This window comes from Longimicrobiales bacterium (assembly GCA_035764935.1).
In the GTDB taxonomy this organism is placed as follows: Bacteria; Gemmatimonadota; Gemmatimonadetes; order Longimicrobiales; family RSA9; genus DASTYK01.
The window spans coordinates 1-57,329 of record DASTYK010000106.1; the positions used below are offsets into that span (position 1 = coordinate 1).

Below are 57,329 nucleotides of genomic sequence, written 5' to 3' on the forward strand. Positions count from 1 at the left end.
GGGAACGTCGCATGCACCCCGTGCATCGACATCCGGTTCCATCCGTGTCACGCCGCCCTGCTGACTCACTGCGCCTCCATGGCTGCGCGCGAGCGCGCTGCTGCTACGCCTCCTCGGGGAAATTCTCGAGCAGGTCCTTCAGGCGCGAGAGGAAGCGCGCGGCATCCGCACCGTCCACGATGCGGTGATCGTAGCCGAGCGAGAAGAACGAGCGCTTGCGGATCGCGATCGTGTCCATGCCGTCTGCGGTGACGACGACGGCGCGCTTCTCGATCGCGCCCGTGCCGAGGATCGCTGCCGTTCCTTCAGGGATCACGGGCATGCCGACGATGGTGCCGAGCACACCGGGGTTGGTGATCGAGAACGTCGCGCCCTGCACCTCATCGGGCTTGAGCTTGCGGTCGCGTGCACGGCCGGCGAGGTCGTTGATGCGGCGCGCAATGCCCATGAGGTTGAGCTCGTCCGCGTTCTTCACGACCGGCACGATCAGGCCGGGGTTCAGGTCGACCGCCATGCCGATGTTGACGTCACCACGGTACAGCAGGTTGTCGCCGCTCACGGTGGCGTTGACCATCGGGTACTCGGGCAGCACCTGCGCGACGGCCCAGGCGACGAAGGCGGTGTAGCTGACCTTCACGCCCTGCTGCTCCCAGCGTGCCGCATTCGCCTTGCGCACGCGATCGATCTGCGTGAAATCGATCTCGATGAACGAGTGCACGTGGGGCGCGATGCGCTTGGCGCGCACCATGTGATCGGCGGTGAGGCGACGGATGCGGTCCATCGGCTCGACGCGGTCACCCTCGCGGGCCGGGAACTCCGGGTGGCGCACCTGGCCGTAGAACGTTTCCCAGAACTGGTCCGCACCGACGACCGGACCGCCGGCCTGCTTCGGCGCCGCGGGCCGCGCAGGTGCTGCGGGCGCCGACGCGGCCTTCTGGCCGGCATTGCCCGCGGGTGCAGCGGTGCGCTGTTCGAGGAACGCCATGATGTCGTTCCTGGTCACGCGTCCGCCCGTGCCGGTGCCCTCCACCTGTGCGATGTCGACGCCGTGCTCCTCGGCGATCTTGCGCACCAGCGGAGTCGACTTGCGACGCAGTCGATCCTCGGCAGTCTCGTCCCGGCCGTTCGCCGGCGCGGCGGCGGCCGGTGCGGGTGCCGATGCAGCCTGGGCGGGCCTGGCATCGGCGGCCTTCGCCACCTGCGTCTTCTCCTCCGGCGGCGGCTCGCTCGGTGCACTGGCGCCCGCCGCAGCCTTGTCGGTCTCGATCATGGCGATCGGTGTGCCGACCTCGACGGTCGCGCCCTCCTCGACCAGGATCTCGACGAGGGTACCCGCGTTCGGCGAGGGGATCTCGGCGTCCACCTTGTCGGTCGAGATCTCGAGCAGCGCCTCATCGCGCTGCACCTCGTCGCCGACCTGCTTCAGCCACTTCGAGACCGTGCCCTCGGCGATGCTTTCGCCCATCTGGGGCATCGGGACTTCAATACGTGCCATTGGATTGCGCTCCGACGGTTTGGAACGAGCCGCTCAGTAGTTCGCAAGATAGCGGCAGGCGGCGACGATGTCGCTGACCTGCGGCAGGAAATAGTCCTCCAGCGGAGGAGAGTACGGCACCGGTGAATCGAGCGACGTGACGCGCAGGATCGGCGCGTCGAGCCACTCGAAGGCCTTCTCGTTGATGCGCATCGAGATCTCACCGGCAATGCCGCCGGTGCGCGTGTCCTCGTGCACCACGAGCACGCGATTCGTCTTCTTCACGGACTCGATGATCGCCGCTTCGTCCAGCGGCAGCAGCGTGCGCAGATCGAGGATCTCGACGTTGATGCCGTCCTCGTTCTCGAGCTGCTCGGCTGCCTTGCGGCTCTCGTGCACCATCATGCCGTACGTCACGATGGTGATGTCACTGCCCTCACGGTCGAGCCGCGCCTTGCCGAGCGGCACGACGAAGTCGTCCGCCGGCAGCGTCTCACGGAGGAAGGGCGCGCGATACAGCTTCTTGTGCTCGAAGAAGAGGACGGGGTCGTCGTCGCGGATCGCCGCCTTGAGCAGCCCCTTCGCGTCGGCAGCCGTCGACGGATAGACGATCTTGAGACCGGGCGTATGGAAGAACGCCATCTCCGGGTTCTGCGAGTGGAACGGCCCACCCCGCACACCGCCGCCCACCGGTCCGCGAATTACGATCGGGAGCGGGCCACTGCCGCGCCAGCGTGACGTCGCGATGTAGTTCGTCAGCGGCTCGTACGCGCACGAGACGAAGTCCATGAACTGCATCTCGACCACGGGGCGCATCCCCATGTGCGCCGCACCGGCGGCCGCACCCGTGAAGCCCGCCTCACTGATGGGTGTATCGACGATCCGCTTCGGGCCGAAGTGATCGAGGAACCCGTCCGTCATCTTGAACGCGCCGCCGTACACGCCGATGTCTTCGCCGATCACGAAGACGCTGTCGTCGCGCTCCATCTCCTCCCAGAGCGCCTCGCGGATCGCCTCCAGCATCGTGACCGGGCGACCCTCCTCCGTGTTGCGCACGTGCTCCGGCTTCTCGCGCACCTTCATGCTCTGCTCTATCGTCGCCATGCTCACGCTCTGCGGGGATCGGGTGCACCACCACGCGTCCACGGCTGCGGCACGAACGTGCCGCCCGTGACTTCTGCCAGCGCGGTCTCGGGCTCGGGCATCGGTGAAGCCTCCGCCTCCTCGCGCGCCGTCTCGATCTCGGTCGCCACGCGCGCCGCGATCGCGTCCAGCTCCTCCTGCGTCGCGTGACCCTGCTCGAGCAGCGTGCGCTCGTAGCGCACCACCGGATCCTTCGCCTCCCACGCCTCGATCTCGCCTGCGGGCACGTACGCCTGCGCGTCATGCTCCGCGTGTCCCTTGCGCCGGTACGTGATCACTTCCAGCAGCGATGCGCCCTCGCCGTTGCGCGCCCGGGCTGCGGCGCGCGAGACCATGTCATGGACCGCGAAGACGTCATTGCCGTCGCACTGCTCACCGAAGGCGCCGTAACCGGCCGCGCGCTCGACGAACGAGCCCGCCGCGGTCTGGCGACTGACCGGCGTCGAATACGCATAGCCGTTGTTTTCGACGATGACGATCAGCGGCGCACGCTGCACGGCGGCCAGGTTGAAGCCCTCGTGGAACGCCCCGGTCGACGTCATGCCGTCACCGCTCCAGGCAAGTGCGACGCGCGGCTCACCCCGCAGCTTGAACGTCAGTGCGACGCCCGCCATCACCTCGATCATCACGCCGAGATGCGAGATCAGGCCGATGAAGCCGCGATCGTAGTCCGTGAAGTGCACGTTCTGCTCGCGCCCCCACGTGGGTGAATCGCCCTTGGCCATGTACTGACGCAGGAAGTCGACGGGGCGGGCACCCATGACGAGCAGCCCGCCCATGTCCCGGATCGCCGGCGCAACCACGTCACCTGTGGCATCGGTGCGTCGCTGCAGCGCGTATGCGCTCGCCACAGCCGTCGCCTCCTGCCCCAGCGAGCGGTACAGCCCGCCGATCACCTTGTTCTGCCGGTACAGCGTGGTCAGCAGATTTTCGAGCTGACGCGTAAGCTGAAGGTAGTAATAGATCTCGTGAAGCTGATCCCGCGTGAGGCTGGTCTGCGACGCAGCGTCGGCGGTATCCGTCGTGGCGGCCATTCTCATCCTGCGCAGAGTACCCGGGAGCGGGCGGTCCGCTCTCGAAGCGGGCATAATGCGCGGGCCCCGAAGTTGCGTCAAGGAAGGACGTTGCGACGCGCTGCTCTTCCCGCGCATGCCCGTCGCAGCACACGCCGGATGTCGCCCCGTACTCCGGCGCGAATCGAATGCAGGAGACCGCATGCCGAACGACGACCGTCCCGCATGGAACCGCCGCCGGCCAGTCCGGCAGCGCAAGCCGCGCAACGCTGCGGCTCGCCCCTGGTATGCCGATCGTCTCGAGAATCGTCGTGAGACGAGCGACTCGACGCCGCTCGGCCCGTACGAAACGACATACGAGGTCTCGCACGGCTATTCCTGGGAACGCGTGCGAGACGGCGCCTGACGCAGCGCGCGTCGCCTGCAGGAGGAAATGAATGGGGCCCGATCACATGCGGTGATCGGGCCCCATTCGTATCGCGCTGCCGCCGTCTACTGCCCTTCGGGCGGGCTCTGCGGCTCGCCAGCCGGTGCCGTGCCCGGGACCGGCGCGGGCTGCTCACCGGCCCCCTCCTGCGGGGTCGTACCCGGGACCACCGGCTGCAGCGGCTGGACCGGCGCCTGCTGGAACTCCTGGCGCAGGATCGAGTCCGCGGTGGTCGCGCGCGAAGACAGGATCGACAGGATCAGCGCGAGCGCCAGGAAGGCGGCGCCGCCGATCCAGCTGGCCTTGGTCAGCAGCGTTGCGGCCTGCCGGCCGCCGATCACGGAATCCGTGGACGTGCCTGCACCACCCATGGCGGCGAGGCCTCCACCCTTCCCCGACTGCAGCAGCACCACGACCGTGAGCAGCAGGCCATCGAGGATCAGCAGAATCAGCAGGAACGTATACACGCGCGAGCTCCGGAAAACATTCAGTCCCAGCCTTTCAGTTTCGCGGCCGGCCGCGGCCGGCGCAAGGGCTAGCCGGCGTGGACGATCCGGCTGAAGCCCTCGGGGTCGAGGCTTGCCCCTCCGACCAGGAGGCCGTCGACGTCCTCGGCCGCAAGCAGGCCTGCGGCATTTTCCGGCTTGACCGAACCGCCGTAGAGAATCGGCACGCGGGTGGCGGCCTCGCCGACCGTGTCACGGAGCCGGGCCCGCAGGACGGCATGGGCGGAGGCAGCGTCCGAGGGCGTGGCGTTGCGGCCGGTTCCGATGGCCCAGACCGGCTCGTAGGCTATGACGGCCCGTGCCACGTCGTCCGGGTCGAGGTGAGCAAGCGCGGCGTCGAGCTGACGCAGGACGACCTCCTCGAGCCTGCCCGCCTCGCGCTCATCCAGCTTCTCTCCCACGCAGATCATCGGCACCAGGCCGGCCGCGAACGCTGCAGCGGCCTTGCGACCGACCTCCTCGTCGGTTTCGCCGAACACGTGACGCCGCTCCGAGTGGCCGCACAGCACCAGCCGTGCACCGGCCTCGGCGGCCATGGGCGCGCTGATCTCGCCGGTGAAGGCGCCGTGCGTTTCCCAGTGGATGTTCTGCACGCCGAGCAGGATGTCGCTGCGATCGCCCAGTGCGGCGCGGGCCGCGGGAACGGAGACCGCAGGGGGAAAGAACGCGACGGTCCGGTCGTGCGGCACCTGCCCCGAGGCAAGGAAGGATCGGAAGAACGCGGCGGTCTCCGCCGGCCCCTTGTGCATCTTCCAGTTGCCGGCGATCACCGGCTTCGCGAGCGGGCTCATGAGTCCTTCTCGTCGAGCACGGCGACACCGGGGAGGGTGCGCCCCTCGAGGAACTCGAGTGAGGCGCCGCCGCCCGTGGACACGTGCGTGATCCGATCCGCGACGCCCGTCTCCTCAACAGCCGCCGCCGTGTCGCCGCCGCCCACGATCGTGGTCGCGCCGCGGTCCGTGGCGTCCGCCACCGCGCGTGCGACGCCGCGCGTACCTTCCGCGAACGGCTCGACTTCGAACAGCCCCATGGGACCGTTCCACACGATCGTGCGCGCCCGCTCGATGAAGTCACGGAAGGTCGCGACGCTCTTCGGCCCGATGTCGTAGATGGCGCACTCCGGCGGCACCTCTGTGCGCTCCATCAGGAACGTGCGCGCATTCTCCTTTGCCTCACCGGCGACCACGCAGTCGACCGGGAGGACCAGCTTGCTGCCTGCGCGCTCCAGCAGCTCCCCGGCCATCTCCACCCGGTCCTGCTCGACGAGGGACTTGCCGGTCTCCAGGCCGAGGGCGCGGAAGAACGTGTTGGCCATCGCACCGCCGATCACGAGGTGGTCGACCCGCGGCAGCAGGTTCTCGATAACGTCCAGCTTTCCCGAGATCTTGGCGCCGCCCAGGATCGCGACAAAAGGACGCTCCGGTCGTGCCAGCGTGTCGCCGAGGAAGCGAAGCTCCTTTTCCATCAGCATGCCGGCCACTGCGGGACGGCCCTCTTCCTTCATCACCTCGGCGACGCCGCACGTGGATGCATGCGCGCGGTGCGCAGCGCCGAACGCGTCATTGACGTACACGTCCGCCTCTGCCGCGAGCGCCTCGCTCAGCTTCCGGTCGTTGGTCTCCTCACCGGCCAGGAAGCGCGTGTTCTCGAGCAGCAGCACCGAGCCCGGCTGCAGTGCGTCGATCGCATGCCGCGCGTCAGCACCTACGACGTCGCTCACGAAGCTCACGTTGCGTCCCGGCAGGTGGTCGCGCAGGCGCCCGGCCACCGGCGCAAGTGAGTACTCGTCGTTCCACGTGCCCTTCGGCCGGCCGAGGTGAGAGGCGAGCACCACGCGCGCGCCATGCTCCAGCAGGTACTCGATCGTGGGGATCGTCGCGCGGATACGCGTGTCATCGCCGACCGCACCGTTCTCGAGCGGCACGTTGTAATCGACGCGCACGAGCACACGCCGGCCGCGCAACTCGTCCACTCCCAGGTCATGAATCGTTCGCTTCGCCATCCTCAACTCCCGTGGTCCCTGAGCGGGCGGCAACATACCCGGGGCCACGCCGGGCAATCAAGCAGAGCGCCCGGACGCCTGGGCGTCGAAGAACCGCTGCAGCTCGGACAGGAGCGACTCCGGACGCTCCCAGTTGGGTGAGTGACCCGACCCGCGAATCAACGCCAGCCACGCATCGGGGAGCAGCTGGACTGCACGGCGTGCGTGGGCAGGTGGAAGAAAGCGGTCGCGCTCACCCCAGGCGATCAGCACAGGGATCTGCAGCGCGCGCAGCTCCGCGTCCGCCAGCACCTCCGCCTGCCCTCGCAATCCGCAGAAGAGGCGGAGCGCCCGCGGAAACTCCCGCGCTCCTTCCATGACAGACGAGGCGTGCAGGTACTCGACGAGGGCGGCCTCGTGCTCGCGCGGCAGTCGCGCCGACGTCATGAGCAGCCGCAACTGTGCCCGAACGCCTGCGCGCGTCGAGCGGCGCAGCAGGAGCGCACCGCCCGGCCGCGTTCCCGCAACGCGAACCGGCCACGGCAGCCGGTGACCCAGTCCCACCGTATCGATCAGCGCGATGCGACCGACGGGCACCGGCTGCTCCTGCGCGAGCCGGAACGCGACGAGCCCGCCAAACGACGTCGCCGCGATGTCGCAGCCATCCGGCGCCACGGTCCGCAGCCAGGCGCCCAGCCGGTCCGCCACAGCGCAACCGAGCGGGACGCGCAGCTCCATCGGATCGGAAAACGCGAAACCCGGCAGGTCGGGCGCGAGCACGCGGCGTTTCGCCGCCAGAGGACGCAGCAGCCGGTACCAGTTCGCGCCGCCTCCACCTGCACCGTGCAGCAGCACGAGCGGTCTGCCGCGCCCCAGCTCCAGGTGATGCATGGAGCCGCCGCCAACCGGCAGCACACGCGACTCGGCTGCCGCCTCGCCAAGCGCCAGCAACCGCGCCTGCGCCGCCTTCAGTCGATCATGGGAGGTATCAATAAGAGAGCGGCCACGGCATCTTTCGACACCGTGGCCGCTGCGCCCCTCAAGGGTCGCAGGGATGTCCATCTCACTCACCCGCGGGTTGGTTCCTCAGCCACCTGGACTGAAAACCGCACCGAATCAGGACCTCGCGCTGTTACCTCGAGAGGGGTTTCGCAGTAACTGCAGGTGACTACACGAACCGGGTTGCCCACGTCGAGCTCGGCGACATCCCGATGGCCGCACACGGGACACCGATACGTCCCCGAGAGCAGCTCACTGTGAGTGGCCATCATCGCTCCTCCAGCGCGTCCGTAACGTCCCGGCCTGCCTGCGCCAGATACATGCCACGTCAGGCAGAAACGGAGGCTCGACAGCCGCCGCAATGGCTCGCGGTCACCCTCTCAGCCCCATGGTAACACCCCCTCCTGCCTGCGTCAACGGCGGCAGTTGTCCACATGCGAAAGTGGTCGAACTGCCGCCGCTAACTGTATGTCGGACGCTGACTTGTGCGTTTTGTCAGCGAACTCCCGCGACATACGTCGCCAGGTCGACACAGCGGGACGAGTAGCCCCACTCGTTGTCGTACCAGGCCACCACTTTGACGAGCCGATCGCCGATCACCGCGGTGCACGCAAGGTCGACGATCGAGCTGTTCGGGTTGCCGATGTAATCGACGCTGACGAGCTCTTCGTCGCTCACCGCGAGCACACCCTTCAGTGCGCCGTTGGCCGCTTCGCGGAACGCGTCGTTGATCTGCTCGACGGTGACATCGCGCTCGACCTGTGCAACGAGATCGACGATGGAAACGTCGGGCGTCGGCACGCGCATGGAGATGCCGTCGATCTTCCCCTTCAGCTCGGGGATGACGAGCGACGTCGCCTTGGCTGCGCCGGTCGTCGTGGGGATGATCGACATCGCGGCGGCGCGGGCGCGACGGATGTCCTTGTGCGGCAGGTCGAGGATGCTCTGATCGTTCGTGTAGGAGTGCACGGTGGTCATGAAGCCGCGCTCGAAGCCGAAGCTGTCGCTGATGACCTTGACGACGGGCACCAGGCAGTTGGTGGTGCAGCTCGCGTTGCTGATGACCTGGTGCGAGGCGTCGTCGTACTTCTCGTGGTTGACGCCCATCACGATGGTGATGTCCTCGTTCTTGCCGGGCGCCGTGATGATGACCTTGCGAGCGCCGGCAGCGAGGTGCTTGGCTGCGTCCTCCCTCCTGGTGAAGCGGCCGGTCGACTCGAAGACGATGTCGACGCCGAGGTCCTTCCACGGCAGGCTGGCCGGATCCTTCTCCTCGAAGACGCGGATCTCGTCGCCGTCCACCTTGATCCCGGTGCCGGTGGCCTCCACCGAGCCGGGATAGATGCCGTGCACCGAGTCGTACTTGAGCAGGTGCGCGAGCGTGGCGTTGTCGGTGAGGTCGTTGACGGCGATGAAGTCGATGGGGGCGCCTGTCTTCTTGGCGGAGCGGAGGATGTTGCGTCCGATGCGTCCGAAACCGTTGATCGCGACCTTGATCCGGTCGTTCGTGGCCATGATTCGAACTCTCTATGTTCCTGTGAGTCGGCGCGCATCGAGGGCGCGCGCGAATGTGACGGCGGTGACACAGCGTGCGCCCGCCGCGATGAGCGTAACGGCACATTCGGCGATGGTTGCGCCGGTGGTGAGCACGTCGTCGACGAGGATGACGTGCGCATCGTGCAGCAGCGCCCCGGCACCGGGCCGCACGCGAAACGCGCCGGCCACGTTAGCCGCGCGTGCAGCGGGCTGCAAGTGCGTCTGCGTGTCGATGGCGCGCCCTCGCTCGAGCAGCATTTCCGTTCTTCGCCCTGTCAGCCGTGCGTACGCTTCGGCGATGCAGGCGGCCTGGTTGTAGCCGCGTGTGCGCAGTCGCTCTGCCGTGGTCGGCACCGGGATGCAGACGCGGGCCTCCTCGTCGGCGTCGCGGGGCAGCACGATGGGTGCCATGCACTCACCCATGGGCAGCGCGAGGGCGCGCCAGCCGCGGTACTTGAGCTGATGCACGATGGTGTCTGCGGGTGGCGCGAGCAGCACGGCGGAGCGCGCCGCGCGGATGGCGACGGGCCAGGCGACGCATTCCAGGCATTGCGAGGTTCCCTGTCGACCCGTTCGCAGCAGGGGCGCACCGCAGCGCTCACAGTGCGGCCAGGGCAGGCGGCGCAGCCGGCTGCGGCAGAGTCGGCAGACGAGGCGCGCATCGTCGCCGGCGCGGATCGGCTCGCTGCAGGCGAGGCAGGCGGGCGGGAGCAGTACATCGAGAAGCGCGCGCAGCATGCCGGCAGCCTGCTGCTGACCCCGGGGCGATGCGATAGCAGCTCGGGGCGCGACCGTCAGGCAGCGACCAGCACCGTTCGACCGCCCTGCCCCTGGTCCGGCCGCATGTTCGGCGCCCGGCTTGGTTCAGTCGTAGTCCGCGCCAGCTGCAGCACGTCCGACCGGATCCGCGCCACCCGCATCCAGCGCCGCGCGCATGACTTCGAGCGGCGCGTCGCGTCCCGTCCAGCAGCGGTATGCGGCGGCGCCCTGTGCCAGCAGCATGACCGTGCCATCCATGGCGGGGACACCGGCCTGTCGCGCAGCGCGGACGAGCGGCGTTTCGTCGGGCTGGTAGACCAGGTCGAGCACGGCCCCGAAATGGGGCAGCATGTTCTCGCGCATGGGAAGCCGATCGTGGGGACGGAGGCCGAGCGTGGTCGCGTTGACCAGGAGGTCGGCGGAGCCGATCTGGTGTGCGACGCGCAGTCGGGCGGTGCCCAGGCCGTGAACGAGCTGGGCCGCTCGATGAGGTGTCCGGTTCAGCACGTCGACACGCGCGGCGCCCGCCTCGATGAGTGCCCAGGCCGCTGCGCGCGCGGCGCCGCCGGCGCCCAGCAGCAGGACGCGAATCCCTGCAGCACTTCCGATCAGCGCGGACGTTGCGACGTGAACGCCCTCGACGTCCGTGTTGTCCCCGTAAACGAGGCCATCACGCGCCCAGAAGGTGTTGCACGCGCCAGTGCGCACCACCGCCTCGCTGGGCCGGTCGATGGCGGTACGGGCACGCGCCTTGTGAGGCACGGTGATGTTGCCGCCCCCTCCTGTATGCGCAATCGTACGGACCAGCGTCGGAACGTCGGCTTCCGTGCAGCGGAGTGCGACATACACGGCGTCGATCCCCTGCTCCGCAAACGCGGCGTTCACCATGTCCGGGGAGCGCGAATGCGAGACGGGATCTCCGAGCAGCGCGTAGACGCGCGTCGCCGCGCCAATTGTGCGGTTCATGGCGCGAGGATCAGCTCGAGTCGCTCCAGTGCGCGGCCGACGAGGCGCTCGATCTGTGCGAAGGTGCGGCGGTAGGGCTCGATCGTGCCGCCGAACGGGTCTTCGATCGCGCCGGGATCGCCGCCGGCGAACTCGGTGAGCAGCGTCGTCCGGTTCTCGGCATCCGGGTCCAGCTCACGCACCGCGTCCAGGTGCGACGAGCTCATCACCAGGATGAGATCCGCCCAGCGGATCAGCTCCGCGGTAAGCGGCTGCGAGCGGTGTCCTTCGAGATCGATGCCGTGCTCCGCACACACGGCGATTGCATGCTCGGACGCCGGAGCATCCCATCCGGCGGCAACTCCCGCTGAATCGACACGCACGTGCGTCCAGCCGCGCTTCGCGAGGGCCGCGCGCGCGATCGCTTCCGCCATCGGCGACCGACAGGTGTTGCCGGTGCAGACAAAAAGCAGGTTGTACGTGGTGCCCGTGCTCGGTTCCTCAGCCCTCATCGACCTCTCCGATCGCAGTGCGCAGCGCAGTCACCGACACTGCGCCCTCGCGTACCACCCGCGGCGGCACGCGTGACACATCGACTACTGTGGAAGACGGCGTGGGCGGCAGCGCGCCGCCGTCCAGGATCAGGACGTCCGTGCCATCGAGGCGTTCGACTGCACGCACCGCGCCCCCGGCGTCGAGGGCGGCCTCCTGACCCGGCGCATTCGCCGAGGTGGAGGTGATCGGCTCGCGGAACGCCTGCAGCACGCGCCGGATACCCGGGTGTGACGTCGCACGGATCGCAACGGTGCCGTCAACGCTGCGGACCTCCGGCGGAAACGCACCGGCCTCGGTCCGGAGAGCGAGTGTGAGCGGACCCGGCCAGAATGCTTCGGCGAGGCGCAGCGCCGCGGGTGTCCAGGCGAGGCCCGGTGCGTCTTCCGGCCGCGCGACGAGCAGCAAAAACGGCTTTGCCTCGTCCCGTCGTTTGAGTGCCCGCAGTTGTGCCAGCGCCTCCGGCCGAAGCGCGCATCCGAAGCCGTACACTGTCTCCGTCGGATAGGCCACTACCCCGCCCGCGCGCAAATGGTCGAGCACACGGGGGAGTGCTCGCTCCACGTCCTCCTCGCTGCGAAATGGAAGGGTGTCCATGCGACGGGCGGGCTGCAAGGGGCCGGCCCTCACGCTCGCCGTGCGAGCAGGACTTCGGCCAGCACGAGATCGGTCGGCGTCGTGACCTTCAGGTTCTCGACGTCCCCCTCGATCACCTCGACGCGCACACCGCAGCGAGCGACGAGCGCCGCATCGTCGGTAGCGGCCACGCCCTCGGCGGCCGCGCGCGCGTATGCTTCCACGAGCACCGCACGCGGAAAGGCCTGCGGCGTCTGGGCCGCGCGCAGCGTGTCCCGCTCCGGTGTCGCGACAATGGCGCCCGTGGAATCCACCTGCTGAATGGTGTCCGCTGGCCGTACGGCGGCGATGACGCTGCGACCCGCCGCGGCCGCCAGGATCGCCCGCTCGATGACCGCCCCACGCACCAGCGGACGCGCCGCGTCGTGCACGAGTACGACGTCGATCGACGCATCCGTGGCGGCCAGCGCGTTGCGCACGGAATCGCCGCGCTCGGCACCGCCCGCGACCACCCGGATGCGCGGGTCGAGCTCCGTCAGCCACAGGGGCGGACTGGCCGCGGTTTCCGACGGCAGAGCGACGATCACCTGGACGATCTCGGGGAACGGGAGAAACGGGCGCAGCGTGTGGCGGAGCAACGGCTCACCGGCAAGCTCCAGCATCGGCTTGCGTGCCCCGCCCATGCGGCGGCCCGCGCCGGCAGCGGGTACCAGGACGGCGGCCCGGGTCACGACAGAACACGGTCGAGCACCGCCGCGACGTCGCGCACACCGACCGCCTCGATGCCGTTCGCGCGCGCCCTGGCCGCTCGCTCCGGCAGGAACGCGCGCCTGAAGCCCATGCGCGCCGCCTCCGCGAGCCGCCGCTCCAGCTGACTCACCGCGCGCAGCTCCCCTGACAGTCCGACCTCGCCGATGAACACGGCATCGTCCGGCAGTGCGCGGTCCGCAACACTCGACGCGAGCGCGGCGATCACCGCCAGGTCCGACGCCGTCTCCGCGATGCGCACACCGCCTACGACGTTCACGAAAACGTCGAGCTGACCGAAGGGCAGGCCCGCGCGCTTCTCGAGCACGGCGAGGAGGAGCGCGAGACGCTGACGATCCACGCCCGTCGACACGCGTTGCGGCGCGCCGTAGCTCGCTCTGGTGCACAGCCCCTGGATCTCTACGAGCAGCGGCCGCGTACCCTCCAGCGTAGCCGCGACCGCGGTGCCACTCGCGTGCTGCGAGCGCTCCCCCAGGAACAGGGCGGACGGGTTCTCGACCGGCAGGAGCCCCTGCGCGCCCATGCGGAACACACCGATCTCGTCGACACTGCCGAAGCGGTTCTTGGTCGCGCGCAACACGCGATGATCGAGGCTGCCCGTCCCCTCGAAGTACAGCACCGTGTCGACGATGTGCTCGAGCGTCTTCGGGCCCGCCACGGTGCCGCCCTTGGTGACGTGCCCCACGAGGAACACCGCGGCGCCGCTCTCCTTTGCAAACCGCTGCAGCCGCGCGGCGCACTCGCGGACCTGGCCCACGTTGCCGGGAGTGCCCTCGATGTCCTCGGTGTAGACCGTCTGGATCGAGTCGATGAAGAGAACCGCGGGCGCGTGCTCCGCAGCACGCTCGAGGATGGATTCGAGGCGAGTCTCCGCGAGGAACAGGACGTCGCCTGCGTTCTCGCTCAGACGCTCGGAGCGCAGGCGTGTCTGCGCCGCGGACTCCTCGCCCGAAACATAGAGCGCGGAGTGACCCGCTCCCTGCAGGCGCGCGGCGACCTGCAGCAGCAGCGTGCTCTTGCCGATGCCCGGCTCACCACCGACGAGCACGAGAGAGCCTGGAACCGTACCGCCGCCCAGCACGAAATCGAACTCGGCAATCCCGGACGGCCAGCGCGCAGCATCCGAGGTCTCGACGTCGGCCAGGCGAACCGCGCTCGCATTGCGGATGGCCTGCAGCGGTGTCGCGCCCGCACGCGCGCTGCGCCGCTTCTCCGGAGCAGGCTCCTCGGCCAGCGTGTTCCACGCGTTGCACGCGGGACACTGCCCCTGCCAGCGCGGCGTCTCGTTGCCGCACTCGGTGCAGAAGAAGAGCGTGCGCAGCTTCGCCATGGGCGGCTACGCAGCCTCGGGCCGCTCGGTGAACGACTCGAAGCGCGTGCACTCCTTGCGGAAGAACAGGTCGACGGTGCCGGTCGGCCCGTTTCGCTGCTTGGAGATGATCAGCTCCGCCTTGCCGACCACGCCTTTCTCCTGCGCCTCGAGCTGCGCCAGGTAGTACTCGGGACGGTACAGGAACATCACCAGGTCCGCGTCCTGCTCGATCGATCCCGACTCGCGCAGGTCGGAGAGCTGCGGCCGGTGGTCGGAGCGCTGCTCGGGCGCACGTGAGAGCTGCGACAGCGCGATGATGGGAACGTGCAGCTCCTTGGCGAGCGCCTTGAGACCACGGCTGATCGCGCTGACTTCCTGCTGGCGGTTCTCCTGCTGCTGGCCGCCCGCCTGCATCAGCTGGATGTAGTCGATGATGATCAGGCCGAGCTCCGGCTGATCGGCCTTGAGGCGACGCGCCTTGGCCCGCATCTCCAGCACGCTGATGCCGCCGGAGTCGTCGATCCAGATCGGCGCGGTGTTCAGGTGGCCGGCAGCCTGGGCAAGGCGCACATAGTCGTCGTCGGAAAGGCGGCCGCGCAGCAGGCGACCGAGGTCGACGAGCGCTTCACTGCACAGCATGCGCTGCACCAGCTGCTCCTTCGACATCTCCAGCGAGAAGACGGCGACCGGCTTCTGCTGCGTGATCGCGGCGTGCAGCCCCACGTTCATGCAGAACGCGGTCTTGCCCATGGAGGGTCGTGCGGCGACGATGACCAGGTCGCCGTTCTGGAGACCGCCGGTCATGGAGTCGAGATCCGTGAACCCGGTGCCGACACCGGTGATGCCGCCCTTGGCCGCCTGGAGCTGCTCGATCTTCTCGAACGTCGGATAGAGGATCTTCTTGATCCAGACGAAGCCCTCGCGCTCATGCGACTGCGCGACCTGGAAGATGCGCTGCTCGGCGACATCGAGCACTTCCTCCACACTGCGCTCGCCCGGCTCGTAGGAGTCGCGGATGATCGTGCTGCTCGCCTCGATCAGACGGCGCAGCAGTGCACGCTCCCGGACGATCTTCGCGTGATACTCGATGTTCGCGGCCGTCGGCACCGCGTCCATCAGCTCCGCGATGTACTCGAGCCCGCCGATCGACTCCAGCTCCTCGGTCTTCTGCAGCTCCTCGCGCAGCGTCACCGGATCGACGACACCGCCCTTCTGGAACAGGCGGGCCATCGCGCGGAAGATGCGACGGTTCGCCTCGCGGTAGAACATGGTGTCGTCGACGAACTCGATCGCCTTCGCCACCGCATTCGCGTCGATCAGCATGCCGCCCAGCACCGAGATCTCCGCCTCGGGCGCATAGGGCGCCTGCCTGTCCGGCGGGATCAGCGACACGACGTCGCGCTCGCGATCCCTCTTGTACGTCGCCGTACCGAACTCAGGCCTGCTCATCGTGAACCTTCCGCAGCAACTGGAAGTCCTGCCACGCGGTGCGCATCATCTCCGGGCTGCGCAGCAGGTACGCCGGATGATACGTCGCGATCAGGGGCGTGCCATTGAAATCGTGAATTCGACCTCGCAGGCGCCCCACACTCTCCTCGCTCGCGCACAACGTCTGCGCCGCAAACTTGCCGACCGCGATCAGCACCCTGGGCCCGATCGCTTCGATCTGTGCCCGCAGCCACGCGGACGTGCACGCATCGACTTCGTCCGGCAGCGGATTGCGATTGTTCGGCGGCCGGCACTTCAGCACGTTGCAGATGTAGACCCGCTCACGCGGGTAGCCCGCGCTCAGCAGCAGCAGGTCGAGCAGCTTCCCCGCCCTGCCGACGAACGGCAGTCCGCGCAGGTCCTCCTCCTGCCCCGGCGCTTCGCCGACCACCACCACTTCCGCGTCCGCCGCGCCATCACCGAACACAACGTTGGTACGACCCTCCGACAGCCGGCAGCGCGTGCACTGCTGCGCACTCGTCTCGAGCACCCGCAGCGCACTGCCCACCCCCGGCGCCGATGGCACGTCGACTGCCTCCGGCGCGCGCGCCGCGGGCCGTGCTGCGGGCGCTGCCGTGTCCGCGAACATCGCCGTCAGTGCCGCGCGTGCCTGCTCCCTCGTCGTGAGCCCCGCCTGCGTCTGCGCGTGCGCTTCGACCGCCGTCTCGCGCGCAACGGCGCCGGTGCGCACGGACGGACCATACGTCACCGGTTCGGGAGACGCGCTCGCACCGCCCTGCGCAGCAGCCACCACCAGTCGCCGCGCCTCACGTGCTGTCAGTGAATCGAGGAACAGGTCGGCGCCACCCAGCTCACCGACCTGTGCAAGGTAACGCGCAAGCAGCGCCGGATCGATGCTCATCTGCCGCGCCCCATGAGCTCCGCGACGCGATCCAGGATCGTTTCCGCCACTTCCGCCTTGGACTGCAGCGGCAGCGCCTCCTCGCGCTCGCTGGTGATCAGCGTGACACGGTTCGTTTCGGTCTCGAACCCCGCCCCCTCCTCGCCGGCCGGGTTCAGCACGATCAGGTCCAGTCCCTTGCGCTCGAGCTTGCCGCGCGCGTTCGCCACGCCGTCGCTGCTCTCCAGCGCAAAGCCCACAGCGACAAGGTGCGACGGCCGCGCATCGCGCGTCGACCGCAGCACGTCCGGCGCACCCTCCAGGGCGATGGCGTCGGGCGCCTGCTCCTTCTTGAGCTTGCCCGCGTGCGGCGCCGCCGGCCGGAAGTCCGCGATCGCAGCCGCCATCACGAGCGCATCCGCGTCAGGAAGCGCCGCGCGTACCGCCTGCTCCATCTCGGCGGCAGTCTCGGCGCGAACGACCTTCGCGCCCACGGGCGGATCAAGCTCGGTCGGGCCGGTGATCAGCGTCACCCGTGCACCGCGCCGCCAGGCGGCGGCCGCGATCGCGTACCCCATGCGTCCGGAGGAACGGTTCGTCAGCACGCGAACCGCGTCGACAGGCTCGCGCGTGGGGCCCGCGCTGACCACGATGTGCTTCCCGTGGAGCGGGCCGGCCGGCGAGAGCGCCCGGCCGACGTGCTCGAGGATCACGGCCGGCTCGACCATCCGGCCGGGGCCACTCCCCTCGTCCCAGGCCAGTGGGCCGACCGCCGGACCGACCAGCGTGTAGCCGAGCTCCTCCAGATGCGCCGCGTTCGCCTGCGTCTGCGGGTGCGCCCACATGCGATCGTTCATTGCGGGGCACACCAGCACGGGCGCGCGCGTCGCGAGCAGCACCGCCGTGATGAGGTCATCGGCGCGGCCGTGCGCGGCCCGTGCGATGAAGTCCGCGGTTGCGGGCGCAATGCAGACCACGTCCGCAGCGCGCGCGAGGCGGATGTGGTCGAGCGCGTGTCCCTCGGCAACGAGGCTGGAGAGGACGGGCCGGCCGGTCAGCCCCTCGAAGGAGAGCGGTCCGACAAAGGCCTTTGCGGAGTGCGTCAGAACGACATCGACCTCGGCGCCCAGCTGCGCCAGGTCACGCGCGAGCTGGATGGACTTGTAGGCCGCGATGCCGCCGGTGACGCCGAGGAGGACGCGGCGACCGGACCACGGTCGCCGCGGTGCCAGGGACGCGCCGGGGCGCGCGGACCGAGCCGGCGCACCCGAGCCGTCCATGATCAGGCGCTCTTCCGACGGCGCTTGACCAGGGTGAACTCGACGTTGCCCGAAACGAAGGCCTCGAGTGCCTGCGTCGTGAGCTTCTTCTGCGGGCGATCGCCGGGCACGGCTTCCTTGGGCAGGGCGTTGAGCTCGCGTCCGTAGCGGGCGGCGACCAGCACGCCGAGGTACTTGCTGGCGCGCTCTTCACCGGCCTTGATGGCGAGCTCGTCGGGTGTGAAAACTCTCATGATCCCCCTCGTGCAATGAATGCGCTGACCTCGTCAGCGAGGCGCGCCATTTCTTCCCGCACCTTGTCGCGCGAACCGTTCGCGCGGTGTCGTTCGGCCGTGAGGATTGCCTCGAGCACGCCCAGCGTGTCCTCGAAGCGATCGTTCACGACAACGTAATCGAACTCCTCCGCCGACTGCAGCTCGCCGAGTGCGGTGCGCAGTCGTGCGGCGCGTTCGTCGTCGGACTCGCTCGCGCGTCCGGTGAGCCGCCGGAGCAGCTCGGTGCCGGAGGGCGGCAGAATGAAGACGAGCACGGCACCCGGCACCTTGTCACGCACCTGCCGTGCGCCCTGCACGTCGATGTCGAGCATCACGGTGCGCCCCTGCGCCAGCGCGTCGCGGACGCTGCTGACGGGGGTGCCGTACCGTCTGCCGTGGACCCAGGCCCACTCGAGCAGCTCCCCGCGCTGCTCCATCGCCTCGAACTCGGCGTCGTCGACGAAATGATAATCGACGCCGTCGCGCTCGTACTCGCGCGGAGGTCGCGTCGTGGCGGACACGGAAAAGACGATTTCCTCGTGGCGTTCCACGAGCGCGCGCGCCAGCGACGTCTTCCCCGCGCCACTCGGAGCGGCGAGCACGAACGGGAGAGCGTGCGTCCAGCCCTTCACTCGACGTTCTCGACCTGCTCGCGCAGCCGCTCGATCTCGTCCTTGATGGCGATCACGCGGTGCTCGATCGCCGCGTCGTTCGCCTTGGCACCGATCGTGTTCGCCTCGCGGTGCATCTCCTGGATCAGGAAGCTGAGGCGCTTGCCGACCGGTTCGGAGGCGTCTGCTGCGACGGTCTCGCGGAACAGCTCGATGTGCGAGCGCAGTCGGACCAGCTCCTCACTGATGTCCCACCGCTCGGCGATGAGGGCGATCTCGCGCGCGATCCGGTCCTCGTCGAGCTGCTGTCCGTCCAGCAGCTCCGCCACGACGCGGCGCATGCGATCCCGTTCGGCGAGGAGCCTGGCGGGCGCGGCCTCCTCGATGCCGCGCATGGCGGCCTCGACGCCGACGAGCCGTTCCTCGAGATCCGTGGCGAGACGGTAGCCCTCGTCCTCACGCATGCGGACCGTCGCATCGGCGGCCGCTTCCGTCACCTGCCGGATGTCATCCGGATCGAGCTCGACCTGCTCGCTATCGTCCTCGAGCACGACCAGGTCGCCGAAGCGGGAGAGCAGTCGTACGTCGATCTCGCCACTCAGGCCGAGCTCGGCCTGGAGCATCCGCAGCGCCTGGAGGTACTGGCGTGCGCGCTCCAGGTCGACCTGCACGGTCGTGCCGGCGGGCAGGCCGTTCTGCTCGATGCGCAGGGAGAAGTTGACGTGGCCGCGCGACAGCCGGGAGCGCAGCCACTCCTTGACCTGCGCTTCGTAGCGTTCGATCGGCTTCGCCAGCCGCAGGTTGGCGCTGAAGAACCGATGATTGACGGTACGCACCTCGGCCCGCAGCCGGCCGGCGGCAGTGTCGCGTTCGGCCTCACCGAACCCCGTCATGCTGCGGATCATCGCCCCTCCATCGAGCCCGCAAAGGTACGCGAAGGCGGGCCGAAGTTCAACGGAGCCCCTGCGGCGCTCAGTTCAGGAAGGACCATTTCACTCCGTAGACGATGCGGGGCCCGCTGACGACCCGCCCGGGGGCATCGGCAAACGCGTGACCGCTCATGTCCTCGTAGCGGAGGAAGGCCTGAACGGAGACGATGCGGATGACGAGCCAGCCGTCGAACAGGGTGCTGCCCGGTGCAACCGCGAGGTCGGGCAGGTCAGGGCTCGCGGTGATCGGCAAAAAGAACCCGTCCCGGTCGCGCGCCTGGACGCGGGCGAGGATCTCGAGGTTGCCGGACTCGAGGGGGACCCAGTGCGCCTGGAGCGCGGCGCGCCAGCTCTGTGACGGGGTGTAGATGCTCGTGTCCCAGTCGAACCAGCTGGTGAGGCCGCCGTCCACCGACACGATGTCGCGGAAGAGCGGCAGGCGCCCGTACAGCTCCCACCCCTTGAGGTGGCCGCCGGCCAGTGGAGTCGCGGCCGAATCGAACGGCAGCCCGAAGCCGAAGAGCGAATCGCGCTCGACGTCGAGGTACGCGGCGCCGACGTCGATGCCGCGCCAGCGAAGCGAGCCGCCGGCGCGCAGCTGCGTGTGCTCGCTCTGGAGGATGTAGCGGTCGAGGTCCTCCCATGCCGGCGCGCCGGTGGAGCCGCCGCTGTACTGAGCGAACAGCGAAAGCGGCCGGACAGGCGTCAGCACACCCTGGAGCTGATAGCTGGTTGCGACGTCGTCGTCGCGCCACCGGCTGTGCTGCACCTCGCCGCCGAAGCCGAGCACGGGGTGGAGCTGGAGCCAGGAGCGTGCATCGAGCTGAGCGACCGGCAGCCGTCGCTCGTTGTTGAAGCGGAAGCCGGCCTGCAGCCGCAGCGGTCCGCGCATGATCGAGCCGCGGGTGCCAGCCTGCACGACGTCGCGCTCGATGTCCGGGGCGTCGTCAACAGCGGCGGTGAAGCTGGCGCGCGAGTGCCCGCCATACGCTTCCAGAGCGATGCCGTCGGCAGGCGCCCAGCGGGTGCGCAGGATGAGATCGCGGCGATCCAGCTCCGTCGGCCACGGAGAGGAGCCGCCCCGCTCGAACGACTGCTGACGCACCTCGAGCTGGGCACCGGCGCGCTCGCCGGTAACGCCCCACTTCACCCAGCCGGTGAACAGGTCCCCCGGCTCCTGCGCATTGATGCCCTCCGTCTCGAAGCGCTCGACGCCGGCGCCGAAGGGGCCGAACATGAACTTCGGTGCGAGGAAGACGCCGCGGAACACATTCACGCCGATCGGCTCACCGATGCCGGCCTCGATGCGGGTATACGCCTCGCCGCTGAATGGCTCGACGGTTCGCAGCACGATCCGCACACCCGCGCCACGCCGCTCGATGCGCACCGCCTCAAGTGTGCCCAGCTCGATGTGCGAGAGGTCGAACGTGGGGTCGTCGAGGGGCCAGAGCGTATAACCGTCCAGCTCGACCTCGAGGCCGCCTGCGGACGCGCCCCAGGCACTCGCGGCCTCCGGGTGCATGTACAGCCCCGTTCGCAGCGGCACGATGCCGGGAATGCGATCGAGCAGGTCGGTCACACTGAGAAAGGGCTCACGGATGAGCGCTTCCCGGTCCCATTCCCAGACGCCGGTCGCAAAGCCCGCGGGAATCACAGGCGGCATCACCGGCAGCGGAGGCGGCGGCTCCGGCGGCAGCGTGTCCTGTGCGGTCGTGTCCTGCTGCTGCCTTCCGGGCAGCGAGTCCGGCGCCTGCCGCAGCGTGTCGGCCGGGGCGCGCAGCGTATCGGCAGGAGTGCGGGCCGTGTCCGGCACCTGCGCCGCGACGCTTGCGGGAACCAGTGCACAGAGTGCAAACAGCAACGGCGCAAGAGAACGTCCCGGCGAGCGCCGGGACGTAAGAGCTGCGCGGCCCGCCGCTGACGCTGGCGAGGGAGACGCGTCGTCTGTGGCGCCTCCGGGCAGTTGCTGCATCAAGTCGCCGGCTGCGCGCGTCACGCTTCGGCGCGTGCGCGCACCCACTCGATGAACAGGCGTGTCGGCCAGCCTGTGGCGCCCTTGCGCAGGTACGGCACGGGCTCGTCGCGGTAGGCGGTGCCGGCGATGTCCATGTGTGCCCACGGCACGTGGTCCTCGACGAACTCCTTCAGGAACCAGCCCGCGGTGATGCTGCCCGCCGGGCGTCCGCCGGTGTTCTTGATGTCCGCGATCTGGCTGTCGATCTGCTCACGGTAGACGTCCCAGAGCGGGAGCTTCCAGCAGCGTTCCCCGACGCGCAGACCGACGGCGGTCAGCTCGTTGAGCAGGTGACCGTCGTTTCCCATCAACCCGATGCCGTGATGGCCGAGCGCGATCACGATCGCGCCGGTGAGTGTGGCAGCATCGACGATTGCGGCGGGCTCATAGCGGCGCGCCCAGGACAGCGCATCGGCGAGCACGAGCCGTCCTTCCGCATCCGTGTTGATCACCTCGATCGTCTTGCCGAGGTGACTGCCGATCACGTCGCCCGGCTTGACGGCAGTACCGGACGGCATGTTCTCGGCGGAGGCGACGATGCCGACGACGTCGATCTCGAGCTCCAGCTCCGCAATCCCCCGCATGGCGGCGATCACGGCAGCAGCGCCGGACATGTCGTACTTCATGTCCTCCATGCTCTGCGGCGGCTTGAGCGAGATGCCACCCGTGTCGAAGCTGATCCCCTTGCCAACGAGGACGAGCGGGCGCGCCCCCTTCGGCCCCTTGCGGTGCTCCATGACGATGAGGCGCGGCTCCTGCGCACTGCCCTGCCCGACGGCGAGGAGCGCGTGCATGCCCTCCTTCTCGAGGGCCTTCCTGTCGAGCACGGTGACCTGCAGCCCCACGTCGCGGCCGATCTGCTGCGCGCGCTCCCCGAGGTAGGTCGGCGTGACGACATTGCCGGGCCGCGTCTGCAGCTCGCGGGCGAGGTTCTCGGCGCGAGCGGTGATCCCGCCGTCACGGCAGGCACGCTCGAAGTCGCGCGCCTCGCGCTCCTCGTGTGCGAGCAGGGTGATCGATGACAGTTCGCCGCGGGGCTCGTCCTCGGCCGGCTGCGACTTCATCTCGCGGAAGTTCCAGCTCGCGAGCACGGCGGCCTGCACGGCTGCGAGGCCGGCGAAATAATCGCCCATCCCTTCGGACAGGTGGTGCACGTGGCCGACGGACAGCGCGATGTCCGTGATGTTCAGCTTTTCCGCCTGGCGCACCGCCACGCCGACGGCGCGTCGCAGCCGTTCGGCGGTATGCTCCTCCCGCTTGCCCACTCCAACCAGCAGCACGCGCTCGACACCGGGCGTACCCGACGGCGGATAGAGCAGCAGCGTGTCCTCCTTGCGGCCCGTGAAGTCGCCGCTCTGCAGGACACGCGAGATCGCCCCGTCGTACAGCTGGTCGACCTTGGCAACAAAGCCGACGGGCGACCTGTCACGCTCGAAGATGTGCAGCACGAGCAGCGGCGTGCGGATCTCTTCGATCGGTGCGTGCACGGTGCGGATCTGGAGCTCGGCCATGTCGGTCCTCCGGCGTCAGCGCTGCTCGATCGGCACGACCTCGCGCCGCTCGGGTCCGATGTACTCCGCACGCGGCCGGATCAGCCGGTTGTCCTGCCACTGCTCCATGATGTGCGCGGTCCAGCCGGCCATGCGTGCACTTGCGAAGATGTTGGTGAAGAGGTCCATCTCGATGCCGAGCGTGTAGTAGACCGACGCGCTGAAAAAGTCCACGTTCGGGTAGATCTTCTTGCCGCGCGCCTGCATCTCGCGCGCCATCACCTGCTGCACCTGCTCGGAGATGTCCAGCCAGCGCGTCTCGCCGCCGCGGGCATTCAGCCGGCCCGCGAGCTCCTTGAGGATCGGTGCACGCGGGTCGAGCGCGCGGTACACGCGATGGCCGAAGCCCATGATCTTCTCGCCACGGGCCAGTGCGTCGGTGACCCACCGGTCGGCATTCTCCGGCCGGTCGATCTCGAACAGCATGCGCATCACGCGTTCGTTGGCGCCGCCGTGCAGCGGGCCCTTGAGCGTGCCGATCGCGGACGTCACCGCCGAGTGCATGTCGGCCAGGGTGGCCGCAGTCACGCGTGCCGCAAACGTCGATGCGTTCAGCCCGTGTTCGGCATGCAGCGTGAGCGCAGCGTCGATGATGCGCTCTGCGTCGCTGTCCGGGTCCTCGCCCGTGAGCATGTACAGCAGGTTCGCGGCAAGCCCGAGATCCGCGCGTGGCGCGATCGGGTCGCGGCCCTTGCGCAGGCGATCGATCGCCGCAGTGAGCGTGACGACCTGGCCGGTCAGCCGGATCGCCTTGCGCTGGCTCGCCTCCGGCGACATGTCCTCCGCGTCCGCATCGCTGAAGGCGAGAGCGGACACCGCGGTGCGCAGCGTCGCCATGGGGTGCGTGTTCTGCGGCGCCGCGCGCACGACGCCAAGCACGCGCTCGTCGACGCCGGCGCCCTGCACCAGCTCCGAGCGGAGCCGGTCGAGGTCGGCGCGACCGGGCAGCTCACCGTACCAGAGGAGATGACAGACTTCTTCGAACGTGGTGTTGCGGGCCAGGTCGTCGATCTCGAAGCCGCTATAGATCAGGCGGCCTTCCTCCCCCATCACCTTGCTGATGCGCGTCTGCGCAGCGACGACCCCTTCCAAGCCCTTGGCGGACATCGAGACTCAACCTTCCGGCGCGGCCGGACTATGTTTCACGAATGTGCCGGGCCGCGCGGCGGCGGGATCCTCGGCCGTCAGGGCGGGCGCGTTCCGACGCGGCTGCGCGGGGACCGGCTGGCGCGGCCGAACATAGAGACCGGCCCCGTTTACGGGCAAGCCCGCGCGCGTGCGTGTATGATGTGACGCATGAGGAGGTTGAGTCGTCAATGAAGGGCATGACGGGACGCGCGGACGAAGCGCAGGAGGGCGACGACGCCATCGTGGCGCGCGTGCTGGCGGGCGACCGCAACGCGTACGCACGGCTCGTCGTGCGCCATCAGGACCTGCTGTACCGTCACGCGCTGCGCATGACCCGCGAGTCGGATGCTGCCGCCGACCTCGTGCAGGCAGCGTTCGTGAAGGCGTACGCGCAGCTGGGTCGCTGCCGGGAGCCGCAGCGGTTCGGCGCGTGGGCGTTCCGGATCCTCGCGAATCAGGCCAAGGACTGGCTGAAGAGCCGCCGGCGGCAGGATGTGTCGCTGGACGCGAACCCGCTTCCGGCGACGTCGGACGACGATCCGACGCTGGATCTCGAGCGGAGCGAGCTGAGAGCGCTGCTGGATGCCGCCCTGGCGGAACTGCAGCCGGGGTTGCGCGAGGCCTTCGTCCTGAAGCACGTCGAAGGACTGGCGTACGAGGAAATGGCCGCGCTCATGAATGTGTCGGTGCCCGCCCTCAAGATGCGGGTGCACCGTGCCCGACAGATGTTGCAGGACGCACTCCAGGAGGTGCGCTGATGCATCCGGATCTGCAGAAGTACATGGATGGTGAGCTGCCGCGAGAGGCGCTGTCGCCCGACCTGCAGGTCGAGGCCGACGCGTGGGACCGGCTCACGGACGCCGCGCTGGACCTCCGCAGCGAAGCCGCGCCGGCCGACCTGGTCGGGCGGGTGCTGGCCGCCCTGCCGGCGGAGCCGGAGCGCGCCCGCTGGCGGAGCGCGCTGGACTCGGGCGTGGAGTGGATGCTCCGGCCCCGCGAGGTGCGCCTGCGGCCCGTGTACGGGCTGCTCGCAGCGGCGGCGCTCGCGGGAATCCTCTTCCTGCGCGGCGCCACCGTGATCGAAGACGCGACCGTGCCGGCCGACCGCGGGGTCGGGCCGAGCACCGTCGTCGCGCCCGATGCCGCACCGCAGGACCCCATCGTGTATGTGCGGTTCGCATTCCGGGCGCCCAGCGCGCGGTCGGTCTCGCTGGCCGGTGACTTCAACGACTGGGAAGCGGACGCGCTGGCGCTGCTGGACGCGGACGGCGATGGAGTCTGGACCGGCACCTTCGCGTTGCAGCCGGGCGTGCACAAGTACATGTTCGTCGTCGATGGCGAGCGCTGGGAAACGGATCCCGGCGCGGAACGGCACATGGACGACGGCTTCGGCATGCGTAACGCACTGATCGCAATCGCGCCGCCGGTACGGAGGGCGATCTGATTCGAAGCGCCGCGAGCGGCGCTTCGCTGATCCTCCTGCTTGCGACAACCTTTCCCGTGCATGGCCAGCGCGCTCGCGCCTGGATCGACGCCAGCGCGAGCACGACACAGCCACCGGCAGGCGTGGTTGCCGATGCCGCAGCCTACGGGTTGCTCGGCGTGCGTGCAGAGCTGGATGCGTCGCCCGCGCTCACGCTCGGGGCGCGCGGCCAGGCCGGCGCGGGCGCTCGCAGGACCGATGGCCGCTGGGTGTACGGCGAAGCAACCGCCGCGTGGGTGCAACGCGTCGGTCCGATCACGCTGCCAGTGGACGCGAGCGGCCTGCTGCTTCGATACACGGATCCCTACGAGTACGATGCGCGCGTGCTGCGCCTCCAGCCCGGCCTGCGGGCGAGCCTCCGCCGGGTGCAGCTCACGCTGCAGGCCGATTTCGCGCGCGGCGACTGGTCCAGCCGCTACCCCGACACGACGCAGACAGACGGTTTCCTGGAGAACGACGGCGTGATGCGCATCGACGGCGCGGAGCTGTCGGCCGCGTCGTGGATCGGAGCCGTGGACGTCGAGCTCGGCGTCGGTGTGCGCAACGCGACGAACGGCACGCGCGATGGTCGCTACACGACGCTGCACACGACCGCGTCCATGCCGGTCGGTCCGGCCACTGCGTTCGGTACGGTGCGGCTGCAGGAAGCGGGGAGCGGAACCGAGACCGGCGGTGAGCTCGGCGCGATGCTGGAGCTGGGATCGCGCACCACGCTGATTGCGCTGCTCAGCGAGCCCGTGACCGATCCCCTGTACGGAACACGCTCCGGCTTCGGCGCGAGTATCGGCGCGAGCATGCGGCTGCATGCGACGCCGGGGCGGGCCGGCATTGCGGTGATCGGCCCGCCCGCGGCCGGTCGGCGGTCCGTGACGCTGCGGGTGCGGGCTCCCGCCACGCCGGTCGTGTCGGCGGCCGGCAGCTTCAACGGCTGGACGCCCGTCGCGATGCGCCGTGACGGTGAGGAATGGACCCTGACGCTGCACCTGGAGCCAGGGTCGTACACGTTCGCCTTCCACAGGGCCGACGGAAGCTGGTTCGTGCCCGATGACGCGCCGGGCATCGTCGACGACGGGTTCGGTCAGAGGAACGCAACGCTGGTCGTGCCGCCCCTGTGACGCCTGGGGGGTATCAGGCGTCTATAGAGGCGGAGAGGAGACCACCCATGAGCCATCGCCAACCGATGAAGGCTGCTCTGAACTGCGCTCTGCTCGCGTTTGCCCTGATCGCCGCACCGGCGATCGCACACGCGCAGGCGGACGGCGCAGCGCGTGCACGCGCAGGACTCGATGCCGCAGCGGCCGCCCGTTTCGATGCGACGCTCGAGCGCGCACGGCGCGACGGGCTGCCGACCGAGCCGCTGGTGAACAAGGCGCTCGAGGGCATTGCAAAGCAGGTTCCTTCCGCGCGCATCATCACGGCCGTCGAGCAGCGGCTCGCCGGCCTCGGCCAGGCACGCGCCGCACTCGGCGGCCCGGCCGCACCGGGCGAGATCGAAGGCATCGCGGACGCAATGCAGCGAGGCGTGGGGGCGGAGGCCGTCCGGGCATTGCGTGCGCAGGCTGGCGACGAAGCTCCCGTCGCGGTTGCTGCACACGTGCTTGCAGACCTGCAGGAGCGAGGCGTACCGACGGACGTGGCGCTCGAGGTCCTCGGCGCGTGGCGCTCACGTGGCGGACGACCCGATGATCTCCCGGAAATCCCCGCCGGCGTGGATCGGCTGCTGCGCCAGGGAATGGACCCGGCGCAGGCCGGCTCCGCGCTCGCCGCAACCATGCAATCCGGGAACGCCACGCCTGGCCGGCCCGCCGCGCCCGGCGCCCGGGGGCGCCCCGACCGGCTCCCCGTCCAGCCGCCGGTGGATCCGGGCAGCAACCCGGGGCGCGGCAAGGGCAAGGGCCGGAGCGGTCCCCCGCCGGGAGCCCCGCCCGCCTGACGCTGCCGAGCACCCTGAGTTCCGCTTACCGAAACCCCGCCGCCAGGGGCGCTCCGCGCGCCCACGGCGGCCCCTCTGGCCAGCATCATGCAAAGCCGCCACTCTGAACCGTTCGTTCTGACGAGGAGGAGTGGTGCGGACCTGGAGGTACCTGGCAGCGGGCTCGATCCTCGCCGTCGTCGCATGCGGTGACGGCGAACAGCCGCAACAGAACGTCGTGCCGGCCGTTACGCGCGATGCGCAGCTCCTGTACACCCTGCAGGCGGGCACCGAATGGATCGGTGCCGTCGGACGCGACGCCCAGGGGCGCGCCTCGAGTGCGGCTGCACGCCAGTTCGCAGCGACACTCGCAGCGGATCATCAGGGGCTGCATTCCGCGTTCGAAGATGCGCAGCGCGCGGAGCTGCGCCCTGTTGAAAGCGGCGTGGGGCAGGAGCTGATTACCAACGCCCAGACGACGCGCGTCGGCCTGCAATCACTGGAGGGCGCTGCCTACGACCTGGCGTTCGTCGAGAGCACGGTCCGGCTCCAGCAGCAACTGCTCTCGGCGATCGAGCGCGACGCGTCGGTTCTGCAGGATTCGGCCCTGCGTCGGCTCGCCGAGCAGACGCGGCCTACGCTGCAGGCACACATCCAGCGCGGACGCCAGCTCCTGCCGGAGCTGCGGGCAGCGGAATCCGGAGCCGGAGCCATACAGACGGCGTCGACAAGGGAACGTGCAGCGGGTCAGCAGACGGGTGGGACGGCAGAGGCGCGCTCCCCACAGGGCTCACGACCGCAGCCTACGCCGCGCCCCCCGGTCAGCGAGCCGCCGCCGGTGCAGCGCGATACCGGCTCGATTCGGCAGCCAGCGCGTTGACGATTTCGGCTGCGACCGCCGCCCGGTCGAGCGCCCGCGCAACCTCGCCGCGCGCGAGCGCGCTGATCGCCTGGTCCAGGTAATCCCGGGCGACCACACGGCGCCGCTCGTCGGCAAACCCCTGCAGGGCCTTTTCGGCTGCGACCACCGCACCGACATGCCGCCTCACCCCGCTCTCCCCCATCCGCTGGGCAACGATCCGGACCTGCCGCTCGCGCACCTGCTGGAGTCGGTCATGCGCACGTACGCGACCACCGTCCGCGAGCGCTCCCTGTGCCTCGCGTACCAGCGTCTGGTGCTCGGCGAGCAGGGCCCGGGCAGCACGCGGACCGGCTGATTCGCGCACCTCCGAAATCGTCGCCGCGAACAGTTCATCGAGTGAGGGCAGGCGTTCGACGGAGCGGAGTATCTGATCGAGGCGGGCCAGAACGTCGGCAGCGTCGAGGGCCGTCGCCAGTACGTCCACCGGCTGCGATCCGCTCCGCGCCAGCAATGCATCCGCGTCCTGCACCAGCACGGCGGCACGGGTGACATCGTGTCCGCCGGTGCGCAGCACGTCCAGTCGCATGCGGGCGTCGTCCACAGCGCCGCGGACCTGGTGCACGATGTCATCGATGCGCGCGTCGCCAAGCGCATAGGCCATGAACGCGACCTGGGCGTCGCGATGCATCTGTTCCGCAGCCAGCTGCGCGGCGGTGTCAGCACGTTCCTGCGCCGCGCGCGCTGCCGCGGAATGGGCACGCAGCGACGCAGTGCGGCGCCACAGGAGCTGCGACCCCTCCGTTTCGATGACGGCATCGATGGCGGCGCGGAAGACTGCCGAGCGCGAGTATGGCGACACCTGTGCGCTGAGGCCGGTCTCGGTTGCGTGCAGCCCTGTCGTATCGGTTACATCCGTCGGCAGATCACCGCACGCGGCGGGGAGTGTTGCCACCAGTGCCAGAAGTGTTCTGCGCAGGCGCATCGGGTGCAGGGCGTGAGGGACGGGCACAGCAAACGGCTCCTGAAAGTTCAACGGCGCGCCGCGGCGCCGCAAGCCTGACGGCATCGAGCACGCGTTCCAGGTGCACACAAGCGACCGATGTCGGCGGCGCGCCCCGTTGGTGCACGACGGCGCCGCCGATCCGAAGACCGACGGCGCCGCCCGTGCCGCATCGACAACCGCTACTGCCAGGTCACCGTCTGCTGGATCGTATGACCGCAGACTTCGCCGGACAGCGTACGCTCCCGATCGACGAAATCCGTGGAGGAGAACAGATCGACGACGCAGCGCCCCTCGCGTCCGTCGTCCGCCGCCCAGGTGAATGCGCCTTCGACCGAGTTCGTCCACGGCGTCGTCGCCACGCCACCCTCTGCGGCCGCGTACACCCCGACCTGCAGGTTGGGATCGCCATCGAACGTGATGACGGCATCATCGCCGGCAACGGCACAGCCGTCGTGAGTCAGCGCGCCGGTCGCGTCCAGCTCGAATGCCTGCGCCGGCTCGTCGTAGTCGACGTCGATGTTCAGCGAGACCTGCACGCTCCCGCCCTGCGGGCAGGGATGCGAGGAGGTCTGGGTGAAGTGGATCGTGCCGGAGCCCTCCCCGGTCTCCGTCACTTCGGTGATTCCCTCCGTCGTCGCAGCCTCGCCGACCGCGAACACGTTGCTCGCGACGGCCTGCGCCTCGACGCGCGTCATGGAATCGCCCTCCGTGCCTGTGGGATCGTCGTCGCATGCGGCAAGGAGTGTGACCGCTGCGAGTCCGAGAATCCAGGTACGTTGCATCAAGCCTCCTGCGGTTCGTCCGGATCGACACTGATCCGTTGCCTGGCGGCCGCGGCCCGGTGACCGGGCAGCTGCTCCCTTCCGTGGCGCGCGGCCTCATGCACTCGCGGTGCCGCACGTTGTGTCCGGCGGCCCAGTTCAGCCCGGGGAACCGAAGCGGGCCAGTTCTCCCGCGAGCACGTCGCCCAGTGTACGCGCAAACCCCTCGATATGATCCGTGCGCCCGCGACTGTCGGCCAGCAGCGGGTTCATCGCGGTGCAGCGGATCACGCTGACGCCACCGGCCCGCTGATAATCGGCTTCCGCAAAGCCGAGCCGCTCGACGATCGGCACCGCGGAGGCACCATACTCGCCCGCCCGCAGCACGGTCTTGGTCACGAAGTACTCCAGCTCCCTCGTGGTTCTGCCGTGACCGACACTCATCGCGGCGTACACCGCATCGCAGAAGGCATTCGTCGCTTCCAGCGTCGCAAGGTCGGGATGGCCCACGGCGAAGCAGACGATGTTGAGATCCGGCTGCGGCAGCGGTACGAGGCGGAACGGCGTCCAGTCGCCGTGCGCGATGCGACGGTGCAGCACCAGTGCGCCGCGTGCGCTCTCCGCGACGAGCAGCCCGTAGCCGCTCGCATCGAGTGGCAGCACCTTGTGCGACATCCACACGCCTGCGGCCGCGGCGCCCGGCTTGGAACCCTCGAGGATGAAGCGCCCGATGTACTGCGTTTCCGGCGCGCCGGGATGGAACACGTAGGGCGCGTCTGCCGCGACCAGATCGCGCACGCGCGGATCCCGGAACGACACGGCGCCCGCCGGATACGGCGCGTACCCGAGCTTGTGCGGATCGATCGTGACACTGTCCGTGTGCTGCAGCGCGGCGAGCGCATGGAAGACGTCAGGCTGGGGCCAGACGTCCTCACCGGCGCGGATGCACGCGTCCTCGTGCGTGCGCCTTTCACCGTCCGGTCCGTACAGCACGGACGCGGCATAGCCACCCCACGCGGCATCGGCGTGCAGATGGAACGACACACCGAAGCTGCGCGCGGCGTCGGTACGCACCTCGACGACCCGGTCGAGCCGGTCCACCGCACTCTCCTCCGTGGTGCCGATGACGGATACGCAGGCGATGACCGGCTGGCGCCGGGACGCGAGCTGCTCGAGCGTCCCGTGCAGTGCATCGATGTCCATGCGGAAACACTCATCCACCGGCACGTGGACGAGCTGCGCGCCACCGATCCCGAGTGAGCGACAGATCTTTTCCCAGGAGTAGTGCCCCGTCGAGGAAACGAGAACCACGCCAGAAGGCAGTGCGTCGCCGAACTGCGACGCGAGACGCAACCCGAACTCCTGGTAGCCGAGCCGCGCAAGCGAATGATCGCTGATCAGGCCACCGACGCGGGCCGGGTCGTCCGCACGCGCCCGCAGCGCACCCGGCAGATCGAGTGCGGCGCCGTTCGGAATGTTCAGCAGCTCCCAGAGCGGCAGGTCCATCAGGTTGCCACCCGACCCGTCGGCAAGGGTGACATCCAGCGAGACGATGCCGAGCGACTCGGCAGCCCAGCGCACTGCGACGGGCAGGTACTTGATGTTCCGCGCGACCCAGATCGCCTCGAAGTTGGCAACGGTGCCGCCCGACGTGATGTGACCCCACTGATGAGCCGGGTCGTAGCCGATCATGCGCGCGAGCTGCGCCGCGACCTCCAGCTCCAGGCGCGTGGTTACCGGCGACGCCTCGGCCGCGACGTTGTTCGGGTTGTACAGCATCGCGGCGAAGTAGCCGATCAGGCTCGCCATCGTGAGGTCGGCCGACATGTGCCCGATGTAGCGCGGGCTGAAGAACGGTACGCCGGCCTTCAGCTCGCCGAGCAGGCCGAGCAGCTCCTGCGACAGGATCGATGTCGCGCGTTCGTATGCGGGTGTGCGCTTGTCCAGCTCGCGCAGGACGAAGCCGTCCTCCGGATGGAAGTTGCGGCGCCAGAAGACGTGGTCGCGGAAGGCTTCGAGCAGAAGCCGCTCGAAGACGTCGGCGTTCTCGGCCTTGGGTCCCAGGAAAATGGAACCGAGATCGAGATCGCCGGCGTCGTCGCGTGGTGCGTCGTGCGTCACGGATGGATCATGCCCGAACGGACGGGCGATCCGATGCGCGGCGCATTCCCGGTGGCGTGGCAAGGTCCGCCGTGCTGATCGTGCGCGACTCGAGCGGCTGTCCGTTGCGACGCACGACGTAGCTCTCCATCGCGTAGTACTCGGGCAGCCCGAGCTGGTCGACGTACGCCGCTGTCGCCGTGTTCCGCTCCTGCACACGCTGCCAGAACTCGCGGTCGTCGTGCCCCGGGAAGGGTGCACGATCCTTCTGGCTCTGGTGCTTGAAGATCGCGAGGATCTTGAGCTTCAGCTCGTCCTGCGAGAGCGGCACCAGGATATCCGACTCGCCCACCGACCACTCCTGCCACGCGCCCCGGTAATACCAGATCGTCGGCGCCTCGCCCGAGTACTGCTCGAGCGCCGCGTGCACCGCCTCCAGGCACATGCGGTGCGTGCCGTGCGGGTCGGACAGGTCGCCGGCGGCGAACACGTGCGTCGGTCGGTGCTCCTCGAGCAGATCCAGCACGATGCGGACGTCCTCCGGCTTGATCGGATCCTTCTTGACCTTGCCTGTCTGGTAGAACGGCAGGTTGAGGAAACGGGCCTGCTCCCGCGACATGCCGAACGTCTCGATGCCGGAAACGGCTTCCGCCTCGCGGATCGACTTCTTGATCGCCTGCAGCGCGGGCGGATCGATCTCGCCCGGCTTGCGCTGCGCAAACCAGCGCTCGATCTCGTCGGTCAGCTTCAGCATCTCGGTGTCGTGCAGATCGAAGTCTCGATCCACGCGGCGCAGGAAATCGAGGTAGCGTCGCACCTCGTGGTCGAACACCGCGATGTTGCCCGACGTCTGGTACGCGACGATGATGTCGTTGCCATTCTCGTGCAGCTTGTTCAGCATCCCGCCCATCGAGATCACGTCATCGTCGGGGTGGGGGCTGAAGACGACGATGCGCTCGTTGTGCGGCAGCCGGCTCTTGCCTCGGACCTTCGCGAGCAGCGCGTTGAACACCTCGCCGTTCAGCGGCCCGGGCTCGCCGTAGCGCGACAGCAGTGAGCTGAGGTGGTGCTCCCGGTAATCCAGCGCGTCCAGCTTGAGCAGCGATTTGCCCGTCGTCTCGCTCAGCCAGATGAGCGCGCGGATCTCCAGCTCGCGATCCCAGCTCACCTCACTGACGACCCACGGCGTGGCGATGCGGGTCAGCTCGGCCGCCGCGGCACGGTCGAGATAGAACGTCGCATTCGGGTGCTTCTGCAGGTATGTCGCCGCGACGTCCGGTGAGATCTGCCCCTCGACCGCGCGCTTCACGATGGCTGCCTTGTGCTCGCCCGTCGCGAGGATCGCGATCTCCTTGGCCTCCATGATCGTCGCGACGCCCATCGTGACCGCCTCGAGCGGCACGTTGTGCTCGCCGAAGAAGTCAGGAGCTGCGTCGCGGCGGGTCAGGGTGTCGAGCGCGATCACGCGTGTCCTGCTCTCGAAGCCGGAGCCCGGCTCGTTGAATCCGATATGGCCGGTCTTGCCGATGCCCAGGATCTGGAAGTCGATACCGCCGGCGTCACGGATCGCCTGCTCGTAGCGGGCGGCCTCGGCCTCCACCTCCTCGCGCGGTACATCACCGCGTGGGAAGTGGATGTTCTCCGGCCTGATGTTCACGCCGTCGAACAGGTTTTCTTCCATGTAGCGCCGGAAGCTGTGGATGCTGTCCGGCTTCATCGGGTAGTACTCGTCCAGGTTGAAGGTCACGACGTTCGAGAAGTCGAGCCCTTCCTCCTGGTGCATCCGGATCAGCTCGCGGTAGATCTCGATGGGCGTGCTGCCGGTCGGCAGCCCCAGCACCGTCGGCTCGCCGCGGCCGTTCCGTTCGCGGATCAGCTCGGCCACCCGGTCCGCAATGAGACGTGCAAAGTCGCCATGCGCTTCCACGATGACGACGCGGATCTTCTCGCGTACGGTTGCCGCGGAGGGGCCGCGGGGTGTATCGATTCCGGTCGTTGCTGACATTGGCATCCTCGTCCAGGTGGCCCGCCGCTGCAGCCGGCCACACATGCAACTCTCGTGAAACGCTCATTATGAAGCGACGTACCTTCCTCCGCCACACCGGCGCCGCCCTCGGTGCTGCCGCGCTCGGTCCCACAGCGGTCCACGCCGCGGCAGCGGGCCCGGCTCAGGCCGCGCTCCTGCTGCGCGGCGCCATCGTGTACGACGGTACCGGGGCGTCGCCCTTCGAGGCGGACGTGCTGGTCGCGGACGGTCGGATCCGAGAGGTCGGGTCCCGCCTGGCCGCGTCGGGCGCAGAGGAGGTGCGCCTGGCCGGTCTCGCCCTGGCGCCGGGGTTCGTGGATATCCACTCCCATACGAGCACGCAGGTGCTCGCGAACCCGCGAGCCGAAAGCAAGCTGCTCCAGGGCGTCACCACGGAAGTCGCAGGGCAGGACGGCAGCTCGGTCGGACTGTGGACCGATGAGGAATTCGAGGCGGCGCGGGAGCGCTATCGGCGCGACGGCGTCGACCTGCAGTTCCGCGACGTCGCAGGATTCCTGGCCCAGGTGGACCGCCAGGGCGCGGCGCTCAATATCGCCAGCATGATCGGCACCGGCAGTGTGCGCGGCTTCGTCGTGGGTGAGGATGACCGGCCGGCGACGCCGGATGAAATCGCACGGATGCGCACCCTGGTCGCGGACGCGATCGCGGGCGGCGCATGCGGCATGTCCTCCGGCCTGGAGTACACCCCGGGCGGCTTTGCATCCACGGACGAGCTGATCGCCCTGGCCGGAGCGCTGCGCGGCACGGGACTGCCATATGCGAGTCACATGCGCAACGAGGACGACCGGCTGCTCGCGGCGATGGAGGAAGCGATCCGCGTCGGCCAGGGCGCTGGCGTGCCGGTGCAGATCTCCCACCTCAAGGCACAGGGGCAGCGGAACTGGTGGAAGGCGGACCTCGCGCTCCGGCTGATCGAGGATGCACGTGACGCCGGGATCGACGTCATGTTCGACGTCTACCCCTATGTCGCTTACAGCACCGGACTTTCGAACCTGTTCCCGATCGACGCGCTCGACGGCGGCACGGAGGCGTTCCGCGGGCGACTGCGCGACCCGCAACGATCCGCTGCGCTCCGGCAGGCAGTGCTCGCCAAGGTCGAGAGCCTGGGCTCCTGGGACTCGGTGCAGGTCACGTCCACCGGTTCGGAGGAGTACGCGTTCGCCCGCGGCAAGCGACTGGGGACACTCGCGGCCCAGCGCGGCGTCGACCCGTACGACCTGCTCGTGGAAATCCTGCTGTCCGGCGGCGGCGGCATGGTCGGCTTCGGCATGAGCGAAGAGAACGTGCGCAAGTTCCTCGTGCATCCACTGGCGATGATCTGCTCCGACGGCGGCGCATACACCGTCGACACCAGCAGCTCACCGCATCCGCGCAACTTCGGCACGTTCCCGCGCGTGCTGGGCCATTACGTTCGGGATGAGCGGCTCATGCCGATGGAAACGGCGATTCACAAGATCACGATGATGCCGGCCCGCAGAATCGGCGTCACCGACCGCGGAACGATTCAGCCCGGGATGGCCGCGGACCTCGTCGCATTCGACCCTGCAGCCATCATCGATCGCGCAACCTTCGAGGCGCCGAAGCAGTACGCGACCGGCATCCGGCACGTGATCGTCAACGGCACGTTCGTCCTGCGCGAGGGGGAGTACACCGGTGCGTACCCGGGCCGTGCGGTGCGGCCGGCGGGCGCCGCGAGCGGATGAGTGATGGCCGCGTCGCGCTGGCGGCAGCGCTCACCGGCGCGGGCGGCAGCGCTCACCGGCGATTACGGGAACGGCGTCGCGCTGGCGGCAGCGCTCACCGGCGCGGGCGGTCGTAGGTGCCGCGGAGGAGTGCTTCCTCGAGCACATGTCCCTGCATCGCATTCTCGAGCTGCGTGCGCGTTGCGCCCGGCTCCAGATCGAGCTCGGTGTCCAGCGCGTAGAGCATGAAGCGGTACGTGTGGCGTCGATCCGGTGGGCAGGGCCCGCCGTAGCCGATCCGCTTGAAGTCCGTTGTTCCCTGCCGTGCGTTCCCGAACGACTCGAGCGTTCTGTCCGTCGGCACGTTCTCGGGAAGCTCGCCGACGCCGGTCGGCAGATTCCACAGCAGCCAGTGCACGAACGTCCCCACCGGTGCATCCGGATCGTCCACGATCAGCACGAGGGTGCGCGCATTCTCCGGCACTCCGTCGAGCGTGAGCGGCGGCGAGATATCCGCGCCGTCACACGTGAAGCGCATCGGGATCTCCGCGCCGTCCTCGAAGGCTTGCGATGTGATTCGCATTCTGACCTGCCGTGCAGGGGCGGGTTCGTCCATCGGCGTACGCGCGTGCAGGTTCTGCACCCGTCATACCCGAAACGCCCTGCCCTCCGCCAGAAAGCGATGCAGCAAAGTTCGATCCCCGGAGGCAATGAGCTGCCGCAGAGTCTCGATCTCTCGCGTGAGGCGGTCCAGCGCATCACCGACGTTCGATGCATTGTCCAGCAGGATGGCGCTCCACATGTCGGGATCACTCGCCGCCAGTCGCGTCGTGTCGCGGCCGCCAGGCCCGAGCTGATCGCCGGCGATGTCTGCGGCCAGCAGCGCCCGCGCAAGCGCACTCGCGGTCGCCTGCGGAAGGTGGCTCGTCCAGGCGAGCAGAGCGTCGTGCTCTTCTGCATCGATGAGTTGCGGCTTCGCGTCCAGGCGCTGCCAGAAATGCCAGGCCCGGTCGCGGAGGGTCGGGGCAACACCGGCTGCCGGGCACAGGTACACGGTTGCACCCCGGAACAGGCCCTGCCCCGCAGCAGCCAGGCCGGAGCGGTGGTCCCCCGCGAGCGGGTGGGCACCGACGAAGCGGGACCCCAGCGCACTCGCGTCCGCGGCGCGGACGATCGACGTCTTGGTGCTGCCGACATCCATCACGAGACACTGCGGGTCGAGTTGCGCGACTCCATCGAGCACCTCCAGTGTCGCGTCGACCGGAACCGCGATCAGCAGTACGTCGACCTCCGGGAGGCGCTCGAAACGGCTGCCCAGTGGGCCCTGGATCACTCCGGCAGCCAGGCCTCGCTCGAGCGCCAGCGGGTCTCTGTCGTGGGCGAGCACTCGAACGCCAGCGGCCGCGAGATCGTGCGCGATCGAACCGCCTATCAGGCCGAGGCCGACGATCCCGACCGTCGCGTCCACGAATGCTGCGTCGGCGATGTCCGCGGCCCGGATGAGCTCTGCCTGCCCCTGCGTATCCGCCGACATCAAGCGCCCTGCTGCGCCCGCCTCGCGCTCGCGATCAGCTTCCAGAACACCGCTCGCACGTCCTCTTCGTCGAGATCATGATCGCGGGCAAGCGCGGCCGCGCGACGCACGACGGCCGCCTCCCGAGCGGGGTCCAGTGTCGGAATCCCGGCCGCCCGTTTCGCTGCACCGATGGCGCGGGCGAGTCGCTCCCGCTCGGCCAGCAGTCGGACGAGCTCGGCGTCCAGTTGTTCCAGCTCACGACGCAGCGCAACGAGTGCGGCCGGTGCGGATTCGTCCGGTGTGTTCATGCGGCTGCAGCAGCTTCCGGCGCGTGCAGCGAACGACCCGCAGCCGCCGCGAATGGCTTCAACTGCTCCATCAACTGCGCGAACTGCGCCGGATGAAGCGACTGATCGCCGTCGGAGAGCGCAAGCTCCGGCTCCGGGTGCACCTCCACGATGAGCCCGTCGGCGCCCGCTGCGACCGCGGCAAATGCGAGCGGCGCCACCAGCGATGCACGACCACCGGCGTGGCTCGGATCTACGATCACCGGAAGGTGCGTCTCCGCCTTGAGCACGGGAATCGCGGCAACATCGAGCGTGTTTCGCGTCATCGTCTCGAACGTGCGGATCCCCCGCTCACACAGCACCACTGCAGCGTTACCCTGCGCCATGACGTACTCCGCCGCCATCAGCAGCTCATGCACGGTAGCGGACAGTCCCCGCTTCAGCAGCACCGGCCGCTGCACGCGGCCGACCTCGGCGAGCAGCGAGAAGTTCTGCATATTGCGCGCACCGATCTGCAGCATATCCGCATGCTCCGCCACGAGCTCCACCTGCCGCGGATCCATGACCTCCGTCACGACAGGCAACCCCGTCTCCGTGCGCACCTCCGCCAGTAGTCGAAGCGCCTCCACGCCCAGCCCCTGGAACGCATACGGCGATGTCCGCGGCTTGAATGCTCCACCCCGCAGCATCCCGGCACCCGCGGCACGCACCGCGTGAGCAGTCGTGCGCAGCATCTCGTGGGACTCCACCGAGCACGGTCCGGCTACCACTGCTAACCCGCTCCCCCCGAACACCGCCTGCGCTCCGTCGCCAGCGCGTACGGTCGTCTGCCCTGCCGCGAACTCGCGCGATGCCAGCTTGTACGGCTTCATCACCGGGGTGACCGACTCCACCCCGGGCAGGCTCAGAAGCGAAATCTCGCGCAGCCGAGTCTCGTCTCCGATGCAGCCGATGATCGTGCGCTGTTCACCGCGCGACACATGCGTCTGCATCCCGAGCAACTCCACCCGCTCACGGATGTGATCCAGCTCTGCCTCTGTGATACCCGACCGCGTTACGATGATCATGGTCCCCCTCCGCCGCCGCAGCGCACGGGAAAAAAGAAAGCGGCCCGTGGAGTCTTCCACGGGCCGCTCGTGCGATGCCGGTACCAGTCGCGCTATGCGCGCAGACGCCGCCATTCACGACCCGTGTGCGGGGTCGCAAAATAATAGTAGCGGGCGGCTGCGAAGTACCGGTTCGTCATACCCGAATCGTAAACCCGAGCGGCAGTGCCGCGCAAGTAGGGGCGCTCGCGACCGTGGCGGAGTGGGCGCACGCAATGGTGGAGCGGCGGTGCACGACGGATGATATCGCTGACATCGATGCGGCCGGACGGCGGTCTACGGACGGCAAAGGCCGGGCGGACGGCGACGTGGGCCGGCGCGTGCGGATGGCGGCGCGCCCGACGCGGGACGACGGCGGCGCGCGCCCGACGCGGGACGACGGCGGCGTGCGCCCGACGCGTACGGATAGCGCGCTCATCACACCCCGGTCTCCCTCTTCGACTGTTCGCGCAAGATGTTGGGACGATCGCCGGTGCTCATTCAGACATGGTGACGCCCCGGTTGCCCACCAATCCGTCTGGAATGTCACCACATCCGAGTTCAGAATCGCAGACGGCAGCTGTCCTGACCGCGATCCGCCTCGCCCGCTTCAACAAGGGCATCCGATGCGTGCATTGCGGATCCCAGGAAATTGTACGCTGGGGCACATTCCGGCAGCGGCAACGGTACCGCTGCAACGACTGCCGGCGAACGTTCAGCGACCTGACCGGCACACCCGCAGCGTGGTGCAAACGACTCGATCGATTGCCTGCTTATCGCGACTGCATGACCCGGAGCATGACGTTGCGTGCAAGCGCCAGCGCGGTGGGTGTGCACCTGACCACGTCGTTCCGCTGGCGCCACAGGTATCTCAACGCAATGCAGCCGCTCGAGACCGTTGTCATGACGGGCCTGCTGGAGGTGGCGGAAAGCTGGATCCTGTGCGCGGATACGGCCCCAAGATTTCGTGGACGCCCCCGGCGACGTCCTCGCCGAACGATGCTCCATCCACTGGGACGACGAAGCTGGCTATGCTGTATGCGGGACCGATCTGGCCGCTCGATCACGCTATATGTCGGAGAGGATCGTCCCAGCCGTGTCGAGTGGACCGCGCTGCTGGAAGAGATGACACATGCGCCGACGGGAATCATAGGACAGCTCGGCCCACTCAGGGAAGCACGAGTTGCTGCCAGGGAGTTCGGCATTCCCGCGCATCGCGCACGCAGCCCCCTGCGCAACCCGGTGACGCTGCTGCTGAGTACCGAGGGTGCCGTCGGGCTCCTGCATCGGTTGCGACGCTGGGTCCATCGGTTTCGAGGTGTGACACGCAGATACCTGTCAAATTACATCCTGTGGCACGACATGCTCGATGTGCATCGCACGACCGACTTCCGCCTCGACAGGATGTTCTGCTGGCCACTTGATGCATCCAGGGAGCCCGAAGCGACATGGTGAGCGCAAGGTCGGGTCGTTTCGCCCGATTCGGGCCAACACTTTCCGCGAACAGTCGCAGACGACCCGCGGCGACACTGCTCCCTGCCCCGACCCACGGCGCGTCCTCCCACGCCTCCCACGCCTCCCACGCCTCCCACGCCCTCCCACGCCCTCCGCGCCGTGAGTCCGAAGAACTCACGCCCGCGCCGTCAGATCGTGACGAAGCGGTACATCAGTCGGATGAGGCGATAGGCAGCACCCATGTCGGGCGCTGTGAACTCAACCGTGTAGCCATCGACCTGTCGCACGCCCGGTATGGCCTCCAGGATCTGCGGACGCGTAACCTCGTCGAACCGGATCCGGACTTCGATCGAGCCCCGCACATCCCAAGGCCTGGCACGTTCCAGCGTTGCGAGTGCGCGCCGCGTCGTCGTCGCCAGCTCATCCTGCACCTGGCGCGGGTGACGCAGCCGGGCCGACTGCGGTGTCACGGCAGTCTTGGTGACAACCGTCGCGGCCGGCACGTTCTCGGTGAACTGAGCCGTGAATGCCGAGTCACCTGCGGCGAGGATGACCGGTACGCCGACAGAGCCCGCGTATGCGGCGTTCATCTCCCCTTCACCTGCTTCGATGCCGTTGATCCAGAGTCCCTTGACGCGACCGGACCCCGTATGAGCCAGGAAGCCGCGCGGCGTTCCAGCGCGGGCATGGTAGCCCAGGAAGATGGCGGCGTCGAACGTCGCATCCAGCCCCTCGACCATCCCGAGCGGCTTGATAGCGCCCTGGATGTACGTGGTGCGCGGGTCCAGCTCTGTGTGCAGCAGGTTCTGCATGTCGCCGTGCGAGTCGTTGATCACGATCTCCGCGGGCCCGGTCGCCAGAATGGCGGACACCACGGCATTCACTTCGTCGGTCATCAGGCGACGTCCGGTCGCGTAATCCTTGCCCGTTGCGGATGTCAGATTGCTCGTGCCAATGCCGCTGATTCCTTCCATGTCGACGGAGATGAAGATCCGGCGGGACTGCTGGGCTCGCGCGTCGGGAGATGTAGCGAACAGCAGCAGGAATGCGCACAGGAAGCGCACGGCCATGCACTGACGGTGCATCTGTCTCTCCAGGGTTGTCGGGAAAGGCACGTAGAGTGGGCAACTTACGGCGGGAGTGGACACTCGCGCGAGCCGCGACGCTGCTGGCCGGTCTGTTCGCGGTGCCGGTCGTGATCGCTGCTCCATGCGGTCCGTTCGACGACCTGGACGACCGGCCCGAACGGATTCTATACGACGAGAGGGTCAGTCCCGGCCGGTGCCGGGCCCGCTTGTTCGGGCGCCCTGCACACCCCACCTTGAAGGCGTCCGACACGTCCCCGCATCGAGCCGCCATGTTCCAGTCACCGTCAGTCGGGATCAGCGCCAACCGGCACGTCGACGCGGATTTCGCGGCGGACGTGCTCGCGGATCTCTACCAGTACCCGCACCGCAAGCGCTGGGCGGCATGGCTGCTGTGGGCGACGCTGGGGCTGTTCGGAGCGCACCGCTTCTACCTCGATCGGCCGGGCTCCGCTCTGCTCTACATGCTCACGGGCGGCGGCTTCGTGTTCGGCTGGGTCGTCGATGCGTTCCTGCTTGGGCGCATGGTCGCGGAGTACAACAGCGACCAGGACGCGCGGCACACGGCCGGCCGACCACCCCGCGCCCTCGACTTCATGCCGCCGCTATCCCGCGACGTGCTCGCGCAGCCGCCCGCGTGGATCGAGCAATGGCGCAGCGCCGGCGCAGCCCGGAGCGGCATGCGCCTTACCGGCGACGTCCTGGTGCTTCTCGTCACGGGGATCCTGCTGGGTTCGATCGCGGCCTCGGCTGGCGTCTACGAGGCGGTCGTAGCGATCGCCGTGCTGGCCATCCTGACGGCGCTGGGAGGCAGTGTCGGCAGGCTCGATGATCTCCCGATCACACAGGAGCTGATCCGCTGGAATCACCGTCTGCGGCTGTTCTATTACTACAACCGCCCGGGCAAACCGCTCGCGCTCCTGTTCCGGCCTTTGACAGCCGCGATCTCGGCCCCGTTCCGGCGGCGGGACCGGGCGGAGGTCAGGCTGTACCTGCAACTCGGCGGTGTTCTCACCGGGCTCTTCCTGGTCCTCGACCTGGTCGAGGCAGTCGCGTCCGATGGGCTGTCAGCGCTCGGCCCGATGAGCCTGTTCGGACTCTGGATGCGCGAGGCCGTCGCCACGTTTCTCGTGATCTACGCCTTTGCCACGCCGATCGGTGCGGTGCTCACGGTGCACCTGCTCATGCGACGAAGCCATTTCGTGCCGCGGCTGCTGAGCGCCCTCGTGCTGGTCGCGATGCTGCTCGGCATCCTGGGGTAGGGCACACCCTTACAGCGCGATTCTCCGGATCGACCTATAATCAGGGCGTCGACTGCCGGGCGTTCACCCGTACCCCTCGAGCTCATGCGCGCATCGCCTTCGATCATCTACACGTGGACCGACGAGGCTCCCTTCCTCGCGACACACTCCTTTCTTCCGGTCGTACGCGCGTTTGCCGGCGCTGCGGACGTACCCGTCGAGACGCGTGACATCTCGCTTGCCGCCCGCGTGCTCGCCGCGTTCTCCGACCTGCTGCCCGAGGCGCAGCAGCGCGCGGATGACCTGGCCGAGCTCGGGCGCATCGTCGAGCGGCCGGATGCCAACATCATCAAGCTGCCGAACATCAGTGCTTCGGTACCTCAGCTCAAGGCGTGCATCCGTGAGTTGCGTGCGAAGGGCTTCCCGCTGCCGGACTATCCGGACGAGCCCGGCACCGATGAGGAGCGTGACATCCGCGCCCGCTACGACCGCGTGAAGGGCAGCGCAGTCAACCCGGTGCTCCGCCAGGGCAACTCCGACCGGCGTGCACCGAAGGCGGTGAAGGACTTCGCGCGTGCGAACCCGGCACGCATGAAGCCGTGGCCCGCGTCATCCCAAACGCACGTCGCGACGATGCAGAGTGGCGATTTCTTCAGCAACGAGGAGTCGATCACCTTCGATCAGGCGACGACGGTGAGCATCGAGCACGTGGCGCCGGACGGCACGATCAGCGTGCTCAAGGACGGTCTCGCGTTGAAGCCCGGCGAGGTACTGGATTGCACCGTGATGAGCCGCCGCTGGCTGGTGGAGTTCCTGAAGGAGCAGGTGCGAGACGCAAAGGAACGCGGAGTGCTGTTCTCGCTGCACCTCAAGGCGACGATGATGAAGGTGTCCGACCCCATCATCTTCGGCCACGCCGTGCGCGTATACTTCGAGGATGTGTTCGAGAAGCACGCCGATGTCTTCGAAGAGATCGGCGTCAACGCCAACAACGGACTGGGCGACGTCCTCGCCCGCGTCGCGGAGCTGCCCGAGCCGCAGCGGAGCGCTATCGAACGGGACATCAGGAACGCCTGCGAGGCAGGTCCCCCGCTCGCCATGGTCGATTCCGCGCGCGGCATCACCAACCTGCACGTCCCCAGCGACATCATCATCGACGCCTCCATGCCGCCGATGATCCGCGACGGCGGACGCATGTGGAACGCGGCCGGCGAGCTGCAGGACTGCAAGGCCGTGATCCCGGACTCCAGCTACGCGGGCATCTACCAGGCCGTCATCGAGGACTGTCAGGCACATGGCCAGTTCGATGCCGCGACCATGGGCAGCGTGTCCAACGTCGGACTGATGGCCCAGAAGGCGGAGGAGTACGGCTCGCATGACAAGACGTTCGAGATCGGTGGAAACGGCATCGTGCGCGTCGTCTCGGCAGATGGCGACGTGCTCGTCGAGCACACGGTGGAGGCCGGTGACATCTGGCGCGCGTGCCAGACGAAAGATGCCGCAGTCCGCGACTGGGTGAAGCTGGCGGTGGCGCGCGCCCGCGCGACCGGCAGCCCCGCCGTGTTCTGGCTCGACCGCGAGCGCGCCCACGACGCGCAGATCATCCGCAAGGTGGACGCGTACCTCGCAGAGCAGGACACCACCGGACTCACGATCGAGATCCTGAAGCCAGCCGAGGCGATGCGCTACTCGCTCGAGCGTATCCGCCGTGGAGAGGACACCATCTCGGTGACCGGAAACGTGCTGCGCGACTACCTGACCGACCTGTTCCCCATCCTCGAGATCGGCACGAGTGCACGCATGCTGTCGATCGTGCCGCTGCTGAATGGAGGAGGGCTGTTCGAGACGGGCGCGGGTGGCTCCGCACCGAAGCATGTGCAGCAGTTCCTCGAGGAAGGACACCTGCGGTGGGACTCGCTCGGGGAGTACCTGGCGCTTGCCGCCTCCTTCGAGCACCTCGCCGACCGGTTCGGCAATACCGGCGCCCGCGCACTCGCGACGACACTCGACGTGGCCACGGCAGCGTACCTGCAGAACGGTCGCGAACCTTCGCGCACGGTGAACGAGCTCGACAATCGCGGCAGCACATTCTACCTGGCACTGTACTGGGCGCGCGCACTCGCGGAACAGGACGGCGATCCAGCGCTGGCCGCGCGCTTCCGCCCCCTCGCGGCGGAGCTCACGGAGAACGAAGGCAGGATCCTCGACGAGCTGAACGGTGCGCAGGGATCGCCGCAGGACGTCGGCGGATACTACATGCCCGATCCGGAACGTACTGCAGCAGCGATGCGGCCGAGCGCGACGTTCAATGCCGCACTCGACGTGCTCGCAGGCCTGCAGGCGCGACAGGCGGGATGAGCCGACAGCGCGGGAACGCGGATCAGCGCGCCGATACCCGGCAGCGCAGGCGGCCGCCCTCGCCGCCCGCGCTGTGGCGCATCGCCCTCCCTGCCCTGCTCCTGCTTGCCGCCTGCGCGACCGCGCCCGCCACTCCGCGGACCCCGGCGGCGCCGGCAATCGGCTGGAAGGGCAACCTCCACACGCATTCGCTCTGGAGCGACGGCACTGATTTCCCCGAAATGATCGTCGCGTGGTACCACGACCACGGGTACAACTTCCTCTCCCTGACCGAGCACGACCTGCTGCAGCGCGATGAACGCTGGGTCGACGTGGAGGCGGAGGACGCCGGCTGGCCACCGAGGAACGCGTCCGCACGCAGGGCGCTGCCCGGATACCGCGACCGCTTCGGCGTCGACTGGGTCGAGGAGCGCGCCCTGCCGAACGGACACCTGGTCCGCCTGCGCCTGCTGGAGGAATACCGCGAGCGGTTCGAGCGCCCGGGCGCATTCCTCCTGATCGAAGGCGAGGAGATCACGGACGCGGCGGGCACACACGTGAACGCACTCAATCCGGAAGTCGCAATCAGGCCGCAGGGCGGCGAATCCGCCGCGGAACGCATACGCAGCAATGTGCTCGCCGTGGCAGCCCAGGAACGACGGCTCCGGCGCCCCATGGCTGCAATCGTCAACCACCCGAACTTCACCTGGGCGTGGACAGCGGAGGACATCGCCGCCGTCCCTGAGGCCCGGCTGTTCGAGGTGTACAACGGTCATCTGCTCGTCAACAACGCGGGCGACTCGCTGCACGCGAGCAGCGAACAGATCTGGGATGTCGCGCTCGCGCTGCGACACGCCGCGGGGGACCCGCCGCTTTACGCGGTTGCAACCGATGACGCACACGATTACCGCGAGTACGGCGACACGATCTCGCGTACCGGCCGGGGATGGGTCATGGTGCGCACCGCCCTGCTGCACCCCGACTCGATCATGAATGCACTGGAAGCCGGTCGGTTTTACGCGAGCACCGGCGTTGCCATCCGCACGGAGTCACATGATGCAGAGGGCATGCGCATCGAAATCGACGCAGAGCCGGGAGTGACCTACCGCACACGCTTCATCGGCACGCGCACAGACGTGCCGCTCGACGGCGAGCCGGTGCTCGATGCGGACGGAGACACGCTGCGCACCACGATGCGCTACGACGAACGCGTGGGTGAGGTGCTGGCGGAGGTGGAAGGAGCCGTCGCCGAGTACCGGTTCCAGGGAGACGAGCGCTACGTGCGCGCGCAGGTCACGTCATCGCAGCCTCACCTGGATCCCACGACCGGGATGCCGCTGGGCATTCAGCAGGCATGGCTGCAACCGGTCTTCCGCTGACCCGACGACAGCCATAGAAAACGGCCGGGGACACGCCCCGGCCGTCTGCATTCCGCCTTCCAGTGCTCGGGGTGGGACTCGAACCCACATGGGCCGAAGCCCGGAGCATTTTGAGTGCTCTGCGTATGCCATTTCGCCACCCGAGCAGCGACCCGGTGAATTTAACCGGCGGTGCCCCACCCCGGTAGATCGGCCTCCCCCATCGATTCCGTGCCACACACGGGGGCAATGCTGCCCGGGTTGCGCCGGCCGCTGAAGCGCCGTGCGCGCCCGGCTGCGTCGGGGAGGGATCCGGAGAATCTCCCCGAGTTTACTGAACCGCCTCCCGGATCTCGTCCTCCATCTCCGGCGTTACCGCAGCCGGTCGCGCTGGAAGCTCCGTGTCACCTCGCTCGCCGCTCCGGTCGATGTCCTCCAGCAGCAACTTCATCTGCGCGATCTCACGGACCTGCGACTCGATGATCCCGTCGGCAAGCTCCCGCACACGCGGATCGCTGATACTCGCCTTCCGGGCGTTGTTGATCGCTATCGAATGATGCGGAATCATCGACTTCATGAAACGCACGTCGTTGACGACCGTCTGACTCCTGTTCGCCAGCAGCAGTACGACAGCCAGCACGGCGGCACCTGCCAGGACTCCGACCTTGAGGCGAGCTCCTTCGTACATCGACCACATGAACGCCAGCATCACCACGGTCATCACGCACCCCATGACGAGCGAGGCAAGCAGGCGATTGACGCTGAACGTCGCGTGATCGAGCGAATAGATGAGCTGGTACATGAGGAAGAACATGATGAACGTGGACACGCCGATCATGGCCGCGAACCGTCCCCAGCTCATGCCCATCTTCTGCTTCTGCTGTTGCATGGATCGCTCCGGGTTCTGAGGCATCGCCCTGCATGCGTGGGTAGCGGTGCACGCTCATGGTCTCGACAACCGCCTTCTTCGGCGTGCCTGCTGCGGCCGTCAGCGGCGGACGCCACTGCGCGTCGGCCGCATACGCTCGCTGCTTCGCTGGCACAGCCCGTTCCAGCGGTATCGCATGTCCGGTCGTGGGACATCCCCGTTCTCTTGACAGTCTACAGAGCACCACCCAGCTTGCTGTAGACAACCAAAAGGAGAGCGACGATGGATGGACGGCGCGGTGAGCTGCTGCAGGGCACGCTCGAGCTGCTCGTGTTGAAGACACTGTCCGTGCAGCCGATGCATGGCTGGGGCATCGGCCAGCAGATACAGCAATTATCGAAGGACGTGTTCCAGGTGAACCAGGGATCGCTCTACCCTGCCCTGCAGCGGATGAAGGCGAAGGGGTGGCTCACCTCGGAGTGGCGGGTGACTGAGAACGGGCGGCGCGCGCGCTACTATGCGCTGACGGCGGCGGGGCGCCGGCAGCTCGAGGCGGAGCGGCGGGACTGGGAGCGCTCGTCCCAGGCGGTGAACCGGATTCTGAACGCGCGGCTGGAGAGCGCCTGGGCATGAGTGTGCTGCGCGCGCTCGGAGCGCGGCTGCGAGCGCTGCTGTCCGGGTCCGCGGAGGATCGCGAGCTGGAGGAAGAGCTGCGGTTTCACCTGGAGGCGGAGGCACAGCGTCTCGAGCGCTCCGGTATTTCCGCACGGGAAGCACGCAGGCGCGCGCACCTGTCGTTTGGCGGCTATGACCGCATTGTCGAGGAGGCGCGCGAGGCTCGGGGCTGCGCCCTTCTCGAGAACATCGGGCGCGATGTGCGGATCGCCGTGCGTGGCCTGCAGCGCACGCCCGGCTTCACGGCAATCGTGGTACTGACCCTTGCCATCGGCGTCGGTGCCACGACGGCGGTGTTCGCACTCGCCAGCTCGCTGCTGCTGCGCCCGATCCCCGGCGTCCGCGACAGCGCCGAGCTGATCGTCGTGCAGCTCGTGGACGCGAACGGAACGATTGCCGGGCTGTCGCACGCCAACATCGCCGATCTGCGGGCGGGCAGCCCGGCCCTTGCGGGCCTGGCCGGCTACTCGACCCGAACGATGCAGTCCGCCACGCCGGCGGGCCCGTCCGAGGTCGTCGCGACGATCGTGGATGGCGATTACTTCGGCGTGCTCGGAGTGTCGCCGCAGCGCGGGCGCCGGTTCAACGAACAGGAGCTGGCGGCGGACGCCGCGGGCGACGTCGTCATGATCAGCGATCGGCTGTGGCGCTCCCGGTTCAGCGGTGCGACAAACGTCGTCGGTCGAACGATCGAGCTGAACGCCAGCCCGTACACGATCATCGGCGTTGCACCTGCGGGGTTCCATGGCACGCTGCGAACCGGCGCGACCGACGTGTGGGTGCCGGTCGCTGCATACGGCAGGATGTGGCATCGTCCGATCGACGCATCCGATCGGCGTACGTCGATCTCCGATGAGCTCGTCGGGCGGCTGTCTGCCGGCGCGAGCGCGGGGGTGGCGCAGCAGCAGCTGCGCAGCGTGATGCGTTCGTTCGTACGGAGCCACCCGGACGCGAACGCCCACCTCGCGGAGTACTCCCTCGATGTGCACGAGGGCATCGGTCTCGAGGTCGGCGCGCGGGCACACACGACCCGCACCCTGCGCCTGCTGCTCGGCGTCGTGCTGGTCCTGCTGGTGACGGCCTGCGCCAACGTGGCGAACCTCCTGCTGTCGCGCGGCGTGACGCGCCGTGGTGAGACGGCGGTGCGGTCCGCACTGGGCGCGTCCAGGGGCCGACTCGTGCAGCAGCACGTCATCGAGGGTCTCGTGCTGTCGCTGATCGGCGGCGCAGTTGGTATTCTGTTCGCGCTGCTGCTGCAGCGCGGCCTGGAAGGACAGCAGCTGCTCGATCTTCCTGCGATCGAGTCCATCCCGATCGACGCCTCCGTCATCACATTCGCATTCGCGAGTGCACTCCTGACCGGCGTGCTGTTCACCGTGCTGCCGGGCCTGTTGTCCATGCGCAGGGCGCTGGCCGGCCGGCTGCGACGGCTCGGCCGCGCGAGCAGTCACGCCGGCGCGGAGCTGCGTGGTGCGCTCACCCTGCTGCAGGTCGCGACGTCGATCACGCTGCTCATCGGGGCACTCATGCTCGTGCGCACGGTGCGGAACCTCGAGCGTGTCGATGTCGGCTTCGACGCAACGGAGGTCCTCGCCTTCGGCGTGACCCCCGCACCGCAGGGGTACGGAGTCGAGGAGGCACGTGCGTTCAATCTTCGTCTCCTCGCCGCAGTCAGCGCGTTGCCGCAGCTGCAGCAGGCCGCACTCGCGACGTTCCCACCGGGCGCGGCGGAAGGGATGATGTCGCGGCTGAGTGTGCCGGGCAGCGATCGCGCGGCCGTGCAGGTGGCGACCAACGAGGTCTCGTCATCGTATTTCGAGACGGTGGGGATCCCTGTGCTGCTGGGTCGCAGCTTCACCACGACCGAGCAGGACCTGGCGCTGGACGCTCAGCCAGGCGTCGTGCTGAGCCGCACGGTCGCGGAGCGCCTCTTCGGCGACGCAGGACCGGTCGGACGGGTCGTGCAGGTGGCCGGCTTCACGGGCACCACGCAGCAGGTCGTACGGGGTGTGGTCGACGACATCCGCAGCCATCCACGCGCGGGACCACTGCCTGCCGCATACCTGCCCATCGGCTCGTCCTCACTCTCGCAGAGCCACGTGCTCGTCCGCTCGACGCTGCCGCTCGAAGAGGCGGAGCGACGCATCGGGCAGGTCGTCGCGAATCTCGATCCGGGCATCCCGTTCTTCGTTGCGGAGTCGCTCGGCGATGCCGTTCGCCGCAGCATTGCCGAGGAGCGCCTCCTCGCGCGCGTCACTGCCGTGTTCGCCGCTCTCGCGCTGCTGCTTGCGGCGATCGGGCTGTACGGCGTGGTCGCGTGGTCGGTGGCGCAGCGACGTCGCGAGATCGGCATTCGCATGGCCCTGGGCGCGCGCGCGGCAAGCGTGGTGCGTCTCGTGGTCGGCCAGTCGCTGCGCCTCGGGATCACTGGTGGCATTGCCGGCATCGCCGGAGGGTACGCGCTCTCGCGGGTCCTGGCTCACAGGATGTTCGGGGTCACACCGGTCGATCCGGTCACCTACATGCTCGCGCTGGTCGGCTTCAGCGCGGTGGCACTGGTCGCGAGCGCGGTGCCGGCGTCCTCCGCGGCCGCCGTGGACCCCGCCGATACCCTGAGGCAGGAATAGATCAGCCCGACATGCGGTTTCTGACGACCGCATGCCTCCCTATGTTTCCGCATGCCAGATCGCAGACACGACCCGAATCCGGGAGCGCACGAGGAGCGCACCGGGAGCCTTGCCGTTGCTCCCTCGATGGACGCGGCGCTCGCATCGGTGCGAGCCCCTCGCGACGAGCCCGCCATTGGCGCCCGGACGGTGCGGATTGCCGGGATCGCGATCCTGATCGGAATTGCCGGGGGCTTCATCGCGGAAGCGCTGATGCGGCTGATCGGGCTGATCAGCAACTTCGTGTTCTTTCAGCGCATCGACACGACGCTGGTCGCGCCGACCACCGAACGGCTCGGGGTCTGGGTGATCGCTGCCCCCGTGCTCGGCGCACTCATCATCGGCGTGATGGCCCGCTTCGGCTCGTCGGCGATCCGGGGCCACGGCATTCCCGAAGTGATGGAGAAGGTCCTGCACGGCGAAAGCCGCATCCCCCTGCGCCTGATGTTCCTGAAGCCGCTGTCCGCGGCCATTGCGATCGGCACCGGCGGCCCGTTCGGGGCGGAGGGTCCGATCATCGCGACCGGCGGCGCCCTGGGGTCGTCGCTGGGACAGGCGCTGCACATCACGGCGGACGAGCGCAAGACACTGCTCGCCTCCGGTGCCGCGGCAGGCATGGCCGCGACGTTCGGGAGCCCCGTCTCGGCCGTGCTGCTCGCGATCGAGCTGCTGCTCTTCGAGTACCGTGCCCGCTCGATCATCCCCGTTGCACTCGCGGCCGCGGCGGCAACCGGTGTCCGCATGATCCTGGTCGGGCCGGAGCCGGTGTTCCACGTGCCCGCCTTCGCGCAGCCGGGCGGCGGAGCCCTCGCGGCGTACGTCGTGCTCGGCGCGATCATCGGTGTGGCCGCGGCGGCTGTGACACGGGCCGTCTACTGGATCGAGGACGCGTTCGAGCGCCTGCCCGTGCACTGGATGTGGTGGCCCGCGATCGGCGCAGTCGCCGTAGGCGTGATCGGCTACTTCGACGTGCGTACCCTGAGCGTCGGTTACGTCTGGATCGAACAGATCCTTTCGGGCGAGATCGTCGGCGGGGCGCTGCTGCTGTTCGTGATCCTCAAGTTCGTTTCCTGGTCGATCTACCTGGGGAGTGGTACCTCCGGGGGCACGCTGGCCCCCCTGTTCATCATCGGTGGCGGACTGGGTGCCGCGCTGGGCGGAGCCGCACAGCAGTGGTGGCCGGCGCTCGGCGTCGAGCCGGCCGTTGCCGGCCTGGTCGGCATGGCGGCCATCTTCGCGGGCGCCTCACACGCGCTGCTCGCATCCATCGTGTTCGCGTTCGAAACGACGCGCCAGCCGCTCGGCCTGCTGCCCCTCCTCGCCGGCTGCAGCGCAGCGTACCTCGTGATGCTGCTGCTGATGCGCAACTCGATCATGACGGAGAAGCTCGCGCGGCGCGGCACGAGTGCACCGACCGACTACTCCCTCGATCCGCTGACGCAGGTGAGCGTGCGCGAAGCGATGTCGGACGACCTGATCACGCTGGACGCGGATCTGACGCTCGGCTACGTCCGGCAATGGCTCGCGTCCGGCGCGGGCGGCACGCACCACCAGGGCTTTCCGGTCACCACGGGCGACGAGTACCTCGTGGGTGTCGTGACGCGCCGCGACCTGCTCGGCCCGGAGCCCGACGCGACTCTCGTACGCGACGTCGTGAAGCGCCAGCCGGTCGTGATCTTCCTCGACAGTACGCTGCGCGAGGCCGCCGATCACATGGTGCGGGAGGGTGTCGGTCGACTCGCGGTGGTCAGCCGCGAACAGCCTGCGCAGGTGCTGGGCGTCATCACGCGCAGTGATCTGCTTTCCGGCCACACGCGCCGACTGCGCGGCCTGGAGCACGCCGAGCGCATTCTCGGGCCGCGTGCGATGCGAGCCGGCAGGCGCCGCGGCTGAACGCCCGTTCGACTGTCGGGCGGCTGTCCCGCCGTCCCGTCTCGCGCTCTACGGTCGCGCGGCGGGACCACGAACGACAAACGCGCCGTCGCTGTCGAGCGTCACCAGGCCGATGCTTCCGGGCCGCATGCGAAGCAGCGCATCCAGCGGTTCCAGCACCATCGCCTCCGCCGCGTCGTGGCGTTGCCGGGTGAGCGCCACGCGCACCCGGTACGTCGCGGGCGGCAGCGCGGTATCGAGCAGCACGTACACGGGACGGTCCTGCTTCAGCCCGCCTCTCAGCACGCGTATGGTGTCCGCCCGCGCATCATCGATCTGCCGGATCACGCGATACACGACAGGCACGGACACGCACACATCCGGCGTGCGCATGTGAACCGGCAGCGCATCGAGCTCGGCCTGCGTCCGCGGCCTGCATTCCTCCTCTGCCTCCGGACGGAACCGCCAGGACAGGCGCAGCAGGGCACGTTCGCTCGCTTCCGGTGTGTACGGCGCGCGCGCCAGCCATCCGATCGACAACAGCATCACAGCGGTAACCAGTGTCCCCACCGCCAGCCTGGTCCGCGCGCGCCCGCTCATCGCCGTGCCCCCTCCGCCATGCGGCAGAGCCGGACGATGTCGACGTCCTCGTCCGTGTCCAGACCCCTGCCCGCCACCTGCTCGCGAAACGCGATCGCCGCCGCGTGCAGCCGCGCAGCTTCACCGTAGGACGCCTGCACGAGGCAGACGCGATCACGCTCCACGCGCTCCTTGAGCTCCGCCTTGCGGCCCGCGCTCATCCGCTCCTTTGCCCACGTCACCCCCTCGCGCGTGCGACCGTCATGTTCGGCACACGCCACGACGAGCACCCCACCGGCACCCCCGCGCAGCAGCGTCTCCACGGTCGACGTGTGCATTGCGCCAACACAGGGCACCGGGAAGAAGCGGGCGCCGACTTGTTCCGCTTCCTGGCGCGCCGCGCTCCACGTGCACCCGACGATCACCACGTCGCTGCTGCCGGGCTGCTCGCGCATGAGAAACCGGCGTACATCGGCGAGCTGGTCGCGCCCCGTCACGGCCGGACCGATCGCCATCGGCGGACAGGACCCGATGCAGACACCACAGCTCGTGCAGAGCTCACTCTTCACGCGGGCAACCAGTCCAGCACGATGATCGCTGCGGGCGACCATCTCGATCGCATCGTACGGGCAGTCGTGCACGCACTGCTCGCAGCCGGTACACGTCCGCTCATTGACCTCCGCAGGCACCGCCGGCTCCGCTTCCGCGTGTCGCGCGATCCATGGCACGGACACCAGCAATGCGACCACGACGGCGCCGATCAGCCACACTGCCCACGCAGGCAGCGCCTGCGTCAGTGGCAGCCAGAAAGCGAAGAACCAGTCGACGGGGACGTTGCGCGGCTGTTGCAACAGGTCGGCGGGCAGGACATCCGGGACCGGCCAGACGACAGCAAGCAGCGTGAGTGCCCCAATGCTGCCCCACAGCAGCGGGCGCGCGGGCAGCAGGACCGGCCGCGACACACGCGCCACGTGAACCCAGACGAGCCCGAGCATCGCGATCGGCAGTGCGATGTGCGCGAACAGGTTCAGGAAGAAGAATGCGTTCGGTATGGCACGCTCGCCGGAGAATGACCTGCTGATCGGCTCACTGAAGATCGGCAGCGCGTCGAGCAGGCGTGCGCCCTCCACGGCAAGCATCTGCGCGTGTGCGTCCCACACCAGCACGTAGCCCGTCCAGCCGGACATCAGCACGATTCCGAGCAGGATCAGCCCGCTCACCCATGCCAGTGCTCGCGGCCCCCACGTGCGCCGCTGCGCGTACATCCGGAATCCGTGAACCGCAGCGGCGAGGACTGCGACGTCGGAGGCAAAGCGGTGCAGGCCCCGGATCCACCGTCCGCTCCACGCCTGCTCGCTGATGCGCTGCACCGACTCGTAGGGTGCGCCGATCCGGTAGAACACCAGCAGGTAGATCCCCGTCACCAGGAGCACGAGCAGCATGGCAATCGCGATCGAGCCGCTGTGATACAGCGGGTTCAGGCGCGAGGTGTAGACGCGGTTCGCGAGTGCATCCAGTCGGGCAAGTGCGCGGAACGCGGGGCCTGCCTGCATGTGCGGCTCGCCTGGTGAGAGGATCGGGCGCCGCGGTCGCGCCGCCGGCAGTTACCGGCCGATGCACCGCATGGTGTGCCCCGCCAATGTCGCCCGCGCCCGGGCAGGTCCGGTGTAGGGCAAATCCTGATAGCGGATCAGGCAACCGCCTATGGCCGCCGCGGCCGTGCGGCTTAATCTCATATTCCCATGTCCTTGTGCGATTGGCTCCCCCACCGCCAGTCGATCCGGCCGGACCCACTCACGAGACGGAGCGCACCATGGATGACGTGCGACCGACCCCCACCGCGCCGGACGAGCTGCCGCTCGGCCAGCGTCTCTACGACAACTGGTTCCTGCTGCTGGTGGCCGGGATCGTCATCATGGCGGTGATCTACACGGGCTGGGGGCTGTTCGAGGTCGCCACCATGCCGACGGCGGAGCTCCCATGAGCGGGCGAGGGGAGAACGGTGGCGGCGGCGCGCCCGAGGAGCGTCAGCCGATGACCACCGGGATGCAGTCGCCGAAGGGACGCTGGTGGATCCCTGCACACCGTTCCGAGAAGGTGTGGTTCGCGATTGCGTTCGCGTGGTGCATGGTGCTGTTCGCGATGATGCCGCTCTGGCACTGGAAGGGCGGGCAGAACCCGTCGGGGATCCGACGCAAGGTCGAGCCTGCCGCATTCGAGGCGCGGGTGAACCAGTTCGTCGCCGACTACCAGGTGGGCGAGCTGAACGGCTTCCCCGTCGTCGAGCCGCCGCCCGGCAGCGACATCTACATGATCGGCCGGATGTGGAGCTGGTACCCGGTGTTGAAGCTGCGCAAAGGCACGGAGTACACGCTGCACCTGTCCTCGAAGGACGTGAACCACGGATTCTCCCTCTACCCCGTCAACATCAACTTCCAGATCGTGCCCGGCTACGACTACGGGCTGCGCATCGTTCCCACCGAGGCGGGCGACTTCGGTGTGATCTGCAATGAGTTCTGCGGCGTCGGCCATCACATGATGCTGGGCAAGGTGCTCGTCACGAACGAGGACGGGACCATGCCGGGCGAGCGAACCGCCAGCGCGGAGGTGCAGTGATGTCGACGATCACCGAAACGCCCGCCGCGCGCGCAGCGCGCCCATCGGATGTATTCCGCACGTGTGACGTCACGGGCCTGCGGCTGCATCGCCCGGCTGAGCGACTCATCAAGGCCAATGCTGTGGCCGCAACGGTCGCTCTGCTGATTGGCGGCATCAGTGCCATCCTGATCCTGCTCACGCGCTGGCAGGCTGTGCACCTGCTCGAGCCGGTGATGTTCTACCGCGTGCTGACGGCGCACGGCATCAGCATGCTCATCTTCTTCATCATCTTCTTCGAGATGGCCGTGCTGTACTTCGCCTGCGGTCCGCTGCTGAACAGCAGGATTGCGGCGCCGAAGCTCGGCTGGTTCAACTTCGGCCTGATGAGTGTGGGCGCGGTGCTGGTGGAGTGGATGATCTGGACGGGCAAGGCCGACGTGCTGATGACGTCGTACATCCCGCTCCGTGCGGATCCGCTGTACTACCTGGGCATCATCTTCTTCGCGGTCGGCGCGCTGCTCGTCTGTTTCCAGTTCTTTGCGACGCTGGTGATCGCGAAACGTGAGCGCACGTACGAGGGCTCACTGCCGTTGATCACGTTCGGCGCTGTCGCGGCGGCGATCATTGCGGTGATCACCCTGCTGCATGGAGCTGCGACCTATATCCCGACCTTCCTGTGGTCGATCGGGCTGATGAGTGTGGATCCGCAGGTCTACCGCATGCTGTGGTGGGCGCTGGGCCACTCGTCGCAGCAGATCAACGTCGCAGCGATGGTCGCGATCTGGTACCTGCTCGGCGCGTTCACGGTCGGGGCGGTCGTGCTGAACGAGAAGATCAGCCGGACCGCGTTCGTGCTCTACATCCTGTTCATCTCGATGGCATCTGCGCACCACCTGCTGGTCGATCCGGGCTTCAGCTCGTCGTGGAAGGTGGTGAACACGAGCTACTTCATGTACATGGCCGTGCTGGCGAGCATGCTGCACGGCTTCACGGTACCGGCCGGCGTGGAGGTCGGCCAGCGGCTGCGCGGGGTCACGCAGGGGCTGTTCGGCTGGGTCAAGCGCGCACCGTGGGGTGACCCCGGCTTCAGCTCGCTGGTGCTTTCGGTGGTGGTGTTCGGGTTCGTCGGCGGGATCACGGGGGTCACGATCGGCACGGAGCAGATCAACATCGTGGTGCACAACACGCTGCGCGTGCCGGGCCACTTCCACGCGACGGTCGTGAGCGGCACCGCGATGGCATTCATGGGACTCACGTACTACCTGATCCCGCTCATCTTCCGGAAGAAGGTAGCCTTCTGGCGCGCCGCCCAGGCGCAACCGTACCTCTTTGCCGGCGGCATGCTGATCTTCTCCATCTTCATGTCGTTCTCGGGCGGGTTCGGCGTACCGCGCCGGCACTGGGACATCACGTTCAGCAACGCCCCGTTCGAGCAGGCCTTCCATCCGGCAGTCGACGCACTGCTCGGCATCATGGCGCTCGGCGGACTGATCGCCGCCGTCGGTGGCGGCCTGTACATCCTGATCACCGTCTGGTCGGTGTTCTTCGGCAAGCCGTTCACCGAGGCAGACCGTGTGGCCGGCGCCAGGGGCCTGCCGCAGGGCATCATCCGCCCGCCACGGCCGGTTACCGTAGCGGACGAGGCGAACCTGCCGACCGGGCGCTTCGGCACGGCGCCCGGCACGATGTGGCTCGTGATCATCTTCCTGGCCGCGTTCGCGACGTACTACTTCGCGAACTGGAAGCTGCTGTCGTTCGTCTGGAAGATCGG

The 57,329-nt window shown here is 68.5% G+C and carries 52 protein-coding genes and 1 tRNA gene (1 of these 53 running past the window's edge); 17 read left to right on the forward strand and 36 right to left on the reverse strand.

The annotated features are described in order from the left end of the window. Positions 1–103: 103 nt before the first annotated feature. The 3 genes from VFU06_08665 to VFU06_08675 are packed head-to-tail and all read right to left on the reverse strand — an operon-like array spanning position 104 to position 3,651. A complete protein-coding gene (locus tag VFU06_08665) occupies positions 104–1,495 on the reverse strand; it encodes a dihydrolipoamide acetyltransferase family protein (GenBank protein HEU5209469.1) in 1,392 nt (463 codons plus the stop codon). 33 nt (positions 1,496–1,528) lie between these two features. Then, positions 1,529–2,578, reverse strand: coding sequence for an alpha-ketoacid dehydrogenase subunit beta (locus tag VFU06_08670; GenBank protein HEU5209470.1), 1,050 nt, complete (start codon positions 2,576–2,578; stop codon positions 1,529–1,531). A gap of 2 nt (positions 2,579–2,580) precedes the next feature. Beyond that, positions 2,581–3,651: a thiamine pyrophosphate-dependent dehydrogenase E1 component subunit alpha gene (locus VFU06_08675; GenBank protein ID HEU5209471.1), complete on the reverse strand. Its 1,071-nt coding sequence runs from the start codon at positions 3,649–3,651 to the stop codon at positions 2,581–2,583. 181 nt (positions 3,652–3,832) lie between these two features. Between VFU06_08675 and VFU06_08680 the strand changes: the two genes are divergently transcribed. Then, entirely contained in the window at positions 3,833–4,036 is a 204-nt protein-coding gene (locus tag VFU06_08680; protein ID HEU5209472.1) for a hypothetical protein, read from the forward strand. A gap of 86 nt (positions 4,037–4,122) precedes the next feature. Here VFU06_08680 and secG read toward each other — a convergent pair whose 3' ends face one another. The 20 genes from secG to VFU06_08780 form a co-directional block, all read right to left on the reverse strand. Then, on the reverse strand, positions 4,123–4,524 hold the full coding sequence (gene secG, locus VFU06_08685; GenBank protein ID HEU5209473.1) for a preprotein translocase subunit SecG: 402 nt from the start codon (positions 4,522–4,524) through the stop codon (positions 4,123–4,125). A 68-nt stretch (positions 4,525–4,592) separates the two neighbouring features. Continuing rightward, positions 4,593–5,354 carry a triose-phosphate isomerase gene (gene tpiA / locus VFU06_08690; protein ID HEU5209474.1) on the reverse strand — a complete coding sequence of 254 codons (762 nt, stop codon included), beginning with the start codon at positions 5,352–5,354 and terminating at the stop codon, positions 4,593–4,595. After that, positions 5,351–6,565 carry a phosphoglycerate kinase gene (locus VFU06_08695; protein ID HEU5209475.1) on the reverse strand — a complete coding sequence of 405 codons (1,215 nt, stop codon included), beginning with the start codon at positions 6,563–6,565 and terminating at the stop codon, positions 5,351–5,353. The genes tpiA and VFU06_08695 overlap by 4 nt, the downstream gene beginning before the upstream one ends. Positions 6,566–6,622: 57 nt before the next feature. Next, positions 6,623–7,495: an alpha/beta fold hydrolase gene (locus VFU06_08700; protein HEU5209476.1), complete on the reverse strand. Its 873-nt coding sequence runs from the start codon at positions 7,493–7,495 to the stop codon at positions 6,623–6,625. 543 nt (positions 7,496–8,038) lie between these two features. Further along, on the reverse strand, positions 8,039–9,058 hold the full coding sequence (gene gap, locus VFU06_08705) for a type I glyceraldehyde-3-phosphate dehydrogenase (protein ID HEU5209477.1): 1,020 nt from the start codon (positions 9,056–9,058) through the stop codon (positions 8,039–8,041). 12 nt (positions 9,059–9,070) lie between these two features. Then, positions 9,071–9,817: a double zinc ribbon domain-containing protein gene (locus tag VFU06_08710; GenBank protein ID HEU5209478.1), complete on the reverse strand. Its 747-nt coding sequence runs from the start codon at positions 9,815–9,817 to the stop codon at positions 9,071–9,073. A gap of 126 nt (positions 9,818–9,943) precedes the next feature. Further along, positions 9,944–10,804, reverse strand: coding sequence for a shikimate dehydrogenase (gene aroE, locus VFU06_08715; GenBank protein HEU5209479.1), 861 nt, complete (start codon positions 10,802–10,804; stop codon positions 9,944–9,946). Beyond that, complete coding sequence (locus VFU06_08720; GenBank protein ID HEU5209480.1) at positions 10,801–11,295, reverse strand: low molecular weight protein arginine phosphatase; 495 nt, start codon at positions 11,293–11,295, stop codon at positions 10,801–10,803. The genes aroE and VFU06_08720 overlap by 4 nt, the downstream gene beginning before the upstream one ends. Next, the gene (locus VFU06_08725; GenBank protein HEU5209481.1) at positions 11,285–11,899 is read right to left on the reverse strand and encodes an L-threonylcarbamoyladenylate synthase; all 615 of its coding nucleotides are present in this window, start codon (positions 11,897–11,899) and stop codon (positions 11,285–11,287) included. The genes VFU06_08720 and VFU06_08725 overlap by 11 nt, the downstream gene beginning before the upstream one ends. Before the next feature lie 62 nt (positions 11,900–11,961). Continuing rightward, entirely contained in the window at positions 11,962–12,642 is a 681-nt protein-coding gene (gene ispD, locus VFU06_08730) for a 2-C-methyl-D-erythritol 4-phosphate cytidylyltransferase (GenBank protein HEU5209482.1), read from the reverse strand. After that, positions 12,639–14,009 carry a DNA repair protein RadA gene (gene radA, locus VFU06_08735; protein HEU5209483.1) on the reverse strand — a complete coding sequence of 457 codons (1,371 nt, stop codon included), beginning with the start codon at positions 14,007–14,009 and terminating at the stop codon, positions 12,639–12,641. Before radA ends, ispD begins: the two co-directional genes overlap by 4 nt. A gap of 6 nt (positions 14,010–14,015) precedes the next feature. Continuing rightward, on the reverse strand, positions 14,016–15,440 hold the full coding sequence (dnaB, locus tag VFU06_08740) for a replicative DNA helicase (GenBank protein ID HEU5209484.1): 1,425 nt from the start codon (positions 15,438–15,440) through the stop codon (positions 14,016–14,018). Next, positions 15,427–16,341, reverse strand: a complete 915-nt coding sequence (locus tag VFU06_08745; protein HEU5209485.1) for a uracil-DNA glycosylase — start codon at positions 16,339–16,341, stop codon at positions 15,427–15,429. Before VFU06_08745 ends, dnaB begins: the two co-directional genes overlap by 14 nt. Further along, positions 16,338–17,600, reverse strand: coding sequence for a bifunctional phosphopantothenoylcysteine decarboxylase/phosphopantothenate--cysteine ligase CoaBC (coaBC, locus tag VFU06_08750; protein ID HEU5209486.1), 1,263 nt, complete (start codon positions 17,598–17,600; stop codon positions 16,338–16,340). Before coaBC ends, VFU06_08745 begins: the two co-directional genes overlap by 4 nt. A gap of 2 nt (positions 17,601–17,602) precedes the next feature. Further along, positions 17,603–17,833 carry a hypothetical protein gene (locus tag VFU06_08755; protein HEU5209487.1) on the reverse strand — a complete coding sequence of 77 codons (231 nt, stop codon included), beginning with the start codon at positions 17,831–17,833 and terminating at the stop codon, positions 17,603–17,605. After that, entirely contained in the window at positions 17,830–18,486 is a 657-nt protein-coding gene (gene gmk / locus VFU06_08760; GenBank protein ID HEU5209488.1) for a guanylate kinase, read from the reverse strand. Before gmk ends, VFU06_08755 begins: the two co-directional genes overlap by 4 nt. After that, on the reverse strand, positions 18,483–19,370 hold the full coding sequence (locus VFU06_08765; GenBank protein HEU5209489.1) for a YicC/YloC family endoribonuclease: 888 nt from the start codon (positions 19,368–19,370) through the stop codon (positions 18,483–18,485). The genes gmk and VFU06_08765 overlap by 4 nt, the downstream gene beginning before the upstream one ends. A 67-nt stretch (positions 19,371–19,437) precedes the next feature. Beyond that, the gene (locus VFU06_08770) at positions 19,438–21,255 is read right to left on the reverse strand and encodes a hypothetical protein (protein HEU5209490.1); all 1,818 of its coding nucleotides are present in this window, start codon (positions 21,253–21,255) and stop codon (positions 19,438–19,440) included. 131 nt (positions 21,256–21,386) lie between these two features. After that, positions 21,387–22,919: a leucyl aminopeptidase gene (locus tag VFU06_08775; GenBank protein ID HEU5209491.1), complete on the reverse strand. Its 1,533-nt coding sequence runs from the start codon at positions 22,917–22,919 to the stop codon at positions 21,387–21,389. Between the two features lie 15 nt (positions 22,920–22,934). After that, the gene (locus tag VFU06_08780; protein ID HEU5209492.1) at positions 22,935–24,065 is read right to left on the reverse strand and encodes a citrate/2-methylcitrate synthase; all 1,131 of its coding nucleotides are present in this window, start codon (positions 24,063–24,065) and stop codon (positions 22,935–22,937) included. 209 nt (positions 24,066–24,274) lie between these two features. Here VFU06_08780 and VFU06_08785 point away from each other — a divergent pair, with 209 nt between their 5' ends. The 5 genes from VFU06_08785 to VFU06_08805 all read left to right on the forward strand — a co-directional run bounded on the left by VFU06_08785 (position 24,275) and on the right by VFU06_08805 (position 28,361). Next, positions 24,275–24,844 (forward strand): RNA polymerase sigma factor, encoded by a 570-nt coding sequence (locus VFU06_08785; protein ID HEU5209493.1) that lies wholly within the window; start codon positions 24,275–24,277, stop codon positions 24,842–24,844. After that, a complete protein-coding gene (locus VFU06_08790) occupies positions 24,844–25,530 on the forward strand; it encodes a hypothetical protein (protein ID HEU5209494.1) in 687 nt (228 codons plus the stop codon). Before VFU06_08785 ends, VFU06_08790 begins: the two co-directional genes overlap by 1 nt. Before the next feature lie 56 nt (positions 25,531–25,586). Next, positions 25,587–26,684 carry a glycogen-binding domain-containing protein gene (locus VFU06_08795; protein HEU5209495.1) on the forward strand — a complete coding sequence of 366 codons (1,098 nt, stop codon included), beginning with the start codon at positions 25,587–25,589 and terminating at the stop codon, positions 26,682–26,684. 47 nt (positions 26,685–26,731) lie between these two features. Continuing rightward, positions 26,732–27,502, forward strand: coding sequence for a hypothetical protein (locus VFU06_08800; protein ID HEU5209496.1), 771 nt, complete (start codon positions 26,732–26,734; stop codon positions 27,500–27,502). A 133-nt stretch (positions 27,503–27,635) separates the two neighbouring features. Further along, the gene (locus VFU06_08805; GenBank protein ID HEU5209497.1) at positions 27,636–28,361 is read left to right on the forward strand and encodes a DUF4142 domain-containing protein; all 726 of its coding nucleotides are present in this window, start codon (positions 27,636–27,638) and stop codon (positions 28,359–28,361) included. On the opposite strand, the gene VFU06_08810 is transcribed toward VFU06_08805, so the two are convergent. The 4 genes from VFU06_08810 to nagB all read right to left on the reverse strand — a co-directional run bounded on the left by VFU06_08810 (position 28,303) and on the right by nagB (position 34,212). Then, the gene (locus VFU06_08810; GenBank protein HEU5209498.1) at positions 28,303–29,295 is read right to left on the reverse strand and encodes a hypothetical protein; all 993 of its coding nucleotides are present in this window, start codon (positions 29,293–29,295) and stop codon (positions 28,303–28,305) included. The two genes, VFU06_08805 and VFU06_08810, sit on opposite strands and share 59 nt — an antisense overlap. Before the next feature lie 230 nt (positions 29,296–29,525). After that, a complete protein-coding gene (locus VFU06_08815; protein ID HEU5209499.1) occupies positions 29,526–30,128 on the reverse strand; it encodes a hypothetical protein in 603 nt (200 codons plus the stop codon). A gap of 138 nt (positions 30,129–30,266) precedes the next feature. Then, entirely contained in the window at positions 30,267–32,228 is a 1,962-nt protein-coding gene (locus VFU06_08820) for a pyridoxal-dependent decarboxylase (GenBank protein HEU5209500.1), read from the reverse strand. Positions 32,229–32,235: 7 nt separating this feature from the next. Next, a complete protein-coding gene (gene nagB, locus VFU06_08825) occupies positions 32,236–34,212 on the reverse strand; it encodes a glucosamine-6-phosphate deaminase (GenBank protein HEU5209501.1) in 1,977 nt (658 codons plus the stop codon). Between the two features lie 68 nt (positions 34,213–34,280). Between nagB and VFU06_08830 the strand changes: the two genes are divergently transcribed. Next, the gene (locus VFU06_08830) at positions 34,281–35,957 is read left to right on the forward strand and encodes a D-aminoacylase (GenBank protein ID HEU5209502.1); all 1,677 of its coding nucleotides are present in this window, start codon (positions 34,281–34,283) and stop codon (positions 35,955–35,957) included. A gap of 94 nt (positions 35,958–36,051) precedes the next feature. Here VFU06_08830 and VFU06_08835 read toward each other — a convergent pair whose 3' ends face one another. The 4 genes from VFU06_08835 to aroF form a co-directional block, all read right to left on the reverse strand. Further along, positions 36,052–36,519 carry a YbhB/YbcL family Raf kinase inhibitor-like protein gene (locus VFU06_08835; GenBank protein ID HEU5209503.1) on the reverse strand — a complete coding sequence of 156 codons (468 nt, stop codon included), beginning with the start codon at positions 36,517–36,519 and terminating at the stop codon, positions 36,052–36,054. Positions 36,520–36,582: 63 nt separating this feature from the next. After that, positions 36,583–37,470: a prephenate dehydrogenase/arogenate dehydrogenase family protein gene (locus VFU06_08840; protein HEU5209504.1), complete on the reverse strand. Its 888-nt coding sequence runs from the start codon at positions 37,468–37,470 to the stop codon at positions 36,583–36,585. After that, entirely contained in the window at positions 37,470–37,760 is a 291-nt protein-coding gene (locus tag VFU06_08845; protein HEU5209505.1) for a chorismate mutase, read from the reverse strand. Before VFU06_08845 ends, VFU06_08840 begins: the two co-directional genes overlap by 1 nt. Further along, positions 37,757–38,806: a 3-deoxy-7-phosphoheptulonate synthase gene (gene aroF, locus VFU06_08850; GenBank protein HEU5209506.1), complete on the reverse strand. Its 1,050-nt coding sequence runs from the start codon at positions 38,804–38,806 to the stop codon at positions 37,757–37,759. The genes VFU06_08845 and aroF overlap by 4 nt, the downstream gene beginning before the upstream one ends. Positions 38,807–39,346: 540 nt before the next feature. Here aroF and VFU06_08855 point away from each other — a divergent pair. Continuing rightward, positions 39,347–40,279 carry a transposase gene (locus tag VFU06_08855; protein ID HEU5209507.1) on the forward strand — a complete coding sequence of 311 codons (933 nt, stop codon included), beginning with the start codon at positions 39,347–39,349 and terminating at the stop codon, positions 40,277–40,279. A 188-nt stretch (positions 40,280–40,467) separates the two neighbouring features. Here the strand turns inward: VFU06_08855 and VFU06_08860 are convergent, their stop codons facing one another. Next, the gene (locus tag VFU06_08860) at positions 40,468–41,364 is read right to left on the reverse strand and encodes a M55 family metallopeptidase (GenBank protein ID HEU5209508.1); all 897 of its coding nucleotides are present in this window, start codon (positions 41,362–41,364) and stop codon (positions 40,468–40,470) included. A 272-nt stretch (positions 41,365–41,636) separates the two neighbouring features. Between VFU06_08860 and VFU06_08865 the strand changes: the two genes are divergently transcribed. The 3 genes from VFU06_08865 to VFU06_08875 all read left to right on the forward strand — a co-directional run bounded on the left by VFU06_08865 (position 41,637) and on the right by VFU06_08875 (position 46,321). Further along, positions 41,637–42,626, forward strand: coding sequence for a TM2 domain-containing protein (locus VFU06_08865; GenBank protein ID HEU5209509.1), 990 nt, complete (start codon positions 41,637–41,639; stop codon positions 42,624–42,626). An 84-nt stretch (positions 42,627–42,710) separates the two neighbouring features. Continuing rightward, complete coding sequence (locus VFU06_08870) at positions 42,711–44,963, forward strand: NADP-dependent isocitrate dehydrogenase (GenBank protein HEU5209510.1); 2,253 nt, start codon at positions 42,711–42,713, stop codon at positions 44,961–44,963. Beyond that, positions 44,960–46,321 (forward strand): hypothetical protein, encoded by a 1,362-nt coding sequence (locus tag VFU06_08875; protein ID HEU5209511.1) that lies wholly within the window; start codon positions 44,960–44,962, stop codon positions 46,319–46,321. Before VFU06_08870 ends, VFU06_08875 begins: the two co-directional genes overlap by 4 nt. Positions 46,322–46,384: 63 nt before the next feature. Here VFU06_08875 and VFU06_08880 read toward each other — a convergent pair. Further along, positions 46,385–46,467: transfer RNA gene (locus tag VFU06_08880), tRNA-Leu, on the reverse strand. 164 nt (positions 46,468–46,631) lie between these two features. Then, the gene (locus VFU06_08885) at positions 46,632–47,189 is read right to left on the reverse strand and encodes a DUF305 domain-containing protein (GenBank protein ID HEU5209512.1); all 558 of its coding nucleotides are present in this window, start codon (positions 47,187–47,189) and stop codon (positions 46,632–46,634) included. A gap of 261 nt (positions 47,190–47,450) precedes the next feature. Between VFU06_08885 and VFU06_08890 the strand changes: the two genes are divergently transcribed. From VFU06_08890 to VFU06_08900, 3 genes are read left to right on the forward strand one after another with little or no spacing between them, the layout of a single operon-like run. Further along, positions 47,451–47,801, forward strand: a complete 351-nt coding sequence (locus tag VFU06_08890; GenBank protein HEU5209513.1) for a PadR family transcriptional regulator — start codon at positions 47,451–47,453, stop codon at positions 47,799–47,801. Further along, a complete protein-coding gene (locus VFU06_08895) occupies positions 47,798–50,470 on the forward strand; it encodes an ADOP family duplicated permease (GenBank protein ID HEU5209514.1) in 2,673 nt (890 codons plus the stop codon). The genes VFU06_08890 and VFU06_08895 overlap by 4 nt, the downstream gene beginning before the upstream one ends. 51 nt (positions 50,471–50,521) lie before the next feature. Beyond that, positions 50,522–52,402 (forward strand): chloride channel protein, encoded by a 1,881-nt coding sequence (locus VFU06_08900; protein ID HEU5209515.1) that lies wholly within the window; start codon positions 50,522–50,524, stop codon positions 52,400–52,402. A 48-nt stretch (positions 52,403–52,450) separates the two neighbouring features. Here VFU06_08900 and VFU06_08905 read toward each other — a convergent pair whose 3' ends face one another. Both VFU06_08905 and VFU06_08910 read right to left on the reverse strand, forming a co-directional pair. Further along, the gene (locus VFU06_08905; GenBank protein ID HEU5209516.1) at positions 52,451–52,981 is read right to left on the reverse strand and encodes a hypothetical protein; all 531 of its coding nucleotides are present in this window, start codon (positions 52,979–52,981) and stop codon (positions 52,451–52,453) included. After that, a complete protein-coding gene (locus VFU06_08910) occupies positions 52,978–54,513 on the reverse strand; it encodes a hydrogenase iron-sulfur subunit (protein ID HEU5209517.1) in 1,536 nt (511 codons plus the stop codon). The genes VFU06_08905 and VFU06_08910 overlap by 4 nt, the downstream gene beginning before the upstream one ends. 260 nt (positions 54,514–54,773) lie before the next feature. On the opposite strand from VFU06_08910, the gene VFU06_08915 reads away from it, so the two are divergent. The 3 genes in view from VFU06_08915 to VFU06_08925 are tightly spaced (each overlapping or abutting the next) and all read left to right on the forward strand, a layout consistent with a single transcriptional unit that may run on beyond the window. Then, on the forward strand, positions 54,774–54,944 hold the full coding sequence (locus tag VFU06_08915) for a hypothetical protein (protein ID HEU5209518.1): 171 nt from the start codon (positions 54,774–54,776) through the stop codon (positions 54,942–54,944). After that, positions 54,941–55,576: a hypothetical protein gene (locus VFU06_08920; protein ID HEU5209519.1), complete on the forward strand. Its 636-nt coding sequence runs from the start codon at positions 54,941–54,943 to the stop codon at positions 55,574–55,576. The genes VFU06_08915 and VFU06_08920 overlap by 4 nt, the downstream gene beginning before the upstream one ends. Next, positions 55,576–57,329, forward strand: partial view of a cbb3-type cytochrome c oxidase subunit I gene (locus VFU06_08925; GenBank protein HEU5209520.1) — the 5' portion only. 4 nt of this gene lie beyond the right edge of the window; the window shows 1,754 of its 1,758 coding nt (coding positions 1–1,754); the start codon lies at positions 55,576–55,578; its stop codon lies off the right edge, out of view. The genes VFU06_08920 and VFU06_08925 overlap by 1 nt, the downstream gene beginning before the upstream one ends.

Bases quoted from the DNA above. Each gene is read 5' to 3' on its own strand.
- VFU06_08665 (HEU5209469.1), bottom strand. From the start codon at position 1,495: ATGGCACGTATTGAAGTCCCGATGCCCCAGATGGGCGAAAGCATCGCC.
- VFU06_08670 (HEU5209470.1), bottom strand. From the start codon at position 2,578: ATGGCGACGATAGAGCAGAGCATGAAGGTGCGCGAGAAGCCGGAGCAC.
- VFU06_08675 (HEU5209471.1), bottom strand. From the start codon at position 3,651: ATGGCCGCCACGACGGATACCGCCGACGCTGCGTCGCAGACCAGCCTC.
- VFU06_08680 (HEU5209472.1), top strand. From the start codon at position 3,833: ATGCCGAACGACGACCGTCCCGCATGGAACCGCCGCCGGCCAGTCCGG.
- tpiA (HEU5209474.1), bottom strand. From the start codon at position 5,354: ATGAGCCCGCTCGCGAAGCCGGTGATCGCCGGCAACTGGAAGATGCAC.
- VFU06_08695 (HEU5209475.1), bottom strand. From the start codon at position 6,565: ATGGCGAAGCGAACGATTCATGACCTGGGAGTGGACGAGTTGCGCGGC.
- gap (HEU5209477.1), bottom strand. From the start codon at position 9,058: ATGGCCACGAACGACCGGATCAAGGTCGCGATCAACGGTTTCGGACGC.
- VFU06_08710 (HEU5209478.1), bottom strand. From the start codon at position 9,817: ATGCTGCGCGCGCTTCTCGATGTACTGCTCCCGCCCGCCTGCCTCGCC.
- aroE (HEU5209479.1), bottom strand. From the start codon at position 10,804: ATGAACCGCACAATTGGCGCGGCGACGCGCGTCTACGCGCTGCTCGGA.
- VFU06_08720 (HEU5209480.1), bottom strand. From the start codon at position 11,295: ATGAGGGCTGAGGAACCGAGCACGGGCACCACGTACAACCTGCTTTTT.
- radA (HEU5209483.1), bottom strand. From the start codon at position 14,009: ATGGCGAAGCTGCGCACGCTCTTCTTCTGCACCGAGTGCGGCAACGAG.
- dnaB (HEU5209484.1), bottom strand. From the start codon at position 15,440: ATGAGCAGGCCTGAGTTCGGTACGGCGACGTACAAGAGGGATCGCGAG.
- VFU06_08745 (HEU5209485.1), bottom strand. From the start codon at position 16,341: ATGAGCATCGATCCGGCGCTGCTTGCGCGTTACCTTGCACAGGTCGGT.
- coaBC (HEU5209486.1), bottom strand. From the start codon at position 17,600: ATGGACGGCTCGGGTGCGCCGGCTCGGTCCGCGCGCCCCGGCGCGTCC.
- VFU06_08755 (HEU5209487.1), bottom strand. From the start codon at position 17,833: ATGAGAGTTTTCACACCCGACGAGCTCGCCATCAAGGCCGGTGAAGAG.
- VFU06_08765 (HEU5209489.1), bottom strand. From the start codon at position 19,370: ATGATCCGCAGCATGACGGGGTTCGGTGAGGCCGAACGCGACACTGCC.
- VFU06_08775 (HEU5209491.1), bottom strand. From the start codon at position 22,919: ATGGCCGAGCTCCAGATCCGCACCGTGCACGCACCGATCGAAGAGATC.
- VFU06_08780 (HEU5209492.1), bottom strand. From the start codon at position 24,065: ATGTCCGCCAAGGGCTTGGAAGGGGTCGTCGCTGCGCAGACGCGCATC.
- VFU06_08785 (HEU5209493.1), top strand. From the start codon at position 24,275: ATGAAGGGCATGACGGGACGCGCGGACGAAGCGCAGGAGGGCGACGAC.
- VFU06_08790 (HEU5209494.1), top strand. From the start codon at position 24,844: ATGCATCCGGATCTGCAGAAGTACATGGATGGTGAGCTGCCGCGAGAG.
- VFU06_08800 (HEU5209496.1), top strand. From the start codon at position 26,732: ATGAGCCATCGCCAACCGATGAAGGCTGCTCTGAACTGCGCTCTGCTC.
- VFU06_08815 (HEU5209499.1), bottom strand. From the start codon at position 30,128: ATGCAACGTACCTGGATTCTCGGACTCGCAGCGGTCACACTCCTTGCC.
- nagB (HEU5209501.1), bottom strand. From the start codon at position 34,212: ATGTCAGCAACGACCGGAATCGATACACCCCGCGGCCCCTCCGCGGCA.
- VFU06_08830 (HEU5209502.1), top strand. From the start codon at position 34,281: ATGAAGCGACGTACCTTCCTCCGCCACACCGGCGCCGCCCTCGGTGCT.
- VFU06_08835 (HEU5209503.1), bottom strand. From the start codon at position 36,519: ATGCGAATCACATCGCAAGCCTTCGAGGACGGCGCGGAGATCCCGATG.
- VFU06_08840 (HEU5209504.1), bottom strand. From the start codon at position 37,470: ATGTCGGCGGATACGCAGGGGCAGGCAGAGCTCATCCGGGCCGCGGAC.
- VFU06_08845 (HEU5209505.1), bottom strand. From the start codon at position 37,760: ATGAACACACCGGACGAATCCGCACCGGCCGCACTCGTTGCGCTGCGT.
- aroF (HEU5209506.1), bottom strand. From the start codon at position 38,806: ATGATCATCGTAACGCGGTCGGGTATCACAGAGGCAGAGCTGGATCAC.
- VFU06_08860 (HEU5209508.1), bottom strand. From the start codon at position 41,364: ATGCACCGTCAGTGCATGGCCGTGCGCTTCCTGTGCGCATTCCTGCTG.
- VFU06_08865 (HEU5209509.1), top strand. From the start codon at position 41,637: ATGTTCCAGTCACCGTCAGTCGGGATCAGCGCCAACCGGCACGTCGAC.
- VFU06_08870 (HEU5209510.1), top strand. From the start codon at position 42,711: ATGCGCGCATCGCCTTCGATCATCTACACGTGGACCGACGAGGCTCCC.
- VFU06_08875 (HEU5209511.1), top strand. From the start codon at position 44,960: ATGAGCCGACAGCGCGGGAACGCGGATCAGCGCGCCGATACCCGGCAG.
- VFU06_08885 (HEU5209512.1), bottom strand. From the start codon at position 47,189: ATGCAACAGCAGAAGCAGAAGATGGGCATGAGCTGGGGACGGTTCGCG.
- VFU06_08890 (HEU5209513.1), top strand. From the start codon at position 47,451: ATGGATGGACGGCGCGGTGAGCTGCTGCAGGGCACGCTCGAGCTGCTC.
- VFU06_08895 (HEU5209514.1), top strand. From the start codon at position 47,798: ATGAGTGTGCTGCGCGCGCTCGGAGCGCGGCTGCGAGCGCTGCTGTCC.
- VFU06_08900 (HEU5209515.1), top strand. From the start codon at position 50,522: ATGCCAGATCGCAGACACGACCCGAATCCGGGAGCGCACGAGGAGCGC.
- VFU06_08905 (HEU5209516.1), bottom strand. From the start codon at position 52,981: ATGAGCGGGCGCGCGCGGACCAGGCTGGCGGTGGGGACACTGGTTACC.
- VFU06_08910 (HEU5209517.1), bottom strand. From the start codon at position 54,513: ATGCAGGCAGGCCCCGCGTTCCGCGCACTTGCCCGACTGGATGCACTC.
- VFU06_08915 (HEU5209518.1), top strand. From the start codon at position 54,774: ATGGATGACGTGCGACCGACCCCCACCGCGCCGGACGAGCTGCCGCTC.
- VFU06_08920 (HEU5209519.1), top strand. From the start codon at position 54,941: ATGAGCGGGCGAGGGGAGAACGGTGGCGGCGGCGCGCCCGAGGAGCGT.